The sequence below is a fragment of the Rhodothermales bacterium genome, from assembly GCA_034439735.1.
In the GTDB taxonomy this organism is placed as follows: Bacteria; Bacteroidota; Rhodothermia; order Rhodothermales; family JAHQVL01; genus JAWKNW01.
Window position 1 is genome coordinate 1 of record JAWXAX010000056.1, and the last position, 43,820, is coordinate 43,820.

Consider the following 43,820-nt stretch of genomic DNA (forward strand, 5'->3'; position numbering starts at 1 on the left):
AATGATACCGACATCCCCTAGAGACGCCAGGTATGGCGTCGCTACGACGAATGATACCGACATTCCCTAGAGACGCCAGGTATGGCGTCGCTACGACAAATGATACCGACATCCCCTAGAGACGCCAGGTATGGCGTCGCTACGACAAATGATACCGACATCCCCTAGAGACGCCAGGTATGGCGTCTCTACCAGCGTACATTCACCTGGACACCCCATGCCCACCCCCACCGCCCTGCCCGATTTCCTCGCCGACCTCCGGCGCGTCGTCAACGGCGCGCTGCGCGACGACACCTACAGCAAGATCCTGTACAGCACCGACGCCAGCATCTACCAGGCGATGCCGTACGGGGTGCTCATCCCGGAATCGTTCGAACACGTCCACGCGGCCGTCGAGCTGGCGCATCGGTACGAGATCCCCATCCTGCCCCGGACAAGCGGCAGCAGCCTCGCCGGCCAGGCCGTCAACGAGGCGCTGGTGATCGACATGTCGCGCCACCTGAATCGGGTGCTGGAGGTGAACACGGACGAGCACTGGGTGCGCTTGCAGCCGGGGATCGTGCTGGACGAACTCAACCTCCACCTCAAGCCGATGGGGCTCCAGTTCGGGCCGGACCCGGCCAGCAGTAACCGGGCGGCCATGGGGGGGATCGTGTCCAACAACTCGACCGGCAGCCACTCGATCATGTACGGGATGACGGCCGACCACGTGATGGAGATGGATGTCTTCCTGAGCGACGGAACTTCGGCCTACCTGGAGCCGCTGAGCGCCGCCGGCCTGGAAGAGCGTAAGCGCCGCGCCGGCCTGGAGGGCGCCATCTACCGGCAGGTGTCCGACCTCGTGTCCGACCCCTCGAACAAGGGCGTCATCGAAGCCGGCACCCCGCGCCACTGGCGGCGATGCGGCGGGTATAATCTGGAGCGGCTGATCGACTCCACCTGCACGTATAAATGGCCCCGCGACAACCGGTTCAACCTGGCCCAGATGGTGTGCGGCGCGGAAGGGACGTTTGCGGTGATGAAGGAGATAAAACTCAACCTCGTCCCGCTCCCTAAAAAAACCGCCCTGGCCATCGTCCACTACAACAGCCTTTTCGAGGCGCTGCAGTCCGTACCGGTGCTGCTGGAGGTGAACCCGTCGGCCGTCGAGTTGCTCGACAACCTCGGCCTCACGATGTGCCGCGATGTGCCGTCCTACGCCCGCCTGCTCGACAGCTTCATCGAGGGCACGCCCAACTGCGTGCTCATCATGGAGTTCTGTGGGGAATCGGACGCGGAGTTGGCCGGCAAGATGGACGAGCTGAAGGCGCACGTCGCCCGACGGAAGATCGGGGTGACGGCCATCGTGCCGGCGCTCGACGCGCCGCGCCAGGCCAATGTGTGGACGGTGCGAAAGGTCGGCCTCGGCCTCATGATGAGCGTCAAGGGAGATTACAAGCCGATCCCGTTTATCGAGGACGCGGCGGTGCCCGTCGAGTACCTCGCCGAATACGTCACCAAAATCGAGAACTACTGCAACGACATCGGGACCAACGTAGCCTACTATGCTCACGCCAGCGTCGGGTGCATCCATATCCGCCCGATCATCAACACCAAACTCGCCGGCGAAGTAGCCAAACTGCCCGATATCGCCACCTTTTCGGTGGACCTCCTCAAGGGCTACGGCGGCTCCCTCTCCAGCGAACACGGCGACGGACGCGTCCGCAGCTGGCTCAACGAACGCTTCTTTGGAACCGATCTCTACCGCCTCTACCAACAGGCCAAACAGATCTTCGACCCCAAAAACCTGCTCAACCCGGGCAACGTCGTCAACGCCCCGTCGATCACGCAGGACCTGCGGTATGGCGCGGACTACCAGACGCTGCCGATCCGCGAGCACATCGACTTCAGCTCGGACCATGGATTCGTTCGCGCGGTCGAGATGTGCAACGGCGCCGGCATCTGCCGCAAACGCACCACGGGTACGATGTGCCCGAGTTTTATGGTCACCCGCGAGGAAGAACACAGCACCCGCGGCCGCGCCAATGCGTTACGCAACGCGCTCTCCGGCCGGCTGCCCCACGAGGAGCTTACCAGCAAGCGTATGTACGAGGTGATGGACCTCTGCATCGAGTGCAAGGCCTGTAAGGCCGAATGCCCGTCCTCGGTGGATATGGCGAAGATCAAGTTCGAATTCCTCGCCCAGTATTATAAAGCGAACGGCACGCCACTTCGCGCGCGGCTCTTTGGCCAGATCCCGGCGCTGAGCCGGCTCTCCAGCGGGTGGCGCGCCCCCTTCGCCAACCTGGGCTCCCGCCTGGGCCCCATGAAATGGTCGATGGAAAAGCTGCTGGGCATCAGCCAGAAACGCACACTGCCGGCCTTCGCCCGGCAACCGTTTACGGCCTGGTTCAAACGGCACAAGGCGCCAGCGCCGGCGACGCGTGGCACGGTGGTGCTGTTCAACGACACCTTCAACACCTACAACAGCCCCGAAGTGGCCATTGCCGCCACCGAGGTCCTCGAAGCCGCCGGCTACGAAGTCGTCTTGCCGGGCCACCGCTGTTGCGGCCGGCCGATGATTTCGAAAGGGCTGGTGGATGAAGCCCGCGCCGCCGCCCGTGAAACCGTAGACTTCCTGGCGCCCTTCGCCGAACGCGGTCTGCCGATCGTCGGCCTCGAACCCAGCTGCCTGCTCTCGTTGAAAGACGAGTACCTCTCGCTGCTCCCCGGAGACACAAAAGCGCGCGCCGTGGCAGACCATGCGATGTTATTCGAGGTATTTATCGCCCGCGAAGCCGCCGCCGGCCACCTGGACGGCGTCTTCTCCACCGATCCGCGCAAGACCCTGCTGCATGGCCACTGTCACCAGAAGTCGCTCGTCGGCACCGAACCCAGCAAAAAAGCCCTGGCCGTCGCCGGCTGCTCGGTCGATGAAGTGGACTCGGGCTGCTGCGGCATGGCCGGCTCGTTCGGCTACGAAGCCGAGCATTACGACCTCTCGATGCAGATGGCCGAACGGCGCCTCCTCCCCGCTGTCCGCGCCGCCAGCCCGGATACCGTCATCGTGGCCGCCGGCTTCAGCTGCCGGCACCAGATCAAAGACGGATCAGGCCGCGAAGCCCTCCATCCGGCGCAGGTGCTGCGAAACGCGCTGGAAAAGGCAAAATGAAAAAGGCAAAAGGCAAAACGGTGTATTCTTTCGCCTAGTCGCCATCCTTCATGACCGTGTGCGAAGCACGCTCACTTATGGCAGCCGCTCCAGCATCCGTCGGGCGATGACGCGGTTGCGGATGTCCTGCGTCGTGGAGGCCGGCAGGTCGAGCGAGGCGCGGAAGGCCTCGCCGGCGCGTTTCTGGTCGCCCATGCCCATATACGTCACGCCCAGCTCGTAGTACGCGAACGCAAAATCGGGGCGCAGCTCGATGGCTCGCAGCAGGGCGCGGACGGCTTCCTCCTTCGTGCCCGATGGGACGGCGCCAAATAATGCCCGGGCAAAGGTGCGCTCGATCCAGCTCAGATCGGCCACCTCGCGCTGGAAGATCCCGTAGCTGACCTGGATATCGGGATCGTTTTCGTCCAGCTCGAGACCACGCTGGCAATACCGTTCGATGTGACGCCCGGTCTCGACCTTCTCTTTGCCACCGCGGAACAGCGCCAGCTTGCCGCGAGTCCGGATGAGGTGAAAATAGGTCTCGGCGCTGTCCGGATAGAGCCGCTCCAGAGCGTCGGCATACCCCATGGCCTCTTCGTACAACGACGCGGCGCGATCCATCTCCCCGTCCGCTTCCAGGTCCATCCCGAAATCCACGGTCGTCCGCGCTAGCCGCGCCAGCACATCAAACGACTCCGCGGCGACTTCGTACGCGGATACGAAAAGGGTATGCGCCTCATCGTTCTGGTACTGGGCATAAAGCGCGTCGCCGCGTTCGAGCAGCTGGTCGAGCGACGCCGGCCCGCTCTGCGCGGCCGTCGAACCGACGCCGGCGAGCATCATCATACCGGATAACATGCCAATACGCCAGGCGCGTACCAGAACGGTAGCAGTCGGAGACATACGTGCAACAGTGTCGTAATTCCTTAAGTCCATCCAGCAGACGTAGGCAGCACCCTACTTTGTTGCGCAGTACGTCACAATCTGTAAAAAGGTAACAACGAGAGAAAGCCCCGGCCTGTTGCGTGCCGGGGCTTTCGGACACGATACGCACTGTCCCTGTTGCGTATCGCGGGTGGGGTTTCATGTTGATGGATAGGCAAGAAACAAAGCGGGTGCCGGCATTACCACCGTCATCTAAAACGTTAAAAATGCTGTTTTTGGGGCCATGATGCGGGATTCAGGAGTCAGCCGTTGTGCAAAACATCGACACCTGCCGCAGGCGAAGCAGTATCCCCCGATCACAAAAAAGGGCTCGACGCCGAAGCGCCGAGCCCTGAATCGGGGCGACCTGTCGCGCAGAGTCGATCGGTTACTTAATCAACACCATCCGTCCATTCGACACCGTGATGTCGTTCCCGACGGCGGCCTTCACCTGGTAGACGTACATCCCGGAGGCGAGCTCGGAGGCATCGATCCGGATCGCCTGATTGGCGCCGGGCGCAAACGCCTGTGCCGGCACGTGCATCACCTGGCGCCCGAGCACGTCGTGGATCGTGACGTCGACCATCGCCTGGGCGGGAAGGTCGAAGATAACCGTGGTCGTCGGGTTAAACGGGTTCGGGAAGTTGCCCTGGAGGCGGAAGGCCTCCGGCAGCGCGCCCGGTTCGTCCGTGCTTGTCACCTCGCCGCGGGTAAGGATCACGGAGGCGGCAGGCCCGGTCACGCGGAAGTTGCCGTCCGTCGCGATGGCGCGGTGATAGAGGGTAGTAGACTGGTCGAGTTCCACGCCGGCGTCCAGCAGCAGGGTGTTCACATCGCCAAAGGTCGAGGCAAACACGGGCGCCTCGGTAGCGGCCTGGACAAGCAGCGTCTCGAATGCTTCATCCACAGCCAGCTGCCAGGTGTAGAACACCGGGTTGGCGTTGCGGTCGCCGCCGTTCCAGGCCGGCTCAAACGGCGTGTCGGGGTCGCCCACGACCACCACCGTCGCGCCATCGGCCGGCGCCGTGATCACGGGGTTATTCGGAGCCACGTTGCCGCTGGGCACCAGCTGGCCGCGCAGTTCGCCCGGGGCGTGGTCGCGGCTGTGGACGTTGACATAGTATAGACCATCCAGCAGGGCCAATTTCTGTTCGGACGTGATGGACAACACGTTCTCGGCGGCCGGGAAGGTGCCGCTGAGGCTGTCGTCCGCGAGCGCCGAGGTGAGGACGAAGTCCACACTGCCGTTGGCATTAGCCGCCCCGGCATGCAGGTGCGCGCCCCCGGCGATGCCGACATTCAGCGCCGAACTGAGGTCCTTGAACGAGCCCGAGACGATCAGGCTCGTATCACCCAGCACGGCCAACACGGCGCCAGAGGCATTGCTATGGTCCGCAACCGATTGGCTGCCGCCATGGTGGGCGTGCGCCTTGCCCGGGGTGGAGGAGACCTGGTTATCGAACGCCAGATTCGCCTCGAACGGCCGGTAGCTGAGCGGGTGGATCTGCCCGCGCAGTTCGCCCGACGGCAGCGTATCCGTATGGACGTTGACGTAGTTGACGAGGGTGAGCAGGTTGGTCCGCACCTCCTCGGTGATGTCGAACACGTTGTCCGCCGCCGCGAAGGTGCCGTTCAGATCGTCCGGCGTCCGGGTAGCCGTCAGACCAATGGCGATGCTGCCGTTGGTGCCCAGGCCGCCGTCGTGGATGTGGGCGCCGCCGGCTACGTTTTCGTTGAAGCCGGAGGTCAGCCCGTTAAACGCGCCCGTGACGGTGAGTTTAGACCCGCTGATCTCCAGCATCGCGCCGCCGGTGGCCTGCGAGGTATTGGGCGATGACTGCGCACGACCCGAAAGCACGGCGCGGAGGGGGACCGACCACGCCGGGATTACCTGACCACGCAGCTCGCCGGAGGCCTGGTACTGGGTGTGGATGTTCACGTAGTGGCCGCGCGCGAAGAGCGCGTCGATCGCCGAATCGTCCACTTCGAAAATATTAGACGCGGCTTCAAACACCCCGCTCAGTTCATCCGTCGCCCGGACAGAGGCGAGGCCATAGGCGATACTGCCCGACTGGCCGGCTAGGCCGCCGTGCAAGTGGGCGCCGCCGGCGACGTTCGGGTTGAAGGCGCCGCGCAATTCGCTGAAGCTGCCGTGTACGTGCAGGGAGCCGTCGTTTAGCTCCGCGATCACCGATCCTTTTCCCGCGCTGGCGTTGGCCGCCTCCGCGCTCGCCCCACTGAGGGCAGCGAGGAACGGCGTGCTGCCGGCGTCGATCATCTGACCGCGCAGCTCGCCGGAGGGCAGGTCGACCGTGTGGATGTTGGTGTAGATACCGCGGAGCCGGATCGCTTCAGCTTGCTCGGGTGCGATCTCGAACGTGTTGTCGGCCGCGGCGAACGTCACGCTGCGGTTGTCGTCGCCTATGGTAGCGACCAGACCCACCTCGATGCTCCCGTTCTGGCCGGCCATGCCGGCATGCAGGTGGGCGCCACCCGCGACGTTCGGGTTGAAGTCGCTCGCCAGACCCGACAACGCGCCGCTCACGGTGAGCGTCGTGCCCTCAAGCTCGGCGACGATCATACCGCGCCCGAGGGAGGTATTTCCTGGCATCTGACCGCTGCCGGAGAGCACGGATTTAAACGTCTCGGCCGCGGCGGAGACCATCTGGCCACGCAGTTCGCCACCGGGATTTCCCAGCGTGTGGATATTCATGTACAGGGCGCGGGCCGAGAGGCTCGCCACCTGCTCCGGCGTCAGGGCGAATGTGTTGTTCGCCGCTTCAAACTGGCCACCGCGGTTGTCGCCATCGAGCGTAACGGTGAGACCAATCGCGATGCCGCCTCCCTGGCCGGCCAGGCCGTTGTGGAGGTGCGCGCCGCCGGCGACCGCCACGTTAAAGTCGGTCTCGAGACCGCTGAAGGTACCGGAGACCGTCAGCGTGGTATCCTCCAGAATGGCGTCGATGACGCCGGTCCCACGGCTCAGGACCCCGGGGCTCTGGCTTCCACCCGAAAGCATGGCGCGGTACAAGGTCGCGTTGGCGGCGCCGGGCGTTGGCGCCGATACGCGCCAGTTGCCGACAAAATCATCGCCCGTGGGAACGTACGACAGGCTTTGGCCAGACGCTGGAGCAGCGACAAACGTGCCGGCTGTCCATTCGCTGGCGCCGACGGCGACGCTCTCCCGAAAATGGCCACCCGTGCCCCATTGCAGGTAGTCGACCATGCTATCGGAGTTGCTGAAGTCGCTGTTCGTATACAGGCCCACCTCGCCGTTCCCGTCGGGCGTGCCGTCGCCCATGGCATCGTCCAGACGTTCCCAGGCCACGACAAGAAAACCGCCAGCCGGAATCGTCGTTGACCCCGATAGCGCCGTCAGCGAAGAGAGAGCCGGGTACGCCGGAAAATTACAGAGTACATAACTGGACACATCGGCTTCGGCAGGGCCGGCATTGTACAGCTCCACCCATTTCGGCTGCTCGCCGAAATCGACACCATCAAACCCAATTTCGTTGATGATGACCTGTGCATGTGCGTCGCGCAGAGCGGGGGACAGCGCGAACAGGATAGCGATAAGCCAGAGTCGTAGCGTTCTTGTCATAACATCCTCTTCGTGATTGACGTTGCTCGATTACGCCCTCCATGGGATACGACTGGCTGAGGGGCTCGAACGATGGGTTTCCAGGGAGAAGTACGTGAACCTGGCGGAATGACTACACGGCAGGCAATCACATATCCAACCGCAACGACAACACCACCTGCCGGCCCGGGAGAACCCGCGGCACCCGGTCGAACACATCGCCGTTTTGTTCGATGCTGTAATCATACACGTTCTGGCGGTCGTACAGATTGAGAACGGTAGCGCGGAACCGCACCCAGGTCGGCCCGACGCGTTGTTCGTAGGTGAGGCCTATGTCGAAGGTCAGGTACGCCGGTACTCCCTCATCTCCCGGAGCGTTAAGGTCGATCGCGCCGGTCACGGGCGGCGCCGAGCCGGCGGCCAGGAAGTCGTAATACGTACGCCGCAACGCCCAGCGCCGGCCCCACGACCCCTGGCCGGCGACGGTAGCCGAGAGGTAACTCAGGAGCGGCAACCGCGCCTCGGCCACCACGCGATGGGGTTCGTTCCAGGGCACAGGCACAAAGGCCTCTCCGAAACGACCCGGATACCGCCGGACGGCATGGCTGTAGGAATATCCCACCGAAAAATCACCCCAGTCGGCATCGCGCTGTACACTCAGACTGCCCCCGGCGGATCGCCCCGCCATCGGACTGATAAAAGCCGACTGATCGGTCAGGCCTACGATCTCGGTAGTACCATTACGCCTCAGTTCCTGGAGGATACGGACGTAATCGATGTCCACCAGCCGGGGCTGCAGCTTCAGGTACGATTCAAGCCGCACGCTCCAACCCGTGGCTGGCATGAGCAGCAGGTCGCCGACGAGATGCGCCACCCGCGGCGGCGCCATCGAAGCGTCCACCGGCAGCCAGAACCGGATCGAGGGGACGACGGCCGTCGCGCCGGTGCTCGTCAACTCAAATTGATTGGTGAATTGCCGGTAGAGCCCGCCGGAAAACCGCAGGGCGTAATCGCCGAGAACTCCTCCCTGCCGGTCGTAGCGGAGGGCGAGGCGGGGTTCGCCGTAGAGCGTCTGGCGGGCCGGCAGGTAGGTCGTCCGCAGGCCGGCCTCGAGTACCAGCCCCAAGCCCAGCGACGTGGTGGATTTTATAAACCCGGCCAGCAGCCAGGCGTTACGCTCGTACTGGAATGGACGAAGGAAGGCGTTGCGCAACAGAAACCAGCTTTCCGTGCGGGATCCCTCGATGCCAAGGTCGAGCTGCCGCGACGGGGAGAAGCTGTGAGAGACCTGTCCGACTAGCGCATACTCGTTCACCTGGTTGCCTTCCGACGAGCCGGGTGCATCGGCGATGCGGGCGCTGAGCGAGTCCAGGCCGGCGAACTGACGCGTCAAGTCCTGATCGGCCACAACGGCCGTATGGAGTGCTTGATACCCGTATCGGGAATCGTGCCAGCTCCCACGCGCCTGCACGGACGCCACCGACCGCGCACCGAGGATCCAACTGTGGCGCACCTGCGCCGCCCAGTTCGTCCAGTCGTAGTCGTCCCGAGTATACATCAACTCTTGCTGATCCTGGCCGTTGGCGTTGATGCCTTGCATCACGGAGCGGATGCCGTTCGTGGCCCGATACACCGACGCGTTGAGCACCCGGAACGGTCCGAAGTGAAAGCGGAGCGCGGCGTGGGCGTCAGAGAAGTTGACGACGGGGTCGTTTCGGTACCAGCGAAGCGAGGTCGTGTTGACGGTCTGACCGGTCCATCGTGAGGACAGGAGCGGATCCGGGCTGTGCCAGTTGCTGAGCAGGCTGCGCAGGCTGGGGTCCTGGTACACCTCCCAGGCGCTGGTTCGGACCGTAGCCATATAGCTGCCAGAACGATCCCCCGTAAAACGGATGCGGCCCTTCACTTTGGCGTTGGCACTCAGCGGGTCGGCGGTGATCGTGCCGCTGTGTGCGCCGGCTACATCGACATCGTGCTCCACCAGCACCAGGCCTGAGAGATGGCTGCCGTACTCGGCGCCGAAGCCGGCCTTCTGCACGCGAAGCCGCTCGATCGACAGCGGACTGAAAGCGCTGAGATGGCGCCCCAGGCTGACGGGGTCCCGGACGGGCACGCCGTCCAACAAGGTAAGATGTTCGCCGCTGGCCCCGCCCTGGATGTGGATATCCGCCAGCGGTTGTTGAACGGTCACGCCGGTCACGAAGCCGGCGCCACGCGCGACATCGGGCGTTCCAAGCGAACCAATGGCCTCCAGATCGGCCGCCCCCCGCTCGCCCCTACCAAGCCGCTCGGACGGGAGACGCTGTTCGATGCCGGTCACCACGATGGGGTCCATCGCGATTTCCCTCGGGCGTAGCCGGATCTGCATCCGGCTCGACAGGCCTGGCCGCACCCAGATGCTGTCCACCCGTGTTTCGTACCCCATATAGGTCACGATCACCCGGTGCTTCCCCGACACCAACTGCGAAAAGCCAAAAAGTCCATCCTCATTCGTCGTCGTGCCCGCCGCCGCATCGGCCAGCAACACGTTGGCGAATGGCAGCGGACGGCCCGATACTTCATCGACGATGCTGCCGGCCAGGTTACCACGCGCGGCCGGCTGCCGGAGGGCCTCGATCAACACGTAGGTACCCGAAGACGACCGCACGAAATCGACGCCCGTGGCGTTCAGTACGCAGCGCAACAGGGCCTCTAGTTCCAGCGCGCGCGCCGCGCAATACGCCGTCTGCCCCCCCACCAGGCTCTCCGAATACACCAGATCGATCCCCGTGCGCGCGGCTACATCTTCAAGCGCTTGGTCCAGGGCCACACCCTGTAGCACGAGGGTATACCGAACCGGCGCCGCCTCCTGGGCGGCGAGCGGTCGCTGGACGGCGATCCCCGACAGGCCGATCACCGCCAGGCTCACGAGGGCCAGACGGATCGTGTTTACCATGTGCATTGTGGACGGACGCCGTGGCTACCAGGCCGGCGACGTTCCGGCTTCGTATACCGTGTACCCCTGACTGGATTTCCGGAACCGGCAATCCAGCGCCAGGCACACGTCGGTGAGAATGCTCTCAGGCGTTGCGTCGCGGGCGATGAGGACGGTCATGCGTTGCGACAGGAGATCGGCCGGCTCTACGTCCACGTGGGTGTCAAACCGACGTTCGAGCTCGGCGAGGACGATGCCCATCGGCTCGGCGATGAACACAAAGCCGCGACGCCTCCAGGACATCACGTGGTCCAGCGTGGCCATATCCTGCGCGCCCCCTCCATCGTCCGAAATCCCGATCCGGGCCATGTCGCCGGCCTCCTCGAGCAGTACGGCTTCGTCGGTCGATGCTCGTCCTCGTACCTGAACCCGACCTGTCGCAAGCGTGACGCGGGTCTCAAACGGCGCGTGATCACCCCGCGCCCAGACATTAAACGTCGTACCCACCACCTGCGTCTCGGCGTTCTCCGTCAGGATCACAAACGGGCGTCCCGAGGGCATCACCTCAAAGAAGGCCTCGCCCTCCAGTTCGACCCGGCGCTGCGCGGCGGGGAAAAACGGCGCTACCGCAAACCCACGCTGATACCGAAGCGTGGTGCCGCTATTGAGTTCGACCCGGGACCCATCGGGCAGATCGACGGTCGCTACGTCGCCGGCCGGGACGTACACGCGAACGGGCATGCGCCAGAACAGCGCTCCAACGACGAGCAACAGGGTCACGCCAGCCACCGTCGGCAGCCAGCGAAGCCGCCACGAAGCTCGCCGGCCGCGGCGCAGAGCCACCCGGTCTGGACTTCCCGACGAGCCCCCGGAAGCCGCCGTCAGGCGAGCTTCGACGTCCGCCCACGCCGCATCGTCGTCCGGCGCGGCCACAAGCGAGGGCTCGATACCGCCGGTCAAGGCCCAGATGCGCTCGATCCCCGGGCGTGCCGAAGGCGGAATGCCGGCGGCTTCTCTCCAGACGTCCTCGGGAATCGGCGATGGATTTTCCGTACTCATGACGCTAAAAATGAGGGTTCATACGCTTGAACGCGTAGATGCAGGTGCTCCAGGGCCCGCATAATATGATTGTTCACCGTACGCGGCGATACCCCCATCACGTCCGCCACCTCGCGGTGACTCATGCCGTGGTACCGGCTCAGGCTAATGGCCTCGCGCTGCCGATCCGGCAGCTCCTCGATCCATGCCTGAAGCCGTAATTTAAGGGCATCCGCATCGATGTGCGCGCTCGGCCATTCCCGCGTCGAGATAAACGCGGAGGATTCCTCCTTGATGATCGCGTGCTTCTGCCGGTGCACCCGCTCGTCGCGGAGGTACCGATACGCCCGGTTCCGAGCCATCGTGTACACATACGCCTTCAGCGAACGCGCCGGGTCCAGCGTGGCACGCAACCCCCACAGCGAGACGAATACGTCCTGCACCAGATCGTGGGCAATCGCATCGTCCGCCACGATCGACCGGACATACCGAAGCAAGCCGCCCCTGAGCAGGCGAAAAGCCGCCTCATAAGCGCTTCGATCCGAGGCCTGCAGCCTCCTGCAGAGATCCGTTTCGGTCTGATTTGATAGCATTGTGGGTGGCGCCACGCGGTTACCGCGGCCGGGAGCTTACCGATCCGCTAGGTGAGATGTTCTCGAAGCAAGACGGATGACCAGTGTGGTTGCAAGTTGGCAGGTTGCAGGTTGGCAGGTTCCAGGTTACAGATTCACGACCTGCCAACCTGCCAACCTGCAACCTGCAACCTGCCAACCTGCCAACCCTTCAGATCCTGTACGACAGCATCAGCAGCAGCAGGTTCGCGTCGAAGTATTTCTCGGGGTCGTTCGAGTTGCGGAATTCGTATTCGTAGCCAAGCGTCAGGTTCAGGCTGCGGGCGATACGCTGGTTGAGTTCGACCTCCATGCTCCACTGCTGGTCCTGGCGCCGGTAATCCACGTCGTCCAGTTCCACCAGCTCCTCATCATACAATTTGCTGCGGTATTTCGCCTGCAGTTGGAACTGGGTGCCGCGCCGGCTGATCGGGGTCCGGTACTCGGCGCTGTAGGTCCAGCGCGAGTACCCTTCCACCGGCAGCTCTTCCATATTGCGCTCGTAGCGCGCCTCGAACGCGACGCGCTCCCCGTCGTCCATGCGGCGCTGGAAAATCAGGCCGGCGTTGGGTTTGAAGGCATTATCCTGCGGACTTTCGGGGAATCGTTTGAGGCGGTACGTCCCATACAGGATGACGCGATGCTCCCGGGTCAGGCGATACTCTATCTCCTGCACGATTTGAAACTGATTGGACAGGTCCCGATCCTCCGACGACCCCTTGAGCGACGCCTCGGCGATTGTCATCAGATGCAACTTGTCGGACAGCTCCGGCGCGAACGCGAGGCTGAATAGATTGCTCACGCGATCCCAGCGCTGAGTGTTGCTGTAGGCGTGCCGCGCCACGACATAGTCGAATGTAAACAGCGGGTCGTCCAGCCGGCTCACCAGGCGCACACGCAGCGAGGGAACGTAGCCGTACGAGCGGGTGTCGTCCTCGTTGTGGTCGATGTTGGAGTCGTAGACGTTGCTGAACTGGACGTCCGCCTGCACGAGTTTGTGCAGCGGTGCCCGACGCAGCGGCTCGTCGGAATCCTGCTCATTGCGTTCAACAATGGCCTCCGTGGTCTCCTCGGGGACCTCCTGAGCCGGCGTGGACTCGGCTGCCGGTGCGGCGTTCGCTACGCGAACAGGGACCGCCATCGCTTCATCGGTCACCGCCCGCATTCCTTCTTTCACACCCATCACCCAGGCGTCCTCCACCAGCTGCACCAGCTCGTCCCGCTCCTTTCCGGCGTCCGCGAACGACGCATATTCGCCATGCACCACCCGATACATCCCCCCTTCCCGCTCGGATCGCAGGACATGGCTGGAAACGCCCCGGCGCTCAAAAAGCTGGCGAACATCGCGGGATTCCTGGACATCAGACGAAGCAAATAATACCCAGGTGAACCGGCCGGCTCTCGGGGGCTGATCGTCTGGCATATACACCGAAGCCGTTGCCCCCTGAAGGGCCAGTGCCTCGCGCGGTTGCGCGCCTGTAGTGGCCGCAAAACCGGTCGCCACGGCGACAAGCAAGTAAAAGCGCAGCAGGGGACGATGGGTACTCATCACGTAGGTATTCATGACTGTGATAGGGCTACAAGCGGTGGGGCATCCGCAACCCGGGATACCCCCAGGCGTGCTTCGCATAGATCGAGCAGCGTGTGGGTATACCGCCGACGCTCGGGGAACAGGGTACTGATGTGCATGTGGCGCACGAGCGCGAGGGTGGTGTAGCGTTCGACTGATTGGCATCTCGCTCCGGCCGACTCTTCCAGGAACGTATCCAGAAACGCCGAGACGCGGGATTCATACCGGCCGGCATCGTCGGCCTCGCGCAATCCCTGCTCCATCAGATGGGCAATGAAGTTGCCAGCGTCAAGCGCGGGATCACCCATCGCGTACAGATCCAGGTCGAGCAGCACCGTGTGATCGCCATCGATCAATACGTTGTCCGCGTAGAAATCGCGATGGATCGGCCGCAGAGGCTGCGTCGGCAGGGCCGCGACCTGCTGCCGGCAGGCGGCGAGCACGGCCCCGAGCCGCGGCGCCCAGTCGGGCCGCTCGTTCATCAACAGAGCCAGGCTCCCGTCCAGGATGCGCAGCTCATCGGCCACGCTGTGCCAGCGATCGGTCTCCGGACCCCTCGCGTGCAGCCGGACCAGCGCGGCGGCGATGCGCCGGGCGACATCGGCGCCGTCGGGGTCCGTCAGCCGCTCGGCGGCCGACACGCCGGCTTCTTTTTTCTGAAGCCACATATTCCACCCCCGCACGACGCCCACGGGCTCAGCTACGGAGACGCCGGCGTCGTTCGACCGGCCAAAGCCGTTCTCCCACAACGTCCGCGTACGCTCGTACGTCGCCCGATCCAGCCCCTTCGCTCGCATCTTCCCCAGCCAGCAGATGGCGTCCGGGGCATCGGGCGTGAGGCGGATGTCGTAGGCGATCAGGGCGCGCCGGCCGGCCTTGTGACGCACCAGTCGCGCCCGATCGACCTGGATCGCCTCGGCCCCGGGAATCCCGCGGAGCCGCGGGGTGGCCTGGGCAGGCTCCAACGCCTCTTCGAGGTGCGGCATACCGGCATCGATGGCGTTTGCAGGCGCTGAGGCTATCGCCGGGGCCGGGTGGACGGTGCGTGCGCCGCGTGTCGCATAGTCGTCCACGCACGCCAGAATCTGAAGTACCCGCTCGGGCCAGTCGGCCTCGCGGAATCGGAACGGGTGGGGCGCCAGTTTCAGCAGGCCGGCGGCCACCGACAGGGCGATATCCTGCGGCGCGACGCGGCCGGCCTGGCGGGCATACCCCTCCAGAAACGCCTCCTCGTAGCCCTGCATGGCATCGGCGGCGAGGTCGTTCCGCATCCGGTCTCGCTGGAGATGCGCGACAAAATTGCCCACATCGATCAGCGGGTTGTCGAGGGCGCTCTCGTCGAAGTCGAGCAGCTGGATCTGATCTCCCTGTATCAACACCTGCTTGGCGTAGAAATCGCCATGTGTCGGCCGGGCCACTCGGGGCAGGTGGGTCAAACCGGCCAGAATCCGGCGAACGATGCCTTCAACATACGCGGCCTGGCGGGGGAGCAGAAACGCGAGGCTCTCGGCCATGCCAGCCAGATGCCGACACTCGTCGTCCGCGGTGCGCGTCGGCAGGCCGTCGCCGGCCTGACCGTGCATGAGGGCCAGCGACAGGCCCACCTGTTCCAGCACACGCGGGTCTGCGCTTCCGGCCACCAGCGACTCCGTCAACCGATCCCCGAACAGCCATTCGAACGCCAGGGCGTGGTAGCGATCCGTGTGCCCCACCAGCGGCGTCAGCCGCAGCGGGCCGGCGTTCTGGAAGGCCGTTGAACGCGCCCGGATGCCCTCGTAGGCGGAATCCGTATAAAACTTCAACACGGCTACCGGCTCCCCTTCCACATCGAGCCGGCCCACGAAGCGCCGCTCGGGCTTGTAGCGGATGGGTTCGATCTGCCCGGCGGTGAGGGCAGTCGATTTTCCGAACATCTCGCCAAGAAGGTGCGAGCGATCGGATGCCGTCTTCAGCCGGCGCAGCGCGCGCAGCTTTGCGTCGTGCGGGAAACGCGAGGTCAGCAGAAACCGCGCTTCGTCCACGAACCCGCCGCCTTCGCTTTTTCCCTCTTGCGAGAAGCGCTCGCTGGCTTTCGCCAGCTTGTCGCGCTCGTCGGTCCGGTAGGCTTTGGTGTATACCTGCTCCACGCCGGCCTCCGTCGCCAGCTCGTACCCGACGAGGCAGCTCTGGCCCGGTTTGTAGCGGATATACGTCATCGCAGCCGCGGACACCACGAGCGGGAAGTGGCTGGCGCGGAGCATCTCCACGAAGGCCGTGGGGTCCAGCACCGTGCGGAGGCCGGGCAGCGCCCGGTCGCGGGCCACGATATGTTCGTCGTAGGAATTCATGGGATGGGTTCGGTTCAGGACAGAGCGGCGGCGGCGGGCTCGGGCCGATCCATGCTCATCGACTGGAGCCGATACAGCGCGGCGTAGCGGCCGTCGAGTGCCACGAGATCGTCGTGGGTGCCGTGTTCGGCGACGCGGCCCTGATCCAGGTAGAGGATCTGGTGCGCGTTCGCGGCAAGGTCGAGGTCGTGGGTGATGAGCACCGTCGTGCGGCCCTTCGCGAGTCGACGCAGGGCGAGGATGACGTCCTGCCGGTTCTGCTCGTCGAGCCCCGTCGTGGGCTCGTCGAGGATGAGGATGGGGGCATTGCGGACGGCGGCTCGGGCGATGGCGATCCGCTGCCGCTGGCCGGCGGACAGCGTGACGCCGCGTTCACCCACCAGGGTGTCGTAACCTTCCTTCAGCTTCCCGATGAAGCCGTGGGCATTGGCGAGGCGAGCCGCCGCCTCGATCGCGGCATCGTCGGCCAGGGGATTACCGTAAGCGATGTTGTCCCGGACGCTCGATGCAAACAGCAGGTTATCCTGCAGCACGACGCCGATCTGCGTCCTGAGCGAGTGGAGCGTGTAGGCGCGGATGTCGTGCCCGTCGATCCCCACACGCCCTTCCGTCGGGTCGTAGAGACGAAGAAGGAGATTGGCGATGGTGGACTTCCCGGCGCCGGACGAGCCGACGAGCGCGAGGGTTTGCCCGGGCGGGATAGTCAGCGTAAACTGGTCGAGAATCGGCCGGCCCCCTTTTTCGTAGGCGAACGAGACCCGGTCGAACTGGATGGCTCCGCGCAGCGCCGGCGCCGGCTTCGCGCCCGGCGCATCCATGATATCGGGCTTCCGCTCGAGCAGTTCGATCACCCGTTCGCCGGCCGCCGTGGCCTTGGCCAGCCGACCGGTGTACTTGGCGAAATCCTGCATGGGTTTAAAGGCGGACTTGAGGTACGCCAGGAAGACGAGTAGGCCGCCGGCGGTCAACGAGCCGCGCATCACCAGCCACGCCCCGTACGCCAGCACGAGCGCCGTCGAGATCCCGATCATCACGGTCACCATGCTCTCGAGCCGCACCGCCAGCCGCTTGCCGCGCACGCCTTCTTTCATGCTGCCCGCATTCTGGCCAGTGAACGCCTTCGAAAAGGTGCCCTCCAACGACAGCGCCTGTACGACGCGGATCGCGCCGATCGACTCGGCGGCCGTCGAGGCCATATCGCCCTCCCGGTGCCGCTGGTCGCGGGATACTTGCTGGATCCGCTTGCTCAACCGAACCGTCGGCAGCCAGTAGAGGGGGATTGTGACGATGGATACGAGGGCGAGCTGCCAGTTCATCCAGAACATGAGGATCATCATCACAACCAGCACCAGGATGCTCGCGATGAGCGGCATGAGCGCCGTCACGGCCATATCCCGCAACATCCCGATATCGCTGATCACTCGAATCAGTAAGTCGCCGCTACGATTGCGGTCGTGGAACGAGGGAGACAGCAGCTGGATATGCCGGTACAGGGCGGCGCGCACGGCGGTGAGCACCCGGTTACCGACCAGCGAGAAGCCGACCTTGTAGACGTACTCGAAAAACGCGCGGGCGCTCATGGTGACGATGACCAGGCCGGCGGACATCGCCAGCAACTGGATCGGCGATGCGTTCTCCAGCCACGCATACAACGGCCCGGCCGCCGGATCCGGCGCCAACACATAGTCGAACACAAACTTGAGCGGCCAGGGCTCCAGCGCCTTGAAAAACACGGCGGCGAAGAGGCCGGCGAATGACCCCCATAGGAGCGTGCGGTGCTCGCGCAGATACGGCCCGAAGTGCCGCATCATGTGCATGAAGCCCGGAGCGGCGGCGCGAATTGATGTTGGACGTCCCATCAGGCAGCCACCCCGATCGATGCCACGTTGCTGAAGGCCAGACGGTGCATACGCTCGGCGGTGGCGGACCAGCTGTGCGACTTCAGGATCTTAAACCGGGCGTTGGCGCCCAGCCTGTACCGCAACGAGGCGTCGCGGTACAAGCGGACCAGCGCTACGGACAACGCCGTGGTGTCGCCCGGCTCGTACAACAAGCCGTCGACGCCGTGGTCGATGATCGTCCCGAGCTGTCCGTTGCGACTTCCCACGACGGCGCGGCCGGAGGCCATGTATTCGAACACCTTCAGGGGCGAGAAATAACACGTATCCATCTTCGGATACGGTGCCACGGCCACGTCCATGCTCGCGATGTACGCCGGCACGTCGGCCGGCGACACCGCGCCGGTGAACTCGGCCGCGTCGGTCAGGCCGCGCAACGCCAGGTCCTGTTCGAGCGCCGCTTGCTCCGGACCCGTGCCCACGATCAGCAACCGCGCGTTCGGCGCGGCCAGGCGGAGGACAGCGAAGGCATCGATCAGGTCGGGCAACCCGTGCCAGGGCTTTAGGGTGCCCACGAACCCCACGGTAAAGACCTCTTCGGCGGCCGGGCTGGCCGGCGCGACATCGGGCGTGAACCGGTCGGGGTCGACGCCGTTCGGGACCACGTGCACCCGCTCGGCCGGCGCGTTGGCGCCGATGAGATACTTCGCGACATCATCGGACACGGCGATCAGCGCGGAGGCCGAGCCAAACACATGCTGGGCGACCGTTTCCGCGCCGCGTCGGTCGATCAGCACCCGATGGGTCGCCTGCTCCTCGATGAGGGGCGCGTTCACTTCCAGCAATCCCGGGATGTGGTGGTTCGCGGCATGCGTCATGCCGGCGTGGCTCCACAACGAGTACCGCTCATACACCATGTCGAAAGGCCCCTGCCGCTCCAGCAGCATGAGAATTCGATCGTTCGCGGCCAGCGCATCCCGCTCACGGGCCGCCGTATCTGTCGATGCCAACGAAGGCAACGGCCACACCGTGACGCTCGTTAGTTCGGGCGGCGGCGTACCACCGATCCGCTGGGCGAATAACACGACGTCGTGGCCCTGCCGCACAAACGCGCGGATCACCTCCTGCACATGGATCGAACACCCTTTGGTGCCGAAAACGGGGACGCCGGGGTCAGCGCAAACATAGGCGATCCTCATGCCATCACCTCTTCCTGCATCTGGCTTTCCACTGCCTGTTCGAACAGGGACCGGATCTGAGCGGCGTTGCGGTGGATGTCGAACCGTTCTTCAATCAGCGTCCGGGCCGAACGGGCGAGGCGGACGCGATATGTCGCGTTGTTCAGTAGCCGCTGGATCGCATCGGCGAGTACGACGGGGTTGCTTTGCGGCACCATCACGCCCGTCTCGCGGTCGGTGATGACTTCCGGGATCCCCGTCACTTCGGTGGAGATACAGGGGACACCCAGCGCCATGGCTTCGAGGAGCACCGTTGGCAGACCGTCGCGGTTGCCGTCTTTGCCCACGATACACGGAGCGGCAAACACCGACGCGTTCTGCATCAGACGGATCACCTCGGGCATGGGGAGCGGGCCCAGCATCCGGACGAAGCCGCCGAGGCGCTTCGCCGCGATGCGTTGCTTGAGGGCGCCCTCCAGCTCGCCGCCGCCGGCGATGTGGCATTCGAATTCCAACCCTTCCGCCGCCAGCAGATCGCAGGCATCGATCAGGTCCTCGAATCCCTTTTTCTCGACGAGCCGGCCGACGGCCGCGACGATCGGCTTGCGGTCCGACGGATCGGCGTAGGGGAAGGTGGCGAGATCCAGTCCGTTGTAGATGCGGGCCACGCTATCCGCGTCGGCGCCGTAGCCCTCCCGCAGGAAGCGCAGGTTGAATTCGCTGACGGTGACCACGCCGGCCGCATCGCGCAACTTGCGGGTGAGGTCCGCCCGATCCACGCTTTCGTGGAAGATATCCTTCGCGTGCGCCGTGAACGTGAAGGAGATGCCGGCCATCAGCGCGGCCATGCGGGCGACCGACGTGGCGGAGGTGGCGAAGTGGGCATGCAGGTGCGTGATGCCCCGCTCGCGGGTCATACGAGCGAGCTGCAGCGCCTGAAAGACATCGCGGGGATCTTCTTTCTCGAACCGGGCCAGCATTCCTCCTACTTCGGGTTGCTTCGCGGACAACCGGCCGAGGGCGCTCCAGAGGTCGGCCATCTTGTGCGCCTCCTCCAGGTACGTCACCGGAGCGCGCACGAGCGAGATGGCGGCCTGAAAGTGTGTGTCGCACGGAGGCCGGAGCGAAAAGATCTCGAGGTCGAGCCCGGCGCGCTCGTGGGCCAGGATCTCATTGACGATAAACGTCTCGGAGTATCGCGGATATCGTTTAACGACATATCCGACGCGGGTAACGCTGCGATCAACGGTTTGATTATCAAACATGGAGCACCTCGGTCGCGGTCTGGAGGTTGGAAAGGGAGGGAGCCAGCAGGTCCAAGACGAGCCCGGGAAGTCGGTCGAGCCCGCTCATGTCCATGATCTCGCGCACGGGCGCGGTCGGGCGTACTTCGCAGCGGAACCAGGTAGAAATCGCCGCAGCGGTCGGATGAGCGGGGTCGAGGATGTCGAGCAGACCGAGCCGGCTGAAGGCCTCGGCGCGGATCATCTGCTCGCGGCGCGGTTCGATCCGCGGGAGGACGAGCGGACGCTTCCCCATCGAGATCATCTCCATGACGGTGTTGTAGCCGCCCATGCAAACGACCCGTTCGGCGCGTTGGTACAACACGGTGGGCTCGGGGTGGAAGCGCTCGATCTGGAGATGCGGACGGTCCGCGCAGAGCGCCTCCAGACGCGCCATCTCCGCCTTCGGCATGTGCGGGCCGGTCAGCACCAGGCCCGTGACGCCTTCGGGGAAGGTCGCGGTAGCAAAAAGTTCTGCCAGACGGAATCCATCCTGGCCGCCACCCACGGCACAAAGATAGAAGGGGCCGTCTGGCAGTTTCTGGTCGTGGCGAGGCCGGCTCTCGGAGCCGCCTTCCCAACGAATTTTGGGGTCGAGGTAGCCCGTGTAGAGGAGCCGGTCGACCATCGCCGCGGGGAAATTGTAGATCTCGTCCGAAGGGAATACGTAGGCGTCGCCGTAGACCCAGACGGCATCGTAGTATGCGGCCACGGCGCGGTAGTTATCCTCCTTCATCCATTCGCGCGCCACCACCTCGGGCTCGTCGAGTACATCGCGCAAACCCAGGACCACGCGCGTCGTCGTCTCGTTCTTCAGGTACTGCAACGCTGCGTCCAGTTCGCCCATCGTGCCCCGCGGCACTTTGTCGACGATCAACACGTCCGGGCGGAAAGCCTCAAGCGCCGTGCGCAGCGTCTGCGAGCGGAAAGAGACGAGGTCCTCCAGCGAGAGGTTGAAGCCGCGCGGTTTGTAGGCGCCGCCTTCCACCTTGTGAAAGGACGGCAGCGCGAGCGTGTCAACACCCGCCGGCAACTGGAACGCCGTCGCTTCCCGCGCCCCGGTGAGCATCAGGATGTCGACGCCCGGAAACGCAGCCACCAGCGCCTGAGCTATCAACAGATTGCGGCGCATGTGCCCGAGGCCGCACGTGTCGTGCGAGTACAGGGCGATCCGCCGGGGATGAGTCAGAGGAGAGAGGAACGACAAGGGATTAGCCTTTATAGTTAAGGGTGTCTCGCGGCATGCGCTCGTGTAGGCGGGCAGGGTCAGTACCGGTTGCATCATGGGTGGCTGCGCATCGCCGTGAGGGTTGTTATCAAATCGTTAACAGGCTTTTCCCAAAGGATGTACCACTTGGAAAGGTTTGGCGAGGGGAGAGGCCGCCGGATGAGACTTTGACGAGTGGATGGGCGGATAAACTCATTATTCTAATGACTTAGGAGACCTGCGATCTAGTCGTTTATTTTTGTTTGAACACGAATATTCCCGGCCGGCGGCGTTTCGTGTACAAATCCTGAACAACTGTCAGCATCAGAGCAGCCCCGACAGACGCTTCGAGATAACCCCGACGCCCGCGACCGAAAACCGGTGAGACAGGTGAGAAACACATCATCCCGGCGCCTGCACCGGGCTCCGGAGCTTCGCCCCACGGAGCCACGGCGCAAGGCCGGGATGGACATGATGAAAGAAATGAAGGATGGGCCCCGAGGAGTGCTCTCAGTTACGCCGGCGGATTGACCGCCGAATGGCGTCGTCGATATCGTTGCTGTCCGACTCGTTGAGCGGGCTCAGTTCTTCGCCTTCATCGCCCACGAACCAGCTATTGATATCGACCGTGAGTGCCACTTCCAGGCTGGTGTCGGGGGAGGAGACGACCAGGTCCGGGCTGAAGTCGATGCGCTGCTGGGCCGTCTTGCTGGACTTGTAGACAAACGGCTCGCCGTCGTACGTCCCCTTCACAACCACCGAAAACCGCTCGTTTCCGCTTGTCCCTTCCTTAAAGTCCGGGTCACTTACGGCTTCGTTGTCTTCGGGTTTGTGGATCTTGAACGAGACGTGTTCATACCGGCCGGCCGGAATAAAGCCTACAGAGACGACAACGGGTTCGTTGTTCAGATTCAGATTAACGATTACGCTGCCGGCCCGGAAGTCGAGCGAATCGGCATCGTCGCTGTGGAACTTGATCTGGTCCACGAGCAACTTGGCTTCCTGGATGACAATGGCCGCCTGCTTGGCCGCCGTCGGCGCGTATTCGGCCTGCATGGTGAGGCGCACTTCGGCGCCCTCTGTATCGTTCGCACCGCTGTCGCAGCCGGCAAACAAGAAGGCGAACAGGGCCACGATTAGGATGGATTTTGACATGATCGTATGGGCTATGGATGAATGCGGGTGGCTAATGAATCCGCTATCTCCAAACGATATGCCATAATCCAAACCGGAATCGAGACCGGGATCGACTATCGTACCTCGGTGGTTCATACCACACCAACCCTCATCGAATGGACATCGGTCTCACGGTATACGCACCCGAACGCGGCCTCTGGCGGGCCTGGCTGGCCGAACACTACCGGCACGCACCCGAGGTCTGGCTCGTCTTCCATGTAAAAGCCGCCGGCGTCCCGAACGTCTCCTACAACGACGCCGTCGAGGAAGCCCTCTGCTTTGGATGGATCGACAGCTTGCGTAAGCGCCTCGACGCCAACAGGCTCGCCCAGCGGTTCTCCCCCCGCCGGCCCAAGGTGGCCTATTCTCAGCCAAACAAGGAGCGCCTCCGCCGCATGATCTCCGCGGGACAGGTCACCGTGGAGGTGCGGCTTTCTGTCGAAGACCTCCTCGCCGAACCATTCGTTTTTCCACCCGACATCCTCGCCCGGCTTCAGGCTGACCCCGTGACGTGGGCCCACTTCAACCAGTTTTCCGAGGCGTACCGCCGCATCCGGGTGGCTTTTGTGGATGATGGAAGAAAGCGACCCGGAGAGTTTGAGAAACGATTGGATCACCTTCTCGAAAAAACACGACGCGGCAAGCCGTTCGGCCACGGGATCGAGTCGTATTATTGATGTGGACAGCTTTCACTGCGCCGACACCATGCCCCGTCAAGCCCGTCGTTTGCTTCGTTTCGCCGTCTGGGGTCTCCTCCTCGTGCTGGCCGGCTGGGCGGCCATCGCCTACCATCGGTTCACCGCCGCCCCCACCGAGCGGCTGGCCGAGGGAGCCCATTATCCTGACTTTCCGCCGGACGACCGCCTGCACTACCTCAGCCAGCCACTTGATCACACCGATCCCGGGGCCGGCCAGTTTGTCGGATTCTATCGGCTCAGTCCACACTTCTCCCCCAAAAACGGCGTCGTATTCGTGCTTACGGACGGACAGCAACCGCTCGTCGGCCCGGGCGACATACCGGACGTCTTAGCCGATAAAGTGGATGGCCTATCGTATATCGTGATGGGCCGGCGTGGCCACGACCCCACACTGTTTCCGGAGGTCTACCACCCCGACGGCTCGCTCGACCGTCGCGCAGCGGTAAACCTCTACGGCTCATGGCAACACGTCGAAGACATCGAACGCGTCCGCCAGGACGCGGCGCGGAAAGGGCTCCTGCCAGCCGACGGCAGGATCATGCTCTATGGCGGCTCGGGCGGCGGCGTCCTGGTTCAACAGTTCCTCGCCCGCTACGGAACGCAGGTCTCGCGTGCACTCATCGAAGTAACCGGCGCGCCTGACCTCGCACGAACCCACCACCTCGACACGTACTGCACGTTCGTAGCCACGACGCAGGAGCACGCTCCGGAGAGCCTGGACCGGCTCCAATCCGTCCTGCACGAGGGCCGCTTCAATCGGGCCTCGCTGCTGTTTATGCTGCAACGTATCCCCTACGACAGCCTGAATGCCCCCGCCATCCAACGGAACCTGATCGACGCACTCGCCGCCCGACGGTCGCTGCCCTACCTGCGACGCTGGATGAGCCCCTCCTCCAACCTCCCCCTGATCAGCACCCTGCTCTCTGTACCCTCAATGGATGCCGCGCGCGTCCGGATGTTCGAATTGCTGGGGGAAGGACTGCTGGCCTATCCCACGCCGGCCGATGTCCGTTCGCTCAACCTGATGTATGAGTGGACCGGGCCGCTGCTCGCGGACTTCCTCGATGACGCCCGCGCCGGCCGCCTCGATTCGCCCCGCTTCGATCTCGGTCAACATCGGTCTGACTTCACCGGACAGGTGCTCGTGATTGCCGCGGCCCGGGATCATGTGTACGGTACCGCGGAGGGCCGGCTACTCGCGGACGTCTATCCGAATGCCCGCCTGGCGATCTTTGATGATACCCACCGGATGCAACGCATGCCGGCGTTTTACCGGCAATTCCGGCAGACGTTTTTTACCGATGGCTTCGAAAGCGACGCGTTTCGGGCGCTGATGCAGGACCCGAATCAACTCAACCGTCCGACAGAAGAGCCGCCGCCGGCCATCCCCTAAAACCGACGCAGCAGATACAACGAAAGCCGATTCCCGCTGGTCAGATAGAGCATCGATCGACGGTCGAACGCGTAGTTGGCGCGGACCTGCGTCTGCCCGATGGCATACTCGAGCGCGGCTGTCGCCGATACGATGCGCTGGGGCTCCGTGAGGCGCTGCTCCCAGTACTGATAACCGGCCGACGCCCGCAGCCGCAGGCTCGCCAGTACTTCCCACGTCGCGATCCCGTTCAGCGCATAAAGCGACAGCCGGTCCGCCCCCTCCTCGACCCCGCGAACCACGCCTTCGATACTCAGGGTGGTGGACCGCCACGGCGGCAACCCGAGCGATACATTTGCCTCGGATGCCGTGTAGTCGATGTTCGTCGACTCCCGCTTTCGGTGGCTGAGCGTCATGCGAAGCATGCCGACCGGCAGCTTGCGCTGCATTCGGAACGAGGTGTTTTGCTGCTTGAAGTCGCCCGTGATCAGCCCCTCGCTCATCGATGTGGAACGACGGGAGCGGGTGTGCTGGGCGGAAATCCCGTCGATCCGAAGCCCCAGATCCAGGCTGCCTACGGTGCCGCGCTCCTCGGCGGCGATTTCGGGCCGAAACCGGTAGCTGACCAGGATGGCGTCCCCCGGCGCGACGCGGGAGCCGGCGAGGATCTCGATCTGCACGAGCGCACCCACGGCGATCAACCGATAGTCCAGACCTTCAATAAACAGTGTGGTCTCATCGCCGCTCAGGACGACCACGCTCGGCACCTCCACATCGGTCTGTTCCAGGATGACAAGACCGGTTGGATCCACCGTATACGATTCGCGGAGCACGGCCACGAAGCGGTCGCCGGCATCGTCGAGGTCCCGCCAGATAACGCCGATTGAACCGCCTCCCGAGAAATAGAGCCCGAGGGGCAGGTGCACCCCAAACCGAACCTGCGGGCCGGCGGAAGTCGCCGTCTGCATCCCCCCATCAAACCGGTTCATGCTCCGGCTGGCATCACCCCCGACACCCAGCCAGGGCCGGATGTCCGAGAACATCGCCCAGGTATACGCCTCGCCCGACGACATCCCGCCCAGGCCCTCGGTGTCGTACCGGTTCATGCCGAGTCGGGTGTAGGTGGAGGCTGTGTGCTGAAGGCGGACGTTTTCCGACCAGCTGGCGCGCTCGTACGGCAGCGTCCCGGTCCGATTCGTCCGTTGATACCGGCTCAGCAACTCGCTTCGCTTCCCCCAGCGTAGCGTGTGGTTCACGTGGAAGCTCTCGGCTCCAAAATCGTTTTCGTAGATCCGGTCGTCAAAGGCCGTGCGCTCGTAGGCGATGTCGATCTTCCGATTCGATGCCGCGGCTCGAAACGACTGCGTGGCATCCGATTGCTCGATCGGGGTTTGTGTCGGACCGACCTGGGTGATGTTGCGGTAGCTATTATCGGTGTACGACACCGTGATCGGAAGCAGCCGGTTCTGGATGTGGAGCGTCGGGCTGAACCGGATCGTCTCGAACTCGCCCTGTGTCCCAAACCCGCCCTGGCGCAGGCCGGCGGTTCGCGAATAGTGGGTCTGCAGCGACACCGGGCTCGACGCCAGTACGGTGGCGTCGGCCATGTAGGCCAGGTTGCGGGAGATGAGCGGGTTCGGCAGATCGGTCGATCGCTGCTGGGTGAAGGTCGGTTGGAACTCGAACCGGTAACGAACGAGCGACGGCCGGCCGATCGACCCATCAAAAGGCAGCACCACCCATTGCCGGAAGTTGTTCTGGGTGAACGAGCGATCCGTCAGGCCGGCATTGGTGCGCCAGTTGCCATCGTAGCTGGACCCCAGGCGGGTCTGCCGCGGAATCAGCCGCAGCACCTGAGCCGTCGCCGGCCGCGCCGGCACGCCGGCCAGCGCGGTCACGATAACCACCGCGGCAAGACGATATGTGGCGCCCCTGAACATCACGGAGCCGCTACTTCCACATGGCAGCGCTGGCAATTGCCGAAGCCAGCGGCAAAGGCGGTCTTCCCGTCGTGGCATTGCCCGCACGCCTCGCCGGCGCTGATCTGCGCCATCGTGATCGCGTTGGCGCCGGCCTTCGGCTCGAACAGACCCGTATGACAGACATTGCACGTGAACCGGATGCGATGCACCCAGTGCGGAAACACGGCCTCGGGCAGCGAGGCGTTCGAAACGAGGTGCTGCTCGATGGCCGAAGTATCCGTTGCCGCCGAGTCGGCCACAACAGGTGGGGCATCCACGCGCGTCATGTGGATCGTGCCGAGCAGATCCGGTTGCGCCCGATCCGGAGGTTGGGGCAACTCCTGATGACAGCGCTCACACCCCGTGATGGGAGGAAAAGCGACCTTCCCGTGGCATTCGCCGCAGAACTTGCCCTCGAACACGTCGGCCATCTGGATCTCGTTGTCCTGGTACTTAAAGATGGGCCCGTGGCATTGGGTACAGGCGACCCACTGGGTGTGGGCGGAGTGCGGGAAATAGGCATCGAACATCGACGCCGGCCCGGGGAAATAAAAATCAAACCCGAAGCGGAAGGGCGTCCCCACAAAGAGGCTGGCCGAATCGCCCGGGAGCGCCGTTCGAGGACGGATCGTGCCATCACGCAGCGCCTGCATCCAGTCGATGTTGCCGGCGTGATCCTTCGGCAGCATCAGGACGACACTATCGGCGACCAGGGTGGCCTCGATGGCCGGTCGCGGTCGGTCATCCAGCGGCGTCGCGAGGGGGGCTACCGCCAGCCGGCTGGGCGCCGGCGCGACCTGCCGCTCGGGCAGGTCGAACACCACCGAGAGCGCCTGCCGGCAGCCGGCAAGCGCAAGCACCCCGATGAATAGCAGCGGCCATACAAGCAAACCATCGTTGGCGGCCCGGGAAAAGAGAAAACGCATGGAATGACCTCGTTGGGTGGGAGGCGGAGCCTACTTGATGTGGCAGGTGAGGCACAGGCTGCTGCCGCTGTTGTTCACGCGGAGCAGGGGCGAGTTCGTGTTGTTGTGTGGGTTGTGGCAACTCGCGCACTGCACCTTCTCCCCGAGCGAGGTGGGGTCGACAAACAGCTTCACGCCAGCCGCCCGTACGGAGGCCACCGCATTAAAGGCCGGGTCCTGCGCCGGGTCATACACGACGGAGATCGGATGGTCGTTGCGCAGGTCGGTGTCCAGCAACGCATGGCTGCTCGCCGGCATGGTATTCGTCCCCGGAGTCGACCCCGGGACGCCGCCGGCGTACGAGTTCGGCGCGTTCACGACCACGTCGAGGCCGATCGTCCCGTCGTGGCAGCTGAGACAGGCCAGCGACGTACCGCTGGGCTGGGCGTCGACATTCATGTCGATCGTCGAGCTGTGGTTCGCGTCGTACATGTTGTACGTGGCCGACGAGAAGTTGCGGTTCCACAACGGCGCGCTGATGCTGCCGGTGTGCGGCGTGTGGCAATAGACGCACACCTCGCCGTAATCGACCAGGTTGTCGCCCACCGTGGGGTCGTTACCGCCGGAAAGCATCGAGAGGTTGTGCTTGGTGATCAGCACATTGTCCGTCTGTGCGGCAACGCCCTGTGGCAAAGCCAGAAGGACCGTCAGAGCGGCGAGCAGGCGCAGGTGTAGGGTAACAGAGTACGACGTCATACAGGTCGTCAGCTTGGGGTGAGCGGGTGTTAGCGATTAGCGCCGGATGTCGAGGAAGCATTCGACGGATCCCCGGCCGGCGCCTGGGAATCCGGGTGATACTGGTACATCTGGATCCGGCTGTTGTAGCGATCGGCCACATAGATCCGGTCGCTGGCGTCGATCGCCAGGCCCAGCGGAGGCCACAGCTGCCCGGGCCCACCGCCGATGGCGCCAAAGGAAAGCAACAGCTGCCCCTCGGCGTCAAAAATCTGCACATTGTTAAAGGCCGCGTCAGCTACGTAGACATGCCCTTCGGTACTGACGGCCAGGCCCTTTGGCCGGGCGAACGCGCCGGGGGCATCGCCCTGCCGGCCAAATGCGAAGCGAAATTCGCCCTCCCGGTCGAAGGCCTGCACGCGAAAGTTCATCCCGTCGGACACGTAGACGGTGCCATCCGGGCCGACGTCGATGAACGCAGGGTAGCGGAATTCACCCGGCCCGTTGCCGCGGTTGTCCGTCAGGTCGCTGGGCTCGCTCACCGGATGCCCCGGCGCGGCGCTGGCCAGCAGGGCGCGGCGCTCCTGCTTCTCTTCGATGCTCCCCTGGTCCCGTCCAATACGCCGCAGCAGCGTCCCATCTCCCGCAAAAACTACTACCTGATGCAGGTAGCTGTCGGCCACATAGATCCGGTCGCCGGCGGCCGAGACCGCGACATCCACCGGGTTTAGCAATACGCCCTGGCCGCCATACGCGCGGACGAAGTCACCCTGTGCCGTCAACGCGACCACGCGGCGTTGGACGGGGTCCGCCACGTACAGCAACCCCTGGTCGTCTCCGGAAAGCCCCATCGGCTTGACTAGTACGCCGGCGCCAGTCGGCGTCATCCTTTCGGCATCGCGGCGCTCGGGATGAAACCGCATCACGCTGCCCTGCATCCCGTTGGTGACATAGATGCTCCCGTCGATACCCACATGCACATCGAACGGCCGATGCACGAGGATATCCTCGCCGAGGTCCCCCCCGAACACCATGCGGCGCACCCGTTCTCCGAGGCTATGGGTGAAGCCGATGCTCTCCTGCGAGGTCAATTCCCCCTGGTACTGGATCCGAAGGGGGTCGGGAGGCAGGGGCCATACGGTTTCAGCGCCCGGCTCCAGGCCGGCGTTATAAGACAACGTGGACGCTGGGGCGGCGCACCCGGCCAACAGGCCAAGCAGGGCCAGGGTCAGTCCTGTCGCGCGTACAAGAATATGCACTGGAGTGGGTTCGTACATCGAGGCTACCAGTCGTGCGCCGTGCCTTCGCCCGGCTGGGTTCTGTGGCATACCAGGCAAAAGCTGTTTCCAGCGTTGTTGACGCGCAGAAACGGCCGGAAGCGCTGGCTGTGGGGTTCGTGGCAGGTCATACACTGCACTTTGCCGTCGTACAACGTCAGGCCGGCGGCCTCGATTTCGGCGGCCGTCCGGAAGCCGGCGTCGCGGCCGGGGTCGTACAGCACCGAGATCGGGTGGGTATCCCGGAGATCGTCCGGCCGAAACCAAACGCCCTCGAAGTCGATACCCCCCTTGGGATTTCCCCCGCTGTGGCAGCCCTCGCATTCGTCGATGGGTGTCCCTGAAGGACCTCGACCCGAGTAGGTGTTGGGGGTATTGAGGATCTCATCGACCCCTATCGTGCCGTCGTGGCAGGAGAGGCAGGAAAGTGAGTTGCCCGTGGGCTGCGGGTCCGCTATCATGTCCAGATCGTCGGGATCGAACATACGGTAGGGGCCAGAGGGGATGGGTCGGTTCCAGAGCGGGCGATCGACGCGGCCGCCGTGTGGAGCGTGGCAGTACACACACACCTCGCCGTAATCTTGAACGAGGCCGGCCATGTCGGAACTCGTGTTGCGGGCCGGAACGGTGAGGTTGTGGAACGTCTGGGTGACCACCGGCCCGGTTGGCCACTGTGCGCGAACCGGGACAACGCGCAGCGATGCACCGACAAACACGCCGACGGCGATCAGGAAGACCGCCTGAAAGAATATGAGCCTGGGGGCCGGGCCTGGCATTACATCCATGAATGGTAAACGAGTCGGTGCAATGCAGGCTTACAGGACTGCGTGTCGACCCCATTTTCCCAAAGGATGTGCCGTGATGAGAACTCCGTGAGAGAAAGCGTTAGCCAGAAAATAATCTGCCTGAACAGTGCACCAGACGCATCAATCGCCGCATCAAATCCACCCCCACGGATTCACCTGTCCAGATCGTGCACAGGTGTCTATTGGAAGACAGAACCGGGTGTCAGGGATTCGCTCACAGGATCACGCATAACGGATATGTCGGCCCCGGGTTCAGAACCGGATCGACAGCGCCACGCGGGTCTGGCCGGGCAACGGCACGAGCTGAATGCCCGCCACGGGCAACCCCGTCGAAGGCGCCTTCCAGACGAGCAACGCATCGACATAACTGAACGCCCAGACGCCGACGGCCGAGAGGAAGAGATTATTACGGACGACATGCCAGGTGTTGAAGGTCTGGTAACGGTCCTGGATAGCAGCGGGGAGCAAGGCGTCTTCATATCGTTGCTCGGCGCGTTGCCGCAGCACGGCCGCCGCCAGGGTACCTCCGGCCGTGGCGGACCACAACCCGATGAGCAGGGCGCCCTTACGGCGCTCGTTTTTGTAGAGCTGCCCCCATCCGGGCAGGACCATAGACCGCATGGTGGCGCTGGAGCGCGGGTCGTCGACGATCAAATAGCGCACGGCCGGCTCGGCCGCACCGGCGGCCGGCGTGTTCGCCATCTCCGCCAGCACCTCGTCAAACAGCGTCAGCAATTTCGGTGAGGCGTCGAGGGGATCAAGCTTCATTTCAGGCGTGATCTGGAGCGCAAACATGAGCTGCCGCCGCGCCCCGCTCCGGTCGTTCTCCGAAAAAAGCACCTTGGCGTAGTACGTATGCACATCCGTCAGCTGGTACGGACTGAACTGATCGAACGCGTCCAGCGCATGTTCGATATGGGTCTTCGCCGCGCCGAAATCGATCCGCTGGTAGGCCGTCCGAATGCTATCCAGCATCACCACCGGCGACGATTGCGCCGCGGCTTCCCTGTCGATCCCGGCAAGGAACGACACACACAGCAGAATCGGGAGGAAACGCATCCGCATTGTATCCTATCGGAGCAGGATGAGGGTGCCGTTCGAGCGCCTTCCACCCTGGAGCAGCGTATAGATGTACAGGCCGCTCGCCACCGGCTGCCCGGCGCCATCACGACCGTTCCAGGTGGCTTCGTGGGCGCCCGATGCAAAATAGCCATCGGCTACCACAGCTACCAGCCGGCCGCGCACATCGTGCACCTCGAGGTGGATGGGGTCCACCCCGTCAACCCCGATTTCGAAGGGAATCCGGGTTTCCTCGCGGAACGGGTTGGGGTAGTTGGGCTTCAGGGTGAAGAAGCGCGCCGGCACTTCGTTCTCGATTCCAACACCTTCGGCCGTCGTAAAGGTAAAGGGAGATGACCAGTCGCTCACGCCGGCGCTATTCCGGGCGCGCACGCGCCAGTAGTAGCTCGTGAGTCCTTCAAGCTGGTCCATCACGAGCGTCGCTACGTTGATATTGGGCGCATTGATCACCAGTGCCGTGAAGTCACTCGTGGTCGCTACCTGTACATCTACCGTAGATGCGCCAGGTGCCGACCAGGCCAGCGAAGCCCCGCCCGGCACATCGCTTATGCCATTGGCCGGCGAGATAAGCGCCGGCGTCGCTGGCAGGAAGACGGTCGCCGAGGTGTACATCTCTACCGTCGCAAGCGTAGCGCCGGTGTTATCCCGACCGCCTAAAACGTACACCACATTCCCCACCCTCACCGCCACGAAGGACTCGCGGGGCGTGCTCATGGATGCGTCGGGCTCCCAGGCGTCACTCCCTGGATCATACCGATCCACCGTGGACACCACCTGGTTATTGGCCTTTCGACCGCCGATGGCCAGGATGCCACCCTGTACAGTCGCCGCGGAAAGGCCACCCCGTGCTATGCTGAGCGGAGCCTTTTCTATCGTCCCCTGGATATCTGTATAACTCTGCACGAGATCCACCGGTCCGAAGGCGTTAAACCCGCCGATCACGTAGGCGATATCGTCCAGCACCACCACTCCGAACGAAGCGCGGGGTACATCTAGCTCCCAATCCGAATCGTCCCACTCGCCGTCGTCGTCTTCGTATTGCTCCACACTCGTCAGAATCTGCTCATTCTCGTTGGAACCACCCAGCGCATACAGTTCGCCACCGAGGACAATCGCGGCCAGGCCTTCGCGAGCTTCTTCAAGGCCGCCAAAGGACTCCCAACGGTTTTCGCCGGCGTTGAAGACTTCCACGTCATGCGTGGCTTCGTTTTCGTCCGTGTTCCCGCCAATCACCATAAGCTGACCTTTAAAAACGACGGCTGCCCCGTTCTCGCGTCCTTTGCGCAGGCTCGCAAACGACTCCCAGGTGTTCGTATCTGGATTATACTGCTCGACCGTGCTTAACACCTGCCCGGTCGCCGTTCGCCCGCCGAGGACGTAAATCCGGTTCTCGTGGTATACCGCCATCTGGCCAGACCGCGCCGTTGACATGGAGGCTCGAGCCTGCCAGGTACCAGCCGTCTGTCCGTGTACGGCCACGGTCGGCATCAACCATGCAAACACAAGTACAAGGGACCAGGGGAAGTGCGCCTTCATTGCGATTGTCGTGAACAGGTGTTCAGAATTTGATCAGTTGGGGGGATTTTTGGGGGGTAACACCCTTGACTGCAAGCGGTGTACCATAATCTCGGAGCCATCCCAGTCGGATAGCTGCGGGCCCCGTTCGCTGTCCCGCGTCCAACCGGCTCCAGCTTACTGGCCGAGCAGGTCCTGCATCTTGTACGCTCGCTTCAAAACGTCCCCAGCGGCGACGCTGAGGCTCGTCTCCCATCGGCCGACATCGGGTAGTTCCAGCATGAGGCGGTGCTCCCCGGGCCATAACACGATCGGCGTTTCGAGTGGGGTGTCATCAACGTAGTTCCCATTGATGTAGACCTTCGCCCAGGGGATGACATCGAGTTCGAGTGTCCCCACCAGTCGCCAGAGGGATACATTCATCGTATCCGTCTGGCCAGGCGCCAGGGTAACCGTGGCGTCATAGGGTGGGAACGATGGATGACTCAGCCGAATGCGGTACGCGCCCGCCGGCCGCTCGATCGTTCGCACCGGCGGCACCGTCCCGAGGGAGTCGTTTTCGATGATGGCCTCGCAATAAGGGGTGCAGAAAATCGAGAGCTTCGCCAGCGAAGGGGAGGGCGGCAGAACAGAACTGGCTTCGGTCGTATCCGCCGGCGCCGTTGTGAGATCGAGGCCCGTCACGCCTACAGAATCCGAATCCGTGTCCGGCAGACGCACATCCGTCTCCGCGTCTCCACGCGCAGGGCGTTGCAACACCACCAGAGGCTCGGGCAAGGCAGCGCCCAGGGATACGACGGTATCACCGTCGGGGAAGATTGCCGTTGAATCCTCTACAGGAGAAAGGGCGGCGGCCACTGGAGGCTCTGCAACAGGCTCGTCGTTCCTTACCGCCCAGAGCGTCGCGGTCACCAGAAACAGGGCAACACCGAGCCATGCCGCATACACCAGCCGACGCGGAGCGCGGGCCACCCCGCGCTCGATCGTCGCAGCGGCAGGCCTACGGGTTGGGACACGGGCCGCCGCGACCACGAGCGGCGTGTTCAGACGAGCGGCAACCTCCTCCGGTTGTTCAAGAAAAGCCTTGAGATCCGCGGCGCCAGCCGGGTGAACGGCTGATTTCAGGTCTAGCAGATCCCCGGCCAGTTCGTGGGCGCTGGCGTACCGATTCTCCGGCGATTTCGCGAGCAGACGGCCACACATGGCTTTCATACCGTCCGGCACGTACGGATTGGCCTCCAGCACCCGCACCGGATCGTACTGCAACACGGCATCGATCACGCCGCTGGCGTCCCTGCCGGCAAAGGCCGATTGGCCAGCGAGCATTTCGAAAAACGTGGCGCCGAGTGAAAACAGGTCCGACGCGGCCGTAGGCACCGGGTCCATCAGGTACTCCGGCGCCATATAGGCCAGAGTCCCCCGGATTTCCGATTTCCCCACCCCGCCCTGATCGAGAGACGCCATCCCGAAGTCGGCGATCTTGACCTGACCCTCGTGGGAGAGCAGGATATTCGCTGGTTTCAGATCGCGGTGAAAGATGCCCTCCGCGTGCGCTGCCTCGAGTCCGGCTACAACCGCCGAGAGGATATACAGCGCCAGGGCCGGCGGCAACCGGTGGTCGGAAAGCAGGGCGGCGAGAGACATCCCCTCGATGTATTCGGCTGTAAAATAGGCGCCGTTCGGCGAACGGCCGAAGCCGTAGACGCTTACTACGTTCGGGTGTTGGATACGCGCCATCAGGCGCGCCTCTTCCTCGAAGCGCGCCGTCAGGTCTTCGTCGTGTCGCGCATCGGGGTTGATGACCTTGAGCAGGACAAACCGATCCAGCGACGCCTGGTACGCCTTGTACACGACCGTCCATGCGCTCCGGGAGAGTTCCAGGAAGGGCTTGACGTCCGTCAGGAAATCGGTAGGTCCCATTCTTTAAGCCGATTATGGATCCAGCCGCGCGAAACGCCCAGCCGGCGGGCCGTTTCGGATACGTTGCCCTCGCAGGCCTTCATCGCCTCCTCGACGACGCGCCGCTCGATGTCCGCGAGGGTCTGCCCCTCGTTGAGCATCTCATGATACGACCGTTTCAGCGGCTTGTCGCCCACGGGCAGGTTCATATCATCCACCCCCACAACATCACCCATCGTCATCACGACGGCACGCTCGATTGTGTTCTGCAGTTCGCGTACGTTGCCGGGCCAGGCATGGGCGCGCATCGCATCGATGGCTTCCGTCGTGAACCCTTTGATGTGCTCGCGCCGGCCGACGGCGTATTTGTCCAGGAAGAAATTCGCAAGCAGGGGGATGTCCATACCCCGATCCCGTAGAGGCGGCGTTGCGAGAGTGATCGTGTTCAGCCGGTAAAAAAGATCCTCTCGGAACGAGCCGTCCTTGATGAGTTGCATCACCGGTTTGTTCGTGGCCGACAGGATGCGCACGTCTACATGACGCACACTGTTTTCGCCAATACGTTTGATCTCCCCCTCCTGGAGCACGCGCAACAGCGCCGTCTGAAGGGACGGACTGAGGTCGCCCACTTCGTCCAGAAACAGGGTCCCGCCGTCGGCGGCCTCGAACAGGCCGGCTTTATCCGCCACCGCGCCGGTGAATGACCCCTTTTTGTATCCGAACAGCTCGCTCTCAAGCAGCGTATCGGGCAGGGAGCCACAGAACAGCGCCAGAAACGGTTTCTTCTGGCGGTGCCCGCTATAATGGATGGCGCGAGCGACCAGCTCTTTGCCGGTGCCGCTTTCCCCCTGAATCAGCACGGTGGCGTCGTTGTCCAGCACGCGCTCCATGATCGCATACAACTTCCGCATGGGCGGGCTCTGCCCGATCATCTCGGCGAACCCGTGTATGTGCTGCAATTCACTCCGCAACTGGCGATTTTCGTCGCGCAGGGTCTGGTACAGCCGTGCGTTTTCAATGGCAACGGCGGCGAGATTCGAGAACGCCTCGAGGAAGGGAAGATTTTCTTGCTTGAACCGGCTCCTGTCGGTGAGGCAGTCCATGTAGATCGCGCCGATCTGACGGTTCTTAAGCCGCAGCGGGACGCATGCGATGGATTTGATGTGCTGCACGACGATGCTTTCGGCCCCACTGAACCGCTCGTCCTCGAGTGCCTCGTGCACCAGCACGGGCTCGCCCGTTTGCAGGACGCGGTGTACCACGCTTGTGGAGATGCGGACGACGTCGCCGAGTTGCTCCTCGGTGAAGTTGATCGTGCTTCGGATTTCGAACCCGACGCGTTCAGTCTCCGAGCTAAGCAGCACAAACCCGCGATCGGCGCCAAGCGCTTCCATCGCGGCTTCCAGTACCTTACCCATCAGGGCGTCCGGCTCCTGGATGGAGTTCAGCGTCAACGCGATATCAAACAACGCGTCGAGGTTTGTGCGATAGTGGGGTTCAGCCGATGGCATGGCAGACGCTCCTGGTTATGACAGATGTACCCACCGGGCTTACTCCCCGGCAGTTACGGAATGCGGAAGCCGGCTTCACGGGAATGGCTCCGGTTGCCGAATTCGTCGACCACCGAAATCGTCCAGAAATACTCGCCGGCTGCCAGCGCGTTGGGTGCTTTGAACGACTTGGCAGCCGGAGGCAGGTTCTCGATGATCTCGACGACCGTCTGGATGTTCTCATCCACCCGCACGATGTCTAACCGATAGGTGTACGGAAACACCAAAAGCAGCGGCTCCCAGGTGAACAGCGGCGCCGCGTCGGCGAGCAGCGCCAGACTCGTAGGAGTCAGCGCCACGGGAGTCGGCGCGATGAGACGCGCGATCTGCCGGGCCCCACTCGCCGTGACGACGCCCGCTCGATCCCGCACGAAGAGCAGGTGGTCGTGGCCGAGCAGCGATTCTACCCCTACCGGGAGCGTACTTTCCTGGAGGATCGTGAGGTACCGACCCGGCACCGCGCTGGCCACCAACGTGTCGACCAGGCCCACGGCGGGCACCTCGATCCACACCCGTTCGATATCCGATAGTCCGTCTGGATCCCCCACCTCGGCCGTCACCTCTAACCGAAATAACTCCTGTGGCGGCGGCCACCAGCGGCTAATGTGGACCGATTGGATCTCCAGACGATCAACCGCTGGCAACCCATCCAGCCGAAGTTCCACCTGCGCGGTCTCGCCCACACGTACGGTACAGGTATCCACAACCGTGGCATAACCGGCCCGACTCGCCGTCAGAATGTATTCTCCTTCAGGTAGCTGATCTACACCGAACGCACCCCCGTCACGGGTCGTCGCGGTCACCGGCCCCGGCTCGATACGCACCTCGACTCCATCCAGTCCGGCAAAGGGTGGGTAAAATCCCGTAACGCGCCCACTCACGGCACCCACGCCCTCAAAGTCCTCCCCACGAGGGTCCAACGGGTTCGTACGCGACGCCCCGTCTAAACACCCCCCCAGGAGCAGCGCCAGCACCACCATGCCGGCCAGGGGCCACCCATCACACGGGCACAACATAATTACAGACCTCAGACGCGTACCTCGCATGCTGGCACAAGTTATCGCCCCGGCACACCGGGGACGGTTGGATACACAGGCCCGGAGCTGTCTCCCCATCGGTGTCCGTACGCCCGGGTGGTTGTGGCGTATAGACTTCGCGGGGCTCCTGTGACTACATGAAACGCTACCTGGTAAGGGGCAAACGTATGTTCAAACACCTTTGCAGCTATAACTGGCTTCCGCTTCAGGTTAAATCCGACTGACCTGAATACGTTTCGCCGGCCGGCGGCCGGGTCAAAGTCGCGCCCTGCACGGGGGATGCGATTTGCTCAATTGGGCCTTGCGAAGTAGATTGGGGGATTCAGGATAACAGTCGCCCTCCACCGTTACCCCCCTGTGTCCCCCCATGGCCGACTACGAGTTCGTCACAACGTGGCGCATACCCGCGCCCGCGCAATTTGTCTGGGACGAGATCCACGATGTGGAGCACTGGCCCGATTGGTGGAAGGCCGTCGAACACGTAGATACCCTCGAGGCCGGGGATCAGATCGGTCTGGGCGGCTTGCGTCGCATCGTCTGGCGAGGCCCCCTTCCGTACCGGATCACCATCGATGTACGGGTTACGCGCATCGCACAGCCGACCATGCTGGAAGGTGTCGCCACGGGCGATCTTACCGGGTGGGGCTGCTGGCAACTGACCAGCGAAGGGCGCTCGACCATTGTCCGGTTTGATTGGCGGGTGGACGCTACCCGCCGCTGGATGCGTGTCCTCGCCCCGCATTTGCGACCGGCCGTCCGCTGGAACCACGACGCCGTCATGCGCGCTGGCTACAAAGGCCTCCTTCGGCGCCTCCAGAAGGAGCTCGTGCACTGACGCCTACGCCTGCAGAACATGAAACGAATCGCCATTATCGGTGGCGGCGTCGCCGGCCTCACCGCAGCCCTGGCACTGAAGGGCGACGAGATCGAAGTCGTCGTCTTCGAAAAAAGCCGCGGACTGGGGGGCCGGGTGGCCAGCCGAGGCCGGGCGGGTATCCGCTACGATCACGGCGCCAATTATTTCTGCGCCGACAGCGATCGAGTGCAAAAGTTGGTATATGCGGACTTGCCGTCGGTCGACCTCATCGAAATCGCCGCACCCGTGCAGCCGTTCCCTCAAACCGGCCCGGCGCCAGCTCTCATGCCGGCCCCCCGACGACTCAACTATCGCCACGGCATCAGTCAGCTGGCCAAGCTCCTGGGCGCGGCATCGGGCGCTTCGATAGAGCACGAGGTACAGATCGAACGCCTGATGCACGTGAAGAACGGCTGGCGCCTCATAGCGGAAGGAGAGCGGGTGTTTAATGACTTCGATGCCGTGCTCCTTACCCCGCCAGCCCCCCAATCTGCCGTTATCATCGAAACGAGCGAGATGGACGCCACGCTGCGGTACACGCTCTCGAAAGCGCTGCGAAAAGCCCGGTACGAGTCGCAGCTGTGCTTCGTACTTGGATACGAAAGATTGGATATGCTGGAAGTTGACTGGTACGCACAGGTGGATACCGAACGCCGGCGGCCCCTCTCCTGGCTGGCGATGGAACACGCCAAGGCCGGCCATGTCCCAGCCGGACAGCACGTTCTCCTGATTCAGATGGCCTCCTCCTGGAGCACGCGCCACTATCTGGAACCCTTCGACACGCTGTTGCCCGATGTGCTGACTCAGGTCCGCCAGCTACTTCCCGCCCTTCCCGAGCCCGCGTGGCACGACGCTCAGCGGTGGCGCTTCGCACGGGCAACAACGCCGGCGGACATCGAGGCGCTCGCTGTCGGTCGCCCGCAGGGCCTCTTCTTTGCCGGCGATGCGATCGCCTCCCGCTCTCGGGTCGAACGGGCCATCGAATCCGGCCTGGATGCCGCGGGTGAGATCCGACAGGCGCTGGGCGTGTGAGATCTACGGGTCTGTATCGGAGCGCGGCGAAGTACGGGTGGTGTGTTCGGCCAGGTTCTCGACAATACCAGGGAGGGCGTCGACGGTGTGTACGATCACCGCGGCGCCGGCCTCCCGTAGCCAGGCCTCCTCCTGGTCGGCCGCGGTTTCGTGCCCCGCTGAGACGCCAATCCCCCATACGCCGGCGGCGGCGGCGACTGTCATATCTTCGGAAGAGGCAGACACGAACGCCGTTTCCCCCGGTTCGATGGGCCGGCCCGCGGCATCGAGGATCGCCAGGGCGCGCAACAGAGGATATGGATCCAGGCCGCCGCGCCCATCCTGCGCCTCGCGGGTGATCAGCAGCGGGAAGTAGCGTTTCCACCCGAATCTCTCGAGAATCCACTGCACCTCGGCGTCCGGCCTCGACGAGACAATGACCATCACGCGGTCCGACCGCTGAAGCCGTTCCAGGGTGCGTACCTGCACGAGAGGGGTTTCTTCCAGGACGACGCCATCCCAATTTTCGCCCCGGTATCGGCGCTGGAACTCATCCGCGACGCGGCCGGCGGAGACCTGGATGCCGGCGTCCGCCACGATGGCCTGTGTGAGGCGCCAATCGTCCGCGAACCCTCCAAGGATTTTGTATCGTTGGAGGGTTCCCGGTTCGATCGGGCGACCCGTGAAGTGGGCTACCGTTTCCTCGACGGCGCGGCGATACGATCGCGAAACGTCGACCAGTACGCCGTCGATTTCAAAAAAGAGGGCCTGAAGCTTCACGATAGGGGGCCGAGGTTACGCGAGGCTCCGGGCGCCGTTCGTTACGAATTCATGACGATCAGGAACTCATCGTTATCCCGCGTGCCGCGCATCTTGTCGAGCAGGAAGTTCATCGACTGGACCGGATCCATATCGGCCAGCAGCTTCCTGAGGATCCAGACACGGCTGAGTTTGGCCTCGGGCAGCAACAGCTCTTCGCGACGGGTGCCGGACTTGACGGTATCCATCGCAGGGAAGATCCGGCGATCGGCCATTTCGCGGGAGAGCACGAGCTCCATGTTACCGGTGCCCTTGAACTCCTCGAAGATAACTTCGTCCATTCGACTTCCGGTGTCGATGAGCGCTGTCCCGATGATGGTCAGCGACCCTCCTTCTTCCACATTTCGCGCCGCGCCAAAGAAGCGCTTGGGGCCGCGGAGTGCGCCGGCTTCGATACCGCCCGAGAGGGTTTTGCCCGTATTCGGCGCTACCGCGTTGTGTGCACGCGCCAGGCGGGTGATGGAGTCGAGCAGGATGATGACATCCTGGCCCGCCTCCACGAGGCGCTTGGCTTTTTCGAGCACGATGTCGGCCACTTCCACGTGGCGTTCCGGCTCCTGATCAAACGTGGAAGAGATCACCTCGGCCTGCACGTTGCGCATGGTGTCGGTTACTTCTTCCGGGCGTTCGTCCACCAGCAGAATGATCAGGTAACACTCGGGGTGATTTGTGGTGATCGCGTTGGCAATCTTCTGAAGCAGGATCGTCTTACCCGTCTTGGGCTGCGCGACGATGAGGCCGCGCTGACCCTTACCGATGGGCGCGAAGAGATCCATCACGCGCATGCTGTAATCGGTCGCATGGTATTCCAGCCGCAGTTGTTCTTCCGGATACAGCGGCGTCAGGAAATCGAAGCTGATTCGCTCTTCCAGCTCGGCCGGCGTGCGGCCGTTGATGCTGTTTACCTGGATGAGCGCAAAGAACCGCTCGCCTTCCTTGGGTGGGCGCACTTCGCCGTCCACCGTGTCGCCGAGGCGCAGGCTGAACCGTTTGATCTGCGAAGGCGAAACGTAAATGTCATCTGGACTGGGCAGGTAGTTGTATTCGGCGGAACGGAGGAAGCCGTAGCCGTCGGGGAGCACTTCGAGCACCCCGACCTTGTTGATCATGCCCTCCAGTTCTGTCTTATTCGGGTCGTAATTGGCCATGTATTTCGGCCGGCCCTCGTATACACGCTTGCGCTGCTCTTCGCGCGTACCGGTCATGGCCCGCTGCCGGCGGTTGTCGGGAACCGAAGGAGGTCCCCCACTGCCCGGTCGTTTCTCCGGTCGGCGCGGATCACGCCGTTCCATGCGGCGCGAATCGCGCTCGCCCGGACGTCCCGCGCTACGGGCGTCGCCCCGGTCTCCGCGAGCGTCGCGGTCCCGATCCCCACGGCTATCGCGGTCCCCGCGATCTCCGCGACTGTCGCGGTCGCTGCGGACTTCGCGATCTCGCTCGCCCCGGCTGTCGCGGTCGCTCCGTGTATCCCGGCTGTCCCGCTCGCCGCGGCTATCGCGGTCGCCCCGCGTATCCCGGCTGTCGCGGTCGCTACGCACCTCCCGATCTCTATCCCGGTCGCTCCGGGGCGCATCGCGGCTGTCGCGGTCGCTACGCACCTCCCGATCTCTATCCCGATCGCTCCGGGGCGCATCTCGGCTGTCGCGGTCGCTACGCCCTTCGCCGCGGGTTTCGTTGCGGCCATTGGACTTGCGGCCTTCATACCGATCGTCTGTCCTGCGCGGTGGAGTACGTTCGTTCAAGGTGCGAACCTCACCTCGATCGTTTCCCTTGCGGGTTCTGGAGCCCGAATCGTCCGGCGCGTCGCTACTCGAGCGCTCGTCCACTCGAGGTCCGCGTCCTTCGGGACGGGCGTCCCTCGGGCGGTACGAGCCACGGCTGTCGCCACTGTCGGGTCGCTCTTCCCGGGGCCGGTTCTCCTCATAACGCCGGCCGCCCTCGCGCCCTTCGCTCCAGGATTCGGTGCTGCTGCCCCGAGCGGGACGCTCCTCCGTTTCACGCGGCGTCCGTGCTTCCGCCCGAGGACGACGCTGTTCGCGCGGCGAAGCTTCGTCGCCGGCGCGGCGAGGCGCCGGCGTATCGGCGGCCGACTCGGTCCGGTCCCGCGCGGCGGCGGATGGGGCGGATGCCGGAGCACCCGCAGCCGGCGCGGCCGTGTGTGCTACGGCTTCGGCACGGGTCTCAAGGATGAGATAGATTAAATCCTGCTTTCTCAGCCCGGAATAACCAGTTAGGCCCAGATCCCGGGCGATATCTCTGAGGTCGGCGAGTTTTTGGTTCTGCAGGTCGGCAATTTTCATACAGCGTGGAAGAATAGATGCGGCAGGGGTGTTGTTGGCGTTCAGTGGAACCTCCGCTCTGGCATATCTGCGCGTACAATCCATCCTCGCGCGGTAGACGGCTCAGAAGTGAATCCAACAGGCTCGAAACACCCTCTCGTGAGGTTAAACCAGTCGTGAGATTAAACTAGAAGATCCTGAACTAGGTAGGAAGAAACCCGTAGGTAGAAACCAGAAGGAAGGAAGGACGCTATTCGGGGAGGTAGGCAGGGCCTGTGAAGCCTGGCTCGCGCACGGTTACCTTGGTGTTGGTAGACCTGGAGGGGTCGTACGCGGCGTCGCGTAGCTTTCTTGCGAAATGCTGACCTCGCAAGATAGCGCATCGTACCGTAAAATCAACGATTGACGCGGCCGCATTGGCAAAATTTCATCTGAGACCCCCATGAAGCCGTGCGTGATTGCGCCGGCGGCTGAGCCCTTTCGACGTATGAAGCGCCTCTCTGCCGGGCGCCTGCATGCTGGCGCGCCGGTGCTGGTTCGGTAAAGTGTGTTATGAAAGGTGAGGCCGGTTGAGGTCAGCCTCGGGAAGGACGTGCGCGGCGACATAATGTGAGCCAGTGATCAGCAAACCGTCTTCGGGCCTGCCCAGCCGGCGGAACCACACCATGGCGTCCTCGACGCTATCGGAACGTTGTACGGAAAGGCCGTGCCGCGCACATACAGCGGCCACCTCCTCGGGAGGCATCGCGCGCTCGACGCCGATCGGAACCAACACGACGCGCGCCCCGGCCTCCCTGAGCAATTGCGCCATGCGATCGATATCCTTATCCCGCATGACGCCAAATACGACGAACAATCGACCTCCGCCCCATGCTAGTTGTTCGTTCATAAACCGCAGGCTGGCGGAAAGACCGTCATGATTGTGCCCAACGTCCTGAACGATCAGGGGTTCCGTGGCCATCACATCGAGGCGCCCTTGAATGCCGGATAAGGCGCGTACGCGCCGCAAGCCGGCATAGACGACCTTCGCGCTGGCCCGACTCTCCTCCTCAAAAATAACTTCCGCCGCCCGCACCGCGACGGCGGCATTTCGCGCCTGGAACCGCCCCGGCAACGCCACATGCAACCCGACATACTGACGCACCGGCGTCGACAGATCCATCGTGATGCCGGCAAGCGACGCTGTCACATGGGCTATCTGCACGTCGCTATCGAGCGCCAGCAGGGGCGCGCCGACACGG

30 protein-coding genes are annotated in these 43,820 nt (G+C 63.6%); 5 read left to right on the forward strand and 25 right to left on the reverse strand.

All coding sequences use genetic code 11. The annotated features are described in order from the left end of the window. The first annotated feature begins 217 nt into the window (after positions 1-217). Positions 218-3,151 (forward strand): FAD-linked oxidase C-terminal domain-containing protein, encoded by a 2,934-nt coding sequence (locus tag SH809_03785; GenBank protein MDZ4698806.1) that lies wholly within the window; start codon positions 218-220, stop codon positions 3,149-3,151. A 75-nt stretch (positions 3,152-3,226) separates the two neighbouring features. Here SH809_03785 and SH809_03790 read toward each other — a convergent pair whose 3' ends face one another. The 12 genes from SH809_03790 to SH809_03845 all read right to left on the reverse strand — a co-directional run bounded on the left by SH809_03790 (position 3,227) and on the right by SH809_03845 (position 22,758). After that, positions 3,227-4,036: a tetratricopeptide repeat protein gene (locus SH809_03790; GenBank protein MDZ4698807.1), complete on the reverse strand. Its 810-nt coding sequence runs from the start codon at positions 4,034-4,036 to the stop codon at positions 3,227-3,229. Between the two features lie 409 nt (positions 4,037-4,445). Then, positions 4,446-7,658, reverse strand: coding sequence for a CHRD domain-containing protein (locus SH809_03795; protein MDZ4698808.1), 3,213 nt, complete (start codon positions 7,656-7,658; stop codon positions 4,446-4,448). A gap of 127 nt (positions 7,659-7,785) precedes the next feature. Further along, positions 7,786-10,572 (reverse strand): carboxypeptidase-like regulatory domain-containing protein, encoded by a 2,787-nt coding sequence (locus SH809_03800; GenBank protein MDZ4698809.1) that lies wholly within the window; start codon positions 10,570-10,572, stop codon positions 7,786-7,788. 24 nt (positions 10,573-10,596) lie between these two features. Continuing rightward, entirely contained in the window at positions 10,597-11,610 is a 1,014-nt protein-coding gene (locus SH809_03805) for a FecR domain-containing protein (protein ID MDZ4698810.1), read from the reverse strand. Then, complete coding sequence (locus SH809_03810) at positions 11,607-12,182, reverse strand: RNA polymerase sigma-70 factor (protein MDZ4698811.1); 576 nt, start codon at positions 12,180-12,182, stop codon at positions 11,607-11,609. Before SH809_03810 ends, SH809_03805 begins: the two co-directional genes overlap by 4 nt. A 190-nt stretch (positions 12,183-12,372) precedes the next feature. Continuing rightward, a complete protein-coding gene (locus SH809_03815) occupies positions 12,373-13,764 on the reverse strand; it encodes an SPOR domain-containing protein (protein ID MDZ4698812.1) in 1,392 nt (463 codons plus the stop codon). After that, positions 13,761-16,097, reverse strand: a complete 2,337-nt coding sequence (locus tag SH809_03820) for an aminoglycoside phosphotransferase family protein (protein MDZ4698813.1) — start codon at positions 16,095-16,097, stop codon at positions 13,761-13,763. The genes SH809_03815 and SH809_03820 overlap by 4 nt, the downstream gene beginning before the upstream one ends. 14 nt (positions 16,098-16,111) lie before the next feature. Then, on the reverse strand, positions 16,112-17,956 hold the full coding sequence (locus SH809_03825; protein ID MDZ4698814.1) for an ABC transporter ATP-binding protein: 1,845 nt from the start codon (positions 17,954-17,956) through the stop codon (positions 16,112-16,114). Then, on the reverse strand, positions 17,956-19,134 hold the full coding sequence (locus SH809_03830) for a glycosyltransferase family 4 protein (protein ID MDZ4698815.1): 1,179 nt from the start codon (positions 19,132-19,134) through the stop codon (positions 17,956-17,958). Before SH809_03830 ends, SH809_03825 begins: the two co-directional genes overlap by 1 nt. After that, the gene (locus SH809_03835; GenBank protein ID MDZ4698816.1) at positions 19,131-20,378 is read right to left on the reverse strand and encodes a glycosyltransferase; all 1,248 of its coding nucleotides are present in this window, start codon (positions 20,376-20,378) and stop codon (positions 19,131-19,133) included. The genes SH809_03830 and SH809_03835 overlap by 4 nt, the downstream gene beginning before the upstream one ends. Further along, positions 20,371-21,603: a hypothetical protein gene (locus tag SH809_03840; protein ID MDZ4698817.1), complete on the reverse strand. Its 1,233-nt coding sequence runs from the start codon at positions 21,601-21,603 to the stop codon at positions 20,371-20,373. Before SH809_03840 ends, SH809_03835 begins: the two co-directional genes overlap by 8 nt. Before the next feature lie 510 nt (positions 21,604-22,113). After that, positions 22,114-22,758: a hypothetical protein gene (locus tag SH809_03845; protein MDZ4698818.1), complete on the reverse strand. Its 645-nt coding sequence runs from the start codon at positions 22,756-22,758 to the stop codon at positions 22,114-22,116. A 137-nt stretch (positions 22,759-22,895) separates the two neighbouring features. On the opposite strand from SH809_03845, the gene SH809_03850 reads away from it, so the two are divergent. Further along, on the forward strand, positions 22,896-23,456 hold the full coding sequence (locus tag SH809_03850) for a YdeI/OmpD-associated family protein (protein ID MDZ4698819.1): 561 nt from the start codon (positions 22,896-22,898) through the stop codon (positions 23,454-23,456). 28 nt (positions 23,457-23,484) lie between these two features. Next, positions 23,485-24,870: a hypothetical protein gene (locus SH809_03855; protein MDZ4698820.1), complete on the forward strand. Its 1,386-nt coding sequence runs from the start codon at positions 23,485-23,487 to the stop codon at positions 24,868-24,870. On the opposite strand, the gene SH809_03860 is transcribed toward SH809_03855, so the two are convergent. From SH809_03860 to SH809_03905, 10 genes are all read right to left on the reverse strand, one after another. After that, positions 24,867-26,756, reverse strand: coding sequence for a hypothetical protein (locus SH809_03860; GenBank protein ID MDZ4698821.1), 1,890 nt, complete (start codon positions 26,754-26,756; stop codon positions 24,867-24,869). The genes SH809_03855 and SH809_03860 overlap by 4 nt on opposite strands. 32 nt (positions 26,757-26,788) lie before the next feature. Next, a complete protein-coding gene (locus tag SH809_03865; GenBank protein ID MDZ4698822.1) occupies positions 26,789-27,736 on the reverse strand; it encodes a cytochrome c3 family protein in 948 nt (315 codons plus the stop codon). A gap of 30 nt (positions 27,737-27,766) precedes the next feature. Further along, positions 27,767-28,471: a cytochrome c3 family protein gene (locus tag SH809_03870; protein ID MDZ4698823.1), complete on the reverse strand. Its 705-nt coding sequence runs from the start codon at positions 28,469-28,471 to the stop codon at positions 27,767-27,769. A 29-nt stretch (positions 28,472-28,500) separates the two neighbouring features. Further along, positions 28,501-29,727 (reverse strand): hypothetical protein, encoded by a 1,227-nt coding sequence (locus tag SH809_03875; protein ID MDZ4698824.1) that lies wholly within the window; start codon positions 29,725-29,727, stop codon positions 28,501-28,503. Positions 29,728-29,732: 5 nt separating this feature from the next. Beyond that, a complete protein-coding gene (locus SH809_03880) occupies positions 29,733-30,512 on the reverse strand; it encodes a cytochrome c3 family protein (protein MDZ4698825.1) in 780 nt (259 codons plus the stop codon). Positions 30,513-30,785: 273 nt separating this feature from the next. Next, positions 30,786-31,592 (reverse strand): hypothetical protein, encoded by an 807-nt coding sequence (locus SH809_03885; GenBank protein MDZ4698826.1) that lies wholly within the window; start codon positions 31,590-31,592, stop codon positions 30,786-30,788. 12 nt (positions 31,593-31,604) lie between these two features. Then, positions 31,605-33,149 carry a kelch repeat-containing protein gene (locus SH809_03890; GenBank protein MDZ4698827.1) on the reverse strand — a complete coding sequence of 515 codons (1,545 nt, stop codon included), beginning with the start codon at positions 33,147-33,149 and terminating at the stop codon, positions 31,605-31,607. A gap of 156 nt (positions 33,150-33,305) precedes the next feature. Beyond that, positions 33,306-35,048, reverse strand: a complete 1,743-nt coding sequence (locus SH809_03895) for a serine/threonine-protein kinase (protein MDZ4698828.1) — start codon at positions 35,046-35,048, stop codon at positions 33,306-33,308. Continuing rightward, positions 35,027-36,538, reverse strand: coding sequence for a sigma 54-interacting transcriptional regulator (locus SH809_03900; GenBank protein MDZ4698829.1), 1,512 nt, complete (start codon positions 36,536-36,538; stop codon positions 35,027-35,029). The genes SH809_03895 and SH809_03900 overlap by 22 nt, the downstream gene beginning before the upstream one ends. Before the next feature lie 53 nt (positions 36,539-36,591). Further along, positions 36,592-37,593 (reverse strand): carboxypeptidase regulatory-like domain-containing protein, encoded by a 1,002-nt coding sequence (locus tag SH809_03905; GenBank protein MDZ4698830.1) that lies wholly within the window; start codon positions 37,591-37,593, stop codon positions 36,592-36,594. Between the two features lie 388 nt (positions 37,594-37,981). Between SH809_03905 and SH809_03910 the strand changes: the two genes are divergently transcribed. Further along, the gene (locus SH809_03910; GenBank protein ID MDZ4698831.1) at positions 37,982-38,449 is read left to right on the forward strand and encodes an SRPBCC family protein; all 468 of its coding nucleotides are present in this window, start codon (positions 37,982-37,984) and stop codon (positions 38,447-38,449) included. 18 nt (positions 38,450-38,467) lie between these two features. Next, positions 38,468-39,502 carry an FAD-dependent oxidoreductase gene (locus SH809_03915; GenBank protein ID MDZ4698832.1) on the forward strand — a complete coding sequence of 345 codons (1,035 nt, stop codon included), beginning with the start codon at positions 38,468-38,470 and terminating at the stop codon, positions 39,500-39,502. Between the two features lie 3 nt (positions 39,503-39,505). On the opposite strand, the gene SH809_03920 is transcribed toward SH809_03915, so the two are convergent. The 3 genes from SH809_03920 to SH809_03930 all read right to left on the reverse strand — a co-directional run. Then, the gene (locus SH809_03920; protein ID MDZ4698833.1) at positions 39,506-40,261 is read right to left on the reverse strand and encodes an HAD hydrolase-like protein; all 756 of its coding nucleotides are present in this window, start codon (positions 40,259-40,261) and stop codon (positions 39,506-39,508) included. 41 nt (positions 40,262-40,302) lie between these two features. Then, positions 40,303-42,684 carry a transcription termination factor Rho gene (gene rho / locus SH809_03925; protein MDZ4698834.1) on the reverse strand — a complete coding sequence of 794 codons (2,382 nt, stop codon included), beginning with the start codon at positions 42,682-42,684 and terminating at the stop codon, positions 40,303-40,305. 445 nt (positions 42,685-43,129) lie between these two features. Further along, on the reverse strand, positions 43,130-43,820 hold a 691-nt coding region (locus tag SH809_03930; protein MDZ4698835.1), incomplete at its 5' end, for a cyanophycin synthetase.

Excerpts from the sequence above, each read along its gene's own strand:
- SH809_03845 (MDZ4698818.1), bottom strand. The coding sequence starts at position 22,758 with ATGTCAAAATCCATCCTAATCGTGGCCCTGTTCGCCTTCTTGTTTGCC.
- SH809_03825 (MDZ4698814.1), bottom strand. The coding sequence starts at position 17,956 with ATGGGACGTCCAACATCAATTCGCGCCGCCGCTCCGGGCTTCATGCAC.
- SH809_03865 (MDZ4698822.1), bottom strand. The coding sequence starts at position 27,736 with ATGCGTTTTCTCTTTTCCCGGGCCGCCAACGATGGTTTGCTTGTATGG.
- SH809_03885 (MDZ4698826.1), bottom strand. The coding sequence starts at position 31,592 with ATGCGTTTCCTCCCGATTCTGCTGTGTGTGTCGTTCCTTGCCGGGATC.
- SH809_03900 (MDZ4698829.1), bottom strand. The coding sequence starts at position 36,538 with ATGCCATCGGCTGAACCCCACTATCGCACAAACCTCGACGCGTTGTTT.
- SH809_03895 (MDZ4698828.1), bottom strand. The coding sequence starts at position 35,048 with ATGGGACCTACCGATTTCCTGACGGACGTCAAGCCCTTCCTGGAACTC.
- SH809_03790 (MDZ4698807.1), bottom strand. The coding sequence starts at position 4,036 with ATGTCTCCGACTGCTACCGTTCTGGTACGCGCCTGGCGTATTGGCATG.
- SH809_03785 (MDZ4698806.1), top strand. The coding sequence starts at position 218 with ATGCCCACCCCCACCGCCCTGCCCGATTTCCTCGCCGACCTCCGGCGC.
- rho (MDZ4698834.1), bottom strand. The coding sequence starts at position 42,684 with ATGGATTGTACGCGCAGATATGCCAGAGCGGAGGTTCCACTGAACGCC.
- SH809_03830 (MDZ4698815.1), bottom strand. The coding sequence starts at position 19,134 with ATGAGGATCGCCTATGTTTGCGCTGACCCCGGCGTCCCCGTTTTCGGC.
- SH809_03815 (MDZ4698812.1), bottom strand. The coding sequence starts at position 13,764 with ATGAATACCTACGTGATGAGTACCCATCGTCCCCTGCTGCGCTTTTAC.
- SH809_03855 (MDZ4698820.1), top strand. The coding sequence starts at position 23,485 with ATGCCCCGTCAAGCCCGTCGTTTGCTTCGTTTCGCCGTCTGGGGTCTC.
- SH809_03820 (MDZ4698813.1), bottom strand. The coding sequence starts at position 16,097 with ATGAATTCCTACGACGAACATATCGTGGCCCGCGACCGGGCGCTGCCC.
- SH809_03805 (MDZ4698810.1), bottom strand. The coding sequence starts at position 11,610 with ATGAGTACGGAAAATCCATCGCCGATTCCCGAGGACGTCTGGAGAGAA.
- SH809_03870 (MDZ4698823.1), bottom strand. The coding sequence starts at position 28,471 with ATGACGTCGTACTCTGTTACCCTACACCTGCGCCTGCTCGCCGCTCTG.
- SH809_03835 (MDZ4698816.1), bottom strand. The coding sequence starts at position 20,378 with ATGTTTGATAATCAAACCGTTGATCGCAGCGTTACCCGCGTCGGATAT.
- SH809_03810 (MDZ4698811.1), bottom strand. The coding sequence starts at position 12,182 with ATGCTATCAAATCAGACCGAAACGGATCTCTGCAGGAGGCTGCAGGCC.
- SH809_03800 (MDZ4698809.1), bottom strand. The coding sequence starts at position 10,572 with ATGGTAAACACGATCCGTCTGGCCCTCGTGAGCCTGGCGGTGATCGGC.
- SH809_03880 (MDZ4698825.1), bottom strand. The coding sequence starts at position 30,512 with ATGGATGTAATGCCAGGCCCGGCCCCCAGGCTCATATTCTTTCAGGCG.
- SH809_03875 (MDZ4698824.1), bottom strand. The coding sequence starts at position 29,727 with ATGTACGAACCCACTCCAGTGCATATTCTTGTACGCGCGACAGGACTG.
- SH809_03910 (MDZ4698831.1), top strand. The coding sequence starts at position 37,982 with ATGGCCGACTACGAGTTCGTCACAACGTGGCGCATACCCGCGCCCGCG.
- SH809_03850 (MDZ4698819.1), top strand. The coding sequence starts at position 22,896 with ATGGACATCGGTCTCACGGTATACGCACCCGAACGCGGCCTCTGGCGG.
- SH809_03905 (MDZ4698830.1), bottom strand. The coding sequence starts at position 37,593 with ATGTTGTGCCCGTGTGATGGGTGGCCCCTGGCCGGCATGGTGGTGCTG.
- SH809_03890 (MDZ4698827.1), bottom strand. The coding sequence starts at position 33,149 with ATGAAGGCGCACTTCCCCTGGTCCCTTGTACTTGTGTTTGCATGGTTG.
- SH809_03915 (MDZ4698832.1), top strand. The coding sequence starts at position 38,468 with ATGAAACGAATCGCCATTATCGGTGGCGGCGTCGCCGGCCTCACCGCA.
- SH809_03795 (MDZ4698808.1), bottom strand. The coding sequence starts at position 7,658 with ATGACAAGAACGCTACGACTCTGGCTTATCGCTATCCTGTTCGCGCTG.